The organism is Erythrobacter dokdonensis DSW-74 (assembly GCF_001677335.1).
Lineage (GTDB): Bacteria > Pseudomonadota > Alphaproteobacteria > Sphingomonadales > Sphingomonadaceae > Erythrobacter > Erythrobacter dokdonensis.
Genome location: NZ_LZYB01000003.1, coordinates 456,266 through 500,932, shown reverse-complemented (window position 1 = coordinate 500,932; position 44,667 = coordinate 456,266). Strand labels below are relative to the sequence as shown.

At 63.3% G+C, this 44,667-nt stretch carries 43 protein-coding genes, 2 tRNA genes and 1 other RNA gene (1 of these 46 running past the window's edge); 22 read left to right on the top strand and 24 right to left on the bottom strand.

Annotated features, from left to right (window positions below; translation table 11 throughout):
• Window positions 1-472 precede the first annotated feature (472 nt).
• The 4 genes from I603_RS08725 to I603_RS08710 form a co-directional block, all read right to left on the bottom strand.
• Window positions 473-1,183, bottom strand: a complete 711-nt coding sequence (locus I603_RS08725) for a LamG domain-containing protein (protein WP_084439988.1) — start codon at window positions 1,181-1,183, stop codon at window positions 473-475.
• 19 nt (window positions 1,184-1,202) lie between these two features.
• Window positions 1,203-3,857 (bottom strand): MAC/perforin domain-containing protein, encoded by a 2,655-nt coding sequence (locus tag I603_RS08720; protein WP_068864077.1) that lies wholly within the window; start codon window positions 3,855-3,857, stop codon window positions 1,203-1,205.
• Window positions 3,857-4,726 carry a hypothetical protein gene (locus I603_RS08715; protein WP_143736664.1) on the bottom strand — a complete coding sequence of 290 codons (870 nt, stop codon included), beginning with the start codon at window positions 4,724-4,726 and terminating at the stop codon, window positions 3,857-3,859. Before I603_RS08715 ends, I603_RS08720 begins: the two co-directional genes overlap by 1 nt.
• A 278-nt stretch (window positions 4,727-5,004) precedes the next feature.
• Window positions 5,005-5,673: a hypothetical protein gene (locus I603_RS08710; protein WP_068864074.1), complete on the bottom strand. Its 669-nt coding sequence runs from the start codon at window positions 5,671-5,673 to the stop codon at window positions 5,005-5,007.
• Between the two features lie 321 nt (window positions 5,674-5,994).
• Between I603_RS08710 and I603_RS08705 the strand changes: the two genes are divergently transcribed.
• The 5 genes from I603_RS08705 to I603_RS08685 all read left to right on the top strand — a co-directional run bounded on the left by I603_RS08705 (window position 5,995) and on the right by I603_RS08685 (window position 11,963).
• On the top strand, window positions 5,995-6,627 hold the full coding sequence (locus tag I603_RS08705) for a response regulator (RefSeq protein WP_068864072.1): 633 nt from the start codon (window positions 5,995-5,997) through the stop codon (window positions 6,625-6,627).
• 84 nt (window positions 6,628-6,711) lie between these two features.
• On the top strand, window positions 6,712-8,724 hold the full coding sequence (locus I603_RS08700; RefSeq protein ID WP_068864070.1) for a sensor histidine kinase: 2,013 nt from the start codon (window positions 6,712-6,714) through the stop codon (window positions 8,722-8,724).
• Window positions 8,725-8,795: 71 nt separating this feature from the next.
• Window positions 8,796-9,323, top strand: coding sequence for a hypothetical protein (locus I603_RS08695; RefSeq protein ID WP_143736665.1), 528 nt, complete (start codon window positions 8,796-8,798; stop codon window positions 9,321-9,323).
• Window positions 9,324-9,713: 390 nt separating this feature from the next.
• A complete protein-coding gene (locus I603_RS08690) occupies window positions 9,714-10,259 on the top strand; it encodes a bestrophin-like domain (RefSeq protein ID WP_068864066.1) in 546 nt (181 codons plus the stop codon).
• 363 nt (window positions 10,260-10,622) lie between these two features.
• Window positions 10,623-11,963, top strand: coding sequence for an MFS transporter (locus tag I603_RS08685; RefSeq protein ID WP_143736666.1), 1,341 nt, complete (start codon window positions 10,623-10,625; stop codon window positions 11,961-11,963).
• A 349-nt stretch (window positions 11,964-12,312) separates the two neighbouring features.
• On the opposite strand, the gene I603_RS08680 is transcribed toward I603_RS08685, so the two are convergent.
• Complete coding sequence (locus I603_RS08680; protein WP_068864062.1) at window positions 12,313-13,494, bottom strand: Gfo/Idh/MocA family protein; 1,182 nt, start codon at window positions 13,492-13,494, stop codon at window positions 12,313-12,315.
• 575 nt (window positions 13,495-14,069) lie between these two features.
• Between I603_RS08680 and I603_RS08675 the strand changes: the two genes are divergently transcribed.
• The gene (locus tag I603_RS08675) at window positions 14,070-14,888 is read left to right on the top strand and encodes a sulfite exporter TauE/SafE family protein (RefSeq protein ID WP_068864060.1); all 819 of its coding nucleotides are present in this window, start codon (window positions 14,070-14,072) and stop codon (window positions 14,886-14,888) included.
• A gap of 34 nt (window positions 14,889-14,922) precedes the next feature.
• Entirely contained in the window at window positions 14,923-16,053 is a 1,131-nt protein-coding gene (locus I603_RS08670; protein ID WP_068864058.1) for a pyridoxal phosphate-dependent aminotransferase, read from the top strand.
• A gap of 793 nt (window positions 16,054-16,846) precedes the next feature.
• Here I603_RS08670 and I603_RS14290 read toward each other — a convergent pair.
• From I603_RS14290 to I603_RS14530, 3 genes are all read right to left on the bottom strand, one after another.
• Window positions 16,847-17,185 carry a c-type cytochrome gene (locus I603_RS14290; protein ID WP_084439986.1) on the bottom strand — a complete coding sequence of 113 codons (339 nt, stop codon included), beginning with the start codon at window positions 17,183-17,185 and terminating at the stop codon, window positions 16,847-16,849.
• Between the two features lie 117 nt (window positions 17,186-17,302).
• On the bottom strand, window positions 17,303-17,785 hold the full coding sequence (locus I603_RS08665) for a DUF1963 domain-containing protein (RefSeq protein ID WP_068864056.1): 483 nt from the start codon (window positions 17,783-17,785) through the stop codon (window positions 17,303-17,305).
• A 330-nt stretch (window positions 17,786-18,115) separates the two neighbouring features.
• A complete protein-coding gene (locus tag I603_RS14530; protein ID WP_068864054.1) occupies window positions 18,116-18,637 on the bottom strand; it encodes a DUF2853 family protein in 522 nt (173 codons plus the stop codon).
• A 397-nt stretch (window positions 18,638-19,034) separates the two neighbouring features.
• On the opposite strand from I603_RS14530, the gene I603_RS08655 reads away from it, so the two are divergent.
• Entirely contained in the window at window positions 19,035-19,190 is a 156-nt protein-coding gene (locus tag I603_RS08655; protein WP_068864052.1) for a light-harvesting protein, read from the top strand.
• 13 nt (window positions 19,191-19,203) lie between these two features.
• Window positions 19,204-19,386: a light-harvesting protein gene (locus I603_RS08650; RefSeq protein ID WP_068864050.1), complete on the top strand. Its 183-nt coding sequence runs from the start codon at window positions 19,204-19,206 to the stop codon at window positions 19,384-19,386.
• 199 nt (window positions 19,387-19,585) lie between these two features.
• On the opposite strand, the gene I603_RS08645 is transcribed toward I603_RS08650, so the two are convergent.
• The 3 genes from I603_RS08645 to I603_RS08635 all read right to left on the bottom strand — a co-directional run bounded on the left by I603_RS08645 (window position 19,586) and on the right by I603_RS08635 (window position 21,791).
• Window positions 19,586-20,974, bottom strand: coding sequence for an MFS transporter (locus tag I603_RS08645; RefSeq protein ID WP_198157231.1), 1,389 nt, complete (start codon window positions 20,972-20,974; stop codon window positions 19,586-19,588).
• A gap of 614 nt (window positions 20,975-21,588) precedes the next feature.
• Window positions 21,589-21,664, bottom strand: a tRNA-Thr gene (locus I603_RS08640).
• A gap of 53 nt (window positions 21,665-21,717) precedes the next feature.
• A tRNA-Cys gene (locus tag I603_RS08635) sits at window positions 21,718-21,791 on the bottom strand.
• A 142-nt stretch (window positions 21,792-21,933) separates the two neighbouring features.
• Here I603_RS08635 and I603_RS08630 point away from each other — a divergent pair.
• Both I603_RS08630 and I603_RS08625 read left to right on the top strand, forming a co-directional pair.
• Complete coding sequence (locus tag I603_RS08630) at window positions 21,934-22,713, top strand: acyl-CoA thioesterase (RefSeq protein ID WP_068864046.1); 780 nt, start codon at window positions 21,934-21,936, stop codon at window positions 22,711-22,713.
• Between the two features lie 15 nt (window positions 22,714-22,728).
• Window positions 22,729-23,463: a 7-carboxy-7-deazaguanine synthase QueE gene (locus tag I603_RS08625; protein WP_068864044.1), complete on the top strand. Its 735-nt coding sequence runs from the start codon at window positions 22,729-22,731 to the stop codon at window positions 23,461-23,463.
• Between the two features lie 113 nt (window positions 23,464-23,576).
• On the opposite strand, the gene I603_RS08620 is transcribed toward I603_RS08625, so the two are convergent.
• From I603_RS08620 to I603_RS08595, 6 genes are all read right to left on the bottom strand, one after another.
• Window positions 23,577-25,271 carry an ATP-binding protein gene (locus I603_RS08620; protein WP_068864042.1) on the bottom strand — a complete coding sequence of 565 codons (1,695 nt, stop codon included), beginning with the start codon at window positions 25,269-25,271 and terminating at the stop codon, window positions 23,577-23,579.
• 83 nt (window positions 25,272-25,354) lie between these two features.
• Window positions 25,355-26,104: a TIGR02186 family protein gene (locus I603_RS08615; RefSeq protein WP_084439985.1), complete on the bottom strand. Its 750-nt coding sequence runs from the start codon at window positions 26,102-26,104 to the stop codon at window positions 25,355-25,357.
• Window positions 26,105-26,109: 5 nt separating this feature from the next.
• Window positions 26,110-27,027: a sulfite exporter TauE/SafE family protein gene (locus tag I603_RS08610; protein ID WP_068864039.1), complete on the bottom strand. Its 918-nt coding sequence runs from the start codon at window positions 27,025-27,027 to the stop codon at window positions 26,110-26,112.
• Between the two features lie 101 nt (window positions 27,028-27,128).
• Window positions 27,129-28,280, bottom strand: a complete 1,152-nt coding sequence (locus I603_RS08605; RefSeq protein ID WP_068864038.1) for a hypothetical protein — start codon at window positions 28,278-28,280, stop codon at window positions 27,129-27,131.
• Window positions 28,277-29,701 (bottom strand): glycosyl transferase family protein, encoded by a 1,425-nt coding sequence (locus I603_RS08600; protein ID WP_084439984.1) that lies wholly within the window; start codon window positions 29,699-29,701, stop codon window positions 28,277-28,279. The genes I603_RS08605 and I603_RS08600 overlap by 4 nt, the downstream gene beginning before the upstream one ends.
• Window positions 29,702-29,821: 120 nt before the next feature.
• Window positions 29,822-30,259 (bottom strand): VOC family protein, encoded by a 438-nt coding sequence (locus tag I603_RS08595; RefSeq protein ID WP_068864037.1) that lies wholly within the window; start codon window positions 30,257-30,259, stop codon window positions 29,822-29,824.
• A gap of 81 nt (window positions 30,260-30,340) precedes the next feature.
• Here I603_RS08595 and I603_RS08590 point away from each other — a divergent pair, with 81 nt between their 5' ends.
• Entirely contained in the window at window positions 30,341-31,093 is a 753-nt protein-coding gene (locus tag I603_RS08590) for an SIMPL domain-containing protein (protein WP_068864179.1), read from the top strand.
• A gap of 44 nt (window positions 31,094-31,137) precedes the next feature.
• On the opposite strand, the gene I603_RS08585 is transcribed toward I603_RS08590, so the two are convergent.
• Window positions 31,138-32,022 carry a TorF family putative porin gene (locus tag I603_RS08585; protein ID WP_084439983.1) on the bottom strand — a complete coding sequence of 295 codons (885 nt, stop codon included), beginning with the start codon at window positions 32,020-32,022 and terminating at the stop codon, window positions 31,138-31,140.
• A 300-nt stretch (window positions 32,023-32,322) separates the two neighbouring features.
• Here I603_RS08585 and I603_RS08580 point away from each other — a divergent pair, with 300 nt between their 5' ends.
• Together I603_RS08580 and I603_RS08575 are read left to right on the top strand one after the other, a co-directional pair.
• On the top strand, window positions 32,323-33,129 hold the full coding sequence (locus tag I603_RS08580; RefSeq protein WP_068864035.1) for a metallophosphoesterase family protein: 807 nt from the start codon (window positions 32,323-32,325) through the stop codon (window positions 33,127-33,129).
• Window positions 33,130-33,184: 55 nt separating this feature from the next.
• Window positions 33,185-34,495, top strand: a complete 1,311-nt coding sequence (locus I603_RS08575) for a UDP-glucose dehydrogenase family protein (protein WP_068864033.1) — start codon at window positions 33,185-33,187, stop codon at window positions 34,493-34,495.
• A 130-nt stretch (window positions 34,496-34,625) separates the two neighbouring features.
• On the opposite strand, the gene rnpB is transcribed toward I603_RS08575, so the two are convergent.
• From rnpB to I603_RS08550, 5 genes are all read right to left on the bottom strand, one after another.
• An RNA gene (gene rnpB, locus I603_RS08570) (RNase P RNA component class A) lies at window positions 34,626-35,031 on the bottom strand.
• Between the two features lie 57 nt (window positions 35,032-35,088).
• Window positions 35,089-36,066 (bottom strand): DUF4350 domain-containing protein, encoded by a 978-nt coding sequence (locus I603_RS08565; RefSeq protein ID WP_157090866.1) that lies wholly within the window; start codon window positions 36,064-36,066, stop codon window positions 35,089-35,091.
• Window positions 36,002-36,724, bottom strand: coding sequence for an N-acetylmuramoyl-L-alanine amidase (locus tag I603_RS08560; RefSeq protein ID WP_324613936.1), 723 nt, complete (start codon window positions 36,722-36,724; stop codon window positions 36,002-36,004). Before I603_RS08560 ends, I603_RS08565 begins: the two co-directional genes overlap by 65 nt.
• Window positions 36,725-36,734: 10 nt before the next feature.
• Complete coding sequence (locus tag I603_RS08555) at window positions 36,735-37,388, bottom strand: histidine phosphotransferase family protein (protein ID WP_068864030.1); 654 nt, start codon at window positions 37,386-37,388, stop codon at window positions 36,735-36,737.
• 9 nt (window positions 37,389-37,397) lie between these two features.
• Window positions 37,398-37,781 carry a M67 family metallopeptidase gene (locus I603_RS08550; RefSeq protein ID WP_324613937.1) on the bottom strand — a complete coding sequence of 128 codons (384 nt, stop codon included), beginning with the start codon at window positions 37,779-37,781 and terminating at the stop codon, window positions 37,398-37,400.
• Window positions 37,782-37,809: 28 nt separating this feature from the next.
• Here I603_RS08550 and I603_RS08545 point away from each other — a divergent pair, with 28 nt between their 5' ends.
• From I603_RS08545 to I603_RS08510, 8 genes are all read left to right on the top strand, one after another.
• Complete coding sequence (locus I603_RS08545; RefSeq protein ID WP_068864026.1) at window positions 37,810-38,775, top strand: RluA family pseudouridine synthase; 966 nt, start codon at window positions 37,810-37,812, stop codon at window positions 38,773-38,775.
• A 59-nt stretch (window positions 38,776-38,834) separates the two neighbouring features.
• Window positions 38,835-39,794, top strand: coding sequence for an RNA polymerase sigma factor RpoH (gene rpoH / locus I603_RS08540; protein WP_084439982.1), 960 nt, complete (start codon window positions 38,835-38,837; stop codon window positions 39,792-39,794).
• 107 nt (window positions 39,795-39,901) lie between these two features.
• Entirely contained in the window at window positions 39,902-40,495 is a 594-nt protein-coding gene (locus tag I603_RS08535; protein WP_068864024.1) for a hypothetical protein, read from the top strand.
• On the top strand, window positions 40,492-41,163 hold the full coding sequence (gene mtgA / locus I603_RS08530) for a monofunctional biosynthetic peptidoglycan transglycosylase (protein ID WP_068864021.1): 672 nt from the start codon (window positions 40,492-40,494) through the stop codon (window positions 41,161-41,163). The genes I603_RS08535 and mtgA overlap by 4 nt, the downstream gene beginning before the upstream one ends.
• 4 nt (window positions 41,164-41,167) lie before the next feature.
• Window positions 41,168-42,142: a cation diffusion facilitator family transporter gene (locus I603_RS08525; protein WP_068864019.1), complete on the top strand. Its 975-nt coding sequence runs from the start codon at window positions 41,168-41,170 to the stop codon at window positions 42,140-42,142.
• Complete coding sequence (locus tag I603_RS08520; protein ID WP_068864170.1) at window positions 42,142-42,729, top strand: sigma-70 family RNA polymerase sigma factor; 588 nt, start codon at window positions 42,142-42,144, stop codon at window positions 42,727-42,729. The genes I603_RS08525 and I603_RS08520 overlap by 1 nt, the downstream gene beginning before the upstream one ends.
• Window positions 42,726-43,502, top strand: a complete 777-nt coding sequence (locus I603_RS08515) for an anti-sigma factor (protein WP_068864017.1) — start codon at window positions 42,726-42,728, stop codon at window positions 43,500-43,502. Before I603_RS08520 ends, I603_RS08515 begins: the two co-directional genes overlap by 4 nt.
• Window positions 43,503-43,647: 145 nt before the next feature.
• Window positions 43,648-44,202 (top strand): fasciclin domain-containing protein, encoded by a 555-nt coding sequence (locus I603_RS08510; RefSeq protein ID WP_068864015.1) that lies wholly within the window; start codon window positions 43,648-43,650, stop codon window positions 44,200-44,202.
• A 269-nt stretch (window positions 44,203-44,471) separates the two neighbouring features.
• On the opposite strand, the gene clpX is transcribed toward I603_RS08510, so the two are convergent.
• On the bottom strand, window positions 44,472-44,667 hold the 3' portion of the coding sequence (gene clpX / locus I603_RS08505; protein WP_068864013.1) for an ATP-dependent Clp protease ATP-binding subunit ClpX. 1,070 nt of this gene lie beyond the right edge of the window; 196 of the gene's 1,266 nt are visible here — the last part of the coding sequence; its start codon lies beyond the right edge, outside the window; its stop codon occupies window positions 44,472-44,474.

Genomic DNA, 44,667 nt, shown 5'->3' with positions numbered 1-44,667 from the left:
GGCGGGGGCGGCGGCGGCGGCGGTGGAACCGGCGGCGGCGGGGGCAGCGGCGGCGTGCCCCGACTGGCCGCTGCGACTGATCCGGCCGACAGACCCATATCCGCACCTACCGTGGCGACGCCCGCCATTGTGGTATATTTGCCAGCAAGGCGACTGCCAGCCTTATCAGCCACGCCAGAACCAGCCGGTGCACCACCCTTGCGGTCAAGCTTGGTGGTCCCTGACTTTGCCTGTTTCCTCCCACGTTTGCGCTCGGCCTTTTTCTGCGCATTTGCGGCCTGTTTCCCCGCAGGTGCCTTCGCCTTGCCGCGCACACGCGGCTTCTTGCTCTTGCCTTTTGTCGGGCCTTTGCCGGGTTGCCTGGCCTCTGCCGGGGCATCGAAGAAGCTGACCGAAGCAGGGGCGGGCACAAAACCGCTGACGACCAGTGCGACCAGCGCGCTGGTTGCGGTGAGAGATGCTGAGAACATCCTCATGGCAGGGTCTCCATCGATTCGACCACCAGCAATTCGCGAGCCCGGAAATCGCTTTGCGCCACGAGAAACTCGGCTGCCGGGTGGTCTTCGCTATTGGCATCGAGCACTTCGCGAAGGCGGAAGTCGATGATCTCCTGCGGCTCCAATGGCTGGCTCCAGAACCGCAGCTGGGCAATCGCACCGTCCAGGTTCTGGCTGTTATCGGGCTCGATCCCGCCGACGAACAATGCGGCTGACGGCAAGGACAGGGGCAGCAACTCGCTGGTCCCTACCAGAACACCATCGACATAGACCTCCAGCCCGTCGAGCATGATGTTGACAGCGACGTGGTGCAGTTTGCCGTCGGTGAGATCGGCGATGAACACGTCTTCATCATTGGCGTTGGCAAACACCAGTCCATCGCGCTCGCGCAGGACCGAGATCTGGTAGAGGATGCCTTCCGGGCCGATATTGATGACCACCGGCGGATCATATCCGGGGTCCCCGCTCCAGACGGCCGCGACCCAGAATTCGATCGCGCCGCCATTTGCCAGGTCCAGCTGGGGCGACGGGTCGAAGGCGACCGCGCCGGTCTCGCTGACCTGCAGCACATCGGGGGAATAGGTCTGCGCCATGGCAGCACCGGGCGCGAACATCGCTGCTGCTCCCAGAGCCAGCGGGGCAGCCATGGCGAATGCCTGGCGGCGGAAACTGATTTGATGAGTCATGCTGTTGCTCCTTTTCGGATCACTTGATGCGCTTGACGCGCAGGTGGAGGGTGATTTCAGGCCGTCCCTTGGGACCGAACGACCACCGGGTGGTGTGCGATTTGCCCACCGCCAGGCCCGCTCCCTGCATGGGCGTGCTGCTCAATGTGCGCTTGTCGGTCCGGATCCTGCCCTGGGTCGCGCCGGTGTAACGCCAGTTGAAATCGAAATTCAGCGTGTAGTTGCGCAACTGTTCCCGCGTCCCGCGCAGGACCATCAGCCCGGGCGTATTGTCCGAAGCCCGGTAATCATAGGTCCGGCTCTGGTCATCGCGCCACTTGCAGCCGGTCGACAATTCCTTGCTCCCGGCAAAGGCGTTCCTGGGGCCGCTGGCAGAAATCCGGATATCGCCCGAAGCACCCGTCGTGGTTCCCGGCCCCGGTTTGGTGCAGCCGATCGTGCGAACATAGACATACCATTCCTCGACCGCAGCGCCGGGTTCGGGCTCGGGTTCGGGCGCCGGCGGGGTGTAGGTCACCTTCGAGATCAGCCGTTCATTGCTGAGCGGACGCGCCTGCCCGGCCAGATATTGATTGATCGCCAGCGCCAGTTCGGCGCGCACCCGGGTATAGATATCGGGCTGGTCGGGGAAATTGATCGGGTTGAGCAGTTCATCAAGCGGCCGCAGATCGAGCAGGATCGGGGCAACCCGGTCGCCGCGCGAATAGCCGCCCGAATCCCACGATCCATTGCCGCCGACCGCGATGAATCGCCCCCCTTCATTGCCGAAGGCGCCCGAATAGCCCTCGACCCGGCTGCGCATGCTTTCGTTGAAGCCGCCGATCGAACTGCCAAGGATCCGGACTTCTCCTTCGAGCTTGTCGCCCTCGGTTTCCTTGAGGACGGCTTCGAAGGCCTCGGTGGAAATGTCGCGGGTCATCTTGGCGCTGGCGCCATAGGTTACGGCATAGGCATAATGCGTGCCGAACTGGTCGATCAGATCCTGATAGCGGCCCTCGCGCTGGGCATCGCCGACTGCGGTCAGAAATCCCGAAGACAGCTTGGATTCCGAGTGATCGAGAATGATCGCATAGCTCTTGGCGCGCGAATAACCGACAACCTGGGCGACCGTGTTGCTCTGGCGCATCGAATTCATGGTCGATTGCGTGGCGGAATAGCCCACGCTTGCGCCAGTATCGGCAATCTCGGGTCGACCGGGACCGGGGCCGAACGACAGGGCGGTGTTCACTGCGCCTGAAACGCTGATATTGGCCTTCACCCCGAAAGAGGTGCTGTTCGCATCCTGCATTTCCTTCGCGCTCGACACGGTCGTGCTGCGATAGACATTGCCTTGCAGCAGCTCGTTCTGGAGCGTGAAGCCGAACGGCACCGCGTATTTTTCCTGGATGCGGTATTCATCAGGATCGCGCCGGTCGAAGACTTCGCGCATGTTATTGTTCATCAACAGGAACGGGTCCTGCGTCAGGACATTGTAGCCTTTGAGATTGGCGGCGAAATTGTCCGTCTGAAACTGGATCAAAAAAGCATCGTCAGACGGCAGATCGCGGCTGGCGGCGGTTTGCGGCCGTAGAAACTGGCGGTTGCCCAGCCGGATGCGCAAGTCCCCGCCGGCGGTGTAATCAATCGTCAGGCGCTGCGGCAGAGAGGTTTGCTCCTCCGCCTCGAAGACCTTGTTCATGCCCGGCTGGCCGATCAGGTCGTCAACGCTGACCCCATCGTTTGAGACGTAACGCGTCATGCGCACATCATCGATCCCCGCCATGACATAGAGTTCGTTTTCCGGATCATCCCCCGGCGCGATGAACAGCGCGGCGGGCGTGGTGTAATTGCCGTGCAACAGCCCGGCGAGCGGCAGGCCCTGCACGTCCCATTCGCTGCCGTCATTGGCCGAGGTGTCGAAGGTGGGGGTGCGGTCTTCCCTCCACACCCCGTCAAGCCGGGTCCAGCACATATCGCCCGCATCAGGCACATCGGCATTGGGATCGGCGCTGGCCACGGGAGCGAATTCAATCCCGGTGATCCGGTCGCGCGGTGATGGCTGGGGCGGTCTCGCCGACATTTCCTGCCGCGCGCCATCGGGGATGACGCAGCCCCGGAAAGCCTCCGCAACCGCACGCGGCTCGCCAAAGGCGTCGGCCAGCGAGGCGAACCGGAGCCGATTGCCGGGCCGGGATGGCGCATCCGAAGGCGGCGCGCCCGCATCACCCGGCGTGGCGAACATCACCGGGCCATCAGCCGCACCGCTGCTGCTGCCGGCAACGCGCGAGAGGACATAACGCGCCGGGCCGAACAGGCCGGGAACCGATGCCTCGATCCGGTCGGGCGAGACGACCTTCATCGTCACCTGTCCCATCATCGGCAGATCATCGCCAACATAGGTTTCCGCGTCGATCTGCCGGATGTTGCGGATGGTGACCATGTCGGGCCGGACCCGCAGCACGAAGGCATGGGTCCAGCCTTCCACCGCATAGGCCCGGCCGCGTTCGATCCGGATCACCTTGTTGATGGTGTTGACGCGCCAGTCGCCGTCGATGTCCATCGCCTCGGTCTGTTCGACCGCATCCTTGTCGGGCAGCAGGGCGGGGATCTGCGCGCTGGCCGGTTGTGCCGGAACCAGCGCGGTCCCTGCCATCAACGCTGCCCCAAGGCAGGCGACGAGCGTGCCCTTGCGCATTACTGAACCCTCTTCAGGGTCAGCGTGACATAGAGCTGGGCCTTACCGCTCTTGCCCGCGACGATGACTTCATCTTCGAGCGTCTTGCCGACATCGAGCAAGTTCTCCTGATTGATGGCGCGCATCAGAAGAGCGCTGTGAGCATTGTCAAAGTTGATGTTGAGACCGGCCGTGTTCTTGCCGCCGATTCGCATCCCTTTGACTTCCTCCCCGTTTTCCGGAACCGTGATTGTCAGCGCGCCGGGACCGGCATTGTAGAACTTGTAATTCTGATCACGCGGACCCTTGCGGGTGCACTTGACGTCGAAATTGCGGTTCTTCGATGTCACGCGGTTGCCATTGGGGTCCTGCAGTCTGACATTGAAGACGCCGCCATAGCCCTTGCGCAGCAGATCCGAACCAAGGCACCGCGCCTTGCTGACATGCAGCTGGTAGATCCGGTCACGCACGATCGCCGGAGCGGGTGCGACCCCGGCGGGAGGTGCGTCAGCCCCGGCGCCGCCGCCAATCGAGGCATAGGCGGTCGGGACAAGCGCGTATTTCGCTTCACCGAAAAGCCCTTTCACCACCCCTTGCAGGGTGCCGTTGGGTTGGCGATTGAACACCACCTTGCCCATCATCGGCAGATCGTCGGCTTCATAGGTGTCCGGACCGGTCTTGCGGAAGTTCTGCAAGGTGACCATGCCGGGCTGGATCCGGAAGATCAGTGCCTGGGTCCACGGGTCGATGACATAGGCGCGCCCGTTTTCGATCGTGATGCGCTTGTTGATGGTCGAGACAACATAGGTGCCGTCGGCATCAGTTGCTTCGCCTGGTGCCACCGTCGCGACATCGGGGAGCTGGGCCTGCGCTGATGTTGCGCCAAACATGACGCTGGACGCCAAAAGTCCAGCAAAGATGGCATTCTTCAGATTCACTCGCATAGCATTTCCCCTATTCGGCATCAGCCCCTATCCAACAAAGACCTGTAGGGAACTGATTGCAAAGAAAGATTTCTGTTCATGCTCCATTTTATTGAGCATTCTTGCCTTGATGGGTTGGTGATACGCATCGCCCGGGCCTTGCTCTATGGGGTAGATCCCCCATCTCCATCACACTGATTTTTAGCAGATTTCTCGCAAATCCCGTATCGCGGACAGGGCCTGCCCTAGAGGCAAATGGCACCCGTCCATTGTCCGGCATTCTGCCCGCGCGCGCACATCTGCTGGCGCCACAGCCTCTCCACTCGCCAGCCGTCCTCGCTTTTCACGACTGTGACGAAATAGCGGTCGCCCGAGATGGAATCGTCGCCCAGACCGTCCCGGGTTATCGAGACAGCCATGAACGGCCGGCGCGGGCCGCCGCCCCGTTTGCGCAGGTCGCGTTGCCAGAACCGCTTTTCCATCCTGATCTCGATTTCGGGCCGCCCCTCAAGACTTTCAGGAACACTTCCCAGCAGCGGCTCGAGCAGCGCGGTGATGCTGGCGCCGCGCCAGTCCCGCCAGCTGCCCTCAGGGTCAAAGGCCCAGTCCGAAAAGCTGTCCGGATTTACAGGCTGGGGCTCCAGGCGACGCCTGCTGCCCTTGGTCCCGACACAGGCCGGCGGCTCTGCGCCTTCGAGAAGGTCGACCGTGCCAAGTGGCTCGCCCGCGTAAGACAGCGTGTAGCGGCGCGGCTGGATATCACTGGCCGAAAGGGTGAAGCTTTGCGCGCCTCCGCAGTCGGCCGTCACCGCGGGACTGGTGATCGGGTGAAATCTGATATCGCCGGAAAGTGCGATATGCGCGCGGTCCTGATCGACGTTGAGCGCAAGATCATGCTCCTTGAAGCGCGCCATGCCCGTCACGCAGCCTGTGCTGACGCGAACCGACAGTTCCTGCGCCCCACGATCAAACTCCGGGCAGATTTGCCTGACAGCAGTCTGGGCAGCCCCCGCTTGAACCGACAGACAGGTTCCAAAGACAGCCAGAATGGATTTTACAGCGTTGGTTTGCATGGCGATCTAGCCTCCTTGTCCTGTGTCGTACGGTCGTGCCGAGGATTGTGCACGCGGCCTTTGTCTTGCGGAATAGGGCCAATCCCCCAATCGTGATTGCGCCAGGACCTCCATCGCCTCTATGCAGAAAGCCGAAGCGCAAACGGGGGGAAGAGCGCAACCATGACAAGCTATCGGGCGATTATTGCGGATGACCACGCGATCGTCCGGAATTCGCTGGCCGGAATTCTTGCGGAGATCGGCAGCGTCGAAGTCGTGGCCGAGGCAGAAAACGGGCTCGAGACCATCGCGCTGGTCAGGCAACATTCGCCCGATCTGCTGCTGCTGGATGCCGCCATGCCGCTTGCGCGCGGGGTGCAGGTGTATGGCGAGGTGCGCCGGTGGTCGCCCGACACGCGGGTAATCGTGGTGACCGGCTTCACATCCACGGCAATGCTGGCTGACTGGCTGGCAGCCGGGGTAGACGGCCTGTTCCTCAAGAGCGCCAAGCCTGAAGAGATGCGCAACGGTTTTGCGCAAGTCCTCGCTGGCGGAAAATACGTAGCCGAGGACGTCGCGCAAAAACTGGCCGCCGCGCCCGAACGTGAGGAACTGACTGATCGCGAACGCGAAGTGCTATCGCTGATTGCAGCCGGGCATCAGAACGTTGCCATCGGAGAGCAGCTCTTCATCAGCCCCAAGACGGTGGAAAAGCACCGCGCCAGCCTGATGGCCAAGCTGGGGGTCAACTCGGTTTCGGGCCTGCTGACACTGGCGCTGCGCGAAGGGCTGCTCGACGAGCATCGGCAATTGTGAGGCGACCGGCGGAAAGCTTGCCAATCGATGAATGGGGGATCGGCCCCATCGCCGCGTTACGCGGGCGGCACTAGCTTGCAGCACATGATCAATCAGAAACCCCTGGGCCTGCTGCCACGGATTTTACGCAAGGCGGTCGCTGCACTGACCCTGCTGGCAGCCAGCCTCGCCGTACAGGTGAGCGCGCAGGAGAGCGCGCAGGAGAGCACTCTGGGCGACACGGTGGAACTGCCGCAGGGCAACAACCATCTGCAACCATTTGCCAGCCTCAGATACCTGATCGTCGATGCGGAGCGGCTCGCCCCTGAAGCCGTCATTGCGCGCCGGGACCAGTTCAAGCCTCTGCAGAACCCGTGGGTCGATTTCGGTAAGCAGAAGGGGGCTGTCTGGCTGCTGGTTGCGGTGCAAAACACAAGCGCGCGCCCGGGCAAGTGGATGATCGATATCCAGCGTCCCTTTGTCGACGAGTTGCTCGTGCAGAAACGCACATCAGGCGAGCCGCCCGAGACATTGCTTTGGGCCGACCGCAACACACCGTTCGAAGATCGGCCGGTGGTAAGCCAGTATCTCGTCGCGCCGCTGTGGATGGAAGCCGGGGAGCGTGCGGAAATCCTTGTCGGCCTGCGGTCCTCGACCGGCAGCTGGATGCCGCTCACCTTCGCAACGCCGGAACGCATGCGCACCGCCCATATGCAGGAGGCGCGCTTTAACTGGGTCATTAACGGCGCGATGGTTGCGCTGGTCATCATCGCCATCGCGATGGGCCGGCTGGTCGGCTGGCCACTGGTGACGGCGTTTGCCGCCTATGTCGGTCTGAGCGCGCTGTTCGTTGCCAATAATGAAGGGTATCTGCATCGCTTCATCTGGCCGGATGCGATGGGCGCCTATGAGCCGGCCAACCTGATCCTGCTTGTCGGCATGATGATCGCGGTCCTGCAATTCGCGCGGCTGTTTGCAGGGCTGGCGAAGCACTATCCTCGCACGAACCGCGCCGTGCAGGTCTTGCAGGCCCTGCTCATCGCGGTGGGCGTGAGTAGCGCCTTTTTCTGGCAATCGGACACGATGCGCTGGGCGGTCTTCCTGCACGTTCCTTTCGTCGCGCTCGCCTATTTTTCAACCGCCATCCTCGCCTGGCGCAGCAGGGTGCTGGGGGCAACCCCGTTCCTGGCGGGCTCTGCTGCGATCCTCTTTACCGTCGCGACGATGGCGGCGGTCCTGTTGTCGCCGGGCAGATTTCCGATGACCGTCGCGCTGGATTACTTCCACGCGACGCTCCTGTTCGAAAGCTTCGCATTCCTAGTCGCAATCCTGGTGCGGATGCTCGCGATCCAGCGTGATCTCAACCGCTCGCTTGAAGCCGAAGTCAACGCCACGCGCGAGAAGCTGCAACTGGCCGAGGCCCTTCAGGAAAGCCGCAATCGCTATGATCTTGCCAGAACCCATGCCGAGAGTCTGAGAGCCCGTATCGCCGCCACATCGCACGATCTGCAGCAGCCGCTGCTTTCATTGCACCGGGGGTTGAAGGATGTCGCGGCGAGAGACCCGGAGGCAGCGGGCAACCTTGAGGCCGCGCTGGCCTATCTGCAGAAGGTCACCGAAAGCGGCCTTGCCGGCAGCATGCCTAAAGACGACGATGACGAGGAGAGGCCGGACCAAGGGATCGAAACCTTCCCCGCGCGCCTCGTGCTCGCCAATTGCGCCGCGATGTTCGGCAATGAAGCGCGGGCGGCAGGCATCGAGGTGCGCACACGCGGGTCGGACGTCAATGTCACGACTGAGCCGGTCGAATTGATGCGCGCAGCAAGCAATCTCGTTTCGAACGCGCTCAAGCACGCCCGCGCGACCCGGGTGCTGATCGCGGTCCAGCGTCGCGAGGATCACCTGCTGCTGAAGGTGATCGACAATGGCATCGGTCTCGACCAGGCGCAGCTCGACCGGTTGAGCGCTGCCTATGCCAAAGGAGAGGACAGCACGGGCCATGGCCTGGGGCTGCATCTTGTCCGCCAGTTCGCCGAGCGGCCCGGTCACGGGTTTGAAATGCGTTCCGCGCCCGGACGCGGGACCTGCATGATCCTGCGCCTGCCGCGCGGCAGGTAGCGCGCAATGGGGGTCGGGCCGCCTGTAGACCTCTGCGGAGGCCCTTCCCCCGCTAAACAACGGAGCCGATCATGAAGACTATCCGTTTTGCACTGGTGGCAGGTGCGATACTGGCCTTTCCCCTTGCGGCCAATGCCGGGCATGACCCAGCGCCGTCAGCAGAGCCCGCAGAACTTCCCTCTGGACAATGTCGAAGCGGCGAAACCACAGTGTTTGCGGGCGAGGTGCAGGACGATTTCGGTCTCGGCATAACGGTGTGTATGAGCAACGAAACACTCACCGTCCGCTATTCGGGCGAGGGTGATCCCCAGGTCGTGTCGTGTAGGATCGGCGAGTGCGCGGGCATCATCGATTTTGACCATTATGTGCGGTACCGGCTCACGATCATCACGCTCGTGTGGCGGGATAAGAATGGCGAAATGACGCTCACCGAGAGTTTCGACGCGCAGAACATCGGAGAGGAGCCGGTCCACATCATCACCAGCACGTGGTCGCCGCCAGAGGCCCGGTTGGCTGATCTGCAACCGGGTGAATATCCGGTGATCGCGCAAACGCCGCCATTATCACTGATGGCGCTAAGTTACCGGAACCGGCCCTGATCAGGTAACGGCGAAGGATGACACCTGTGCCCGCGGCGACAACATTGTGCCGCGCTCGCGGAGGCGCAAACAGGCAAGCGACTTCGCAACTATCCCCACGGACATCCGAAGGAACCGCAAGATCGCTCGAACCCTGATAATTGTGCCCCATGGAAGACAAGGATGTGAACGCAGATTGCTGGTCCGTCGCGATTTATCCCTCTTCATTGCTCTAGTGAACCGACAAGCTGCGCGGGTGAGGCGAAAGCGTCAGACGTGCACTTCATGTTGTGGCGAGGGTCACTGACCAAAACCGCATTCTTGACGCTCAATTCGGGCGGTACCGGCTTCGACGGCATTTGACTTTTGGCATAGCCAAATCCCCCGTTCTCGCTTCAGGGGTTAAGGCTGATGATCGATTTCACGCTGGCGACCATGACCGTGCTTTTCGTGCTGGCCCTCCTCGGCGCGGAGACACTCGGACGCAGTATTGCCACAAGAATGCCCACTGAGGATGCCCTCGGCAGCCTGAGCCACGACCGGATCGGCCACATACTGACCAGCATCTTCGGCCTGCTTGCCCTGCTTGTCGGCTTCAGCTTCAGTATGGCGCTAGATCGCTACGAGACCCGCCGAAGCGATGTGGTCGCAGAAGCCAATGCTCTTGGCACAGCCCATTACCGCGCGTCTTTTCTGGGTGAGACGACATCAGACCTGCAAAGGGCGATAGAGGACTACACCCGCCATCGCACAACTTATGGCAGCGCAATCGAAACCGGACGCGATGCGCTCGAGGCACAGGCGCAGCAGTTGCGGCCGGCTCGCGCCTCCAGCCGGTTGCGAACACGCCGCTTGGCGCATCGACCATCGCTGGCGTCAACGCGGTCCTCGATCTCGGCGTGCAGCGTGAGGCCAATATGCGCGCAAAACTGCCGTGGACGGTGTTCGCCCTTCTGATCAGTCTGTCGCTGGTCGGCGCGGGGATAATGGGCCTCGCCTATCCGGGTGCAGGTTTCCGAATCTCGCGGAGCCGCGACGCATGAATGCGGATGGGTGGATTTCTGCCATTCAGATCGCGCGGCGCAACGCAATTGCGAATTGACGGCTTTTTGACGTTGCTATCGATTGCCTGCAACAATGTTTCAGCGCATTCTGCTGAGCGGCATATCGAGGGCGTCTCTGGCGATTGCCAGCGCTGCATTCGCAGACTGTTCGGGTTAAGGAAGTTAATGGAGCCGCCTGCGTGTCAAAGTCCGGGCGTGTGATTTACAGACCTCCCTCGAGCCGCCATCCAACAAGTGCGTATCTGGAGATGGCGTAGTGGAAGACCGGCTGGTTCTGGCACCCGCAATTCGCAAGATGATGGTGCGGATCCTGCCGTTCATCATGCTTGGCTATGTCATTGCGTATGTCGATCGGGTCAATATCAGCTTCGCCGCGATCCAGATGAACGTGGATTTGGGCTTCAGCGCCACCGTTTACGGATTGGGAGCTGGCCTGTTTTTTCTGTCATATGGGCTTTTCGAAGTGCCCTCGAGCATGCTCATGGAGCGCGTGGGGCCGAAGCGGTGGTTAGTCCGGATCATGTTGACATGGGGTGCCATTGCCACCGCCATGATGTTTGTCGAAACCCCTATTCAATTCTACATTATGCGCTTCATGCTTGGCGTGGCTGAGGCAGGCTTTTTCCCAACGATCATGTTTTACCTCTCCGGGTGGTTTCCAGCTGCCTATCGTGGCCGGGCTATCAGCTGGGTCTACATCGCGCCGCCGGTGGCATCGATTCTCATGGGAGCGGTCTCTGGATGGCTGCTGGAGCTCGACGGACTTGGCAACTTGCACGGGTGGCAATGGCTGTTCCTCGTGCAGGGCTTACCCGGTGTTGTTTTGGCTATTGTGATCTGGAGATTCCTGCCGGAATCTCCAGCTGAGGTAGGCTGGCTTTCGGTAGCTGAGAAAGAACAACTCGGCGTTGCATTGTCGAGCGATGCCTCCTTGGTGGTGGAGCACTCGCGACATGATCTCCTTGGCGCGCTGACCAACCCGGTCGTGTTGCTGCTTGGATTTATCGGCCTGTTCGGGAATTTATCTGCTGTTGGCCTGATCCTCTCGGCACCAGCGGTGCTTACAGATGCTGCAGCAATGGACACCATTTCAATCGGGTATCTGGTCAGTGGCAGCGGCATACTTGGCACCTTGTTGATTCTCGCGGCCGGATGGAATTCCGATCGCCATGGTGACCGCCTTCTGGATGCCATCATTCTGGCGGTGGTCTGCGTTACCGGACTTCTGGCGCTTGCTTGGTCACCGTCCCCATGGCTGGCCATGGGGGGCTATCTCTTTTTTGCGGTGTGCACCTTTCCGGTCGGCCTGTTGTGCGTTTCGTCTGCGCCGGATCTTCTGTCGGTCAGGCAGCTGGCGGTGGGGGTCGCGGCGATCAATACGTTCTGGCAGATGGGCTCCTTCGCCTCGCCTTATCTGACCGGCATCGCGCGAGACGCGACCGGAGATTATTCCGCCGGGCTCTATGCTGCTGCGCTTGCCGGCCTTTGTCAGGTGGCGCTAATGGTCTACCTCAGACAAAGGGTTAGGATTGCCAGAGCGGCACGCATTCTGATGGTTGCAGCCGAGAGCCTCGGTAGCGACAAAGCCCCGCAATAGCCCACAAAGCGTGCCTTGCATGGCCGTGGCAAATTTTTTCTGCCACGCACCAAGCTTGCGAAGCGCTGAACTGAAGTATGAATATCGACCGCAACAACATTGCGAGAGCCTGATGAGTCTAGGCCTGAAGGGCAGCATCTGGGCCGGTTTCAGAATGTCGGCTGCAGGCGACAAACCCTCTGAAGCTGCCCCGCGGCTTTCGGCAACGCGCACCGGCCCTGCTCATGGCCGATGATGGGTGGGAAGCGGACGTGGAAGGGAGATTAAGCATGTGCGATTTCTCACCTCAAAATACCACCTTCCTACTCTATTGCCGTTTCAGAAGTTTCATCTGATCCCTGACCGCACTTTATCCACCCTGAAGTGCTGGACGCGGCCCATTGACAAGTTTGCTTGCCTTGGCCTGAGCGGTGAGCACCAGTTCGGCGGCAAGCAGGGCTTGGGCCTGATTTTGAGCGACTTCTGTCCGCTCCATTACGTCCGAAACGAACTGCGGGCCGAACGGTAGTGGCACATTGCTGCAATTGATGTAACTCGTGCCATTGCGGTCAGCCAGAAGGAGGTGATCTCCACCCGGGCGGCCCTGAATGTCGACGTACTTGCGCAGTTCAATGTAGCCTTCGGTGCCTAGGATGAACAAGCGCCCGTCGCCCCACGTCGGCAGACCGTCAGGCGTGAACCAGTCGACCCTGACATAGCCGGTCCCACCATTGCCGCTTAGTGTCATATCCCCGAAATCTTGGAAGTTAGGATGGTCGGTTGTGTCCAGATTGCCGACCTGCGACGCCACGACCTGCGCTTCGGTGGAGCCGGTGTAAAACAGGAACTGATCGGCCTGATGGCTGCCGATGTCGGTCAGAATGCCGCCATAGTTCTTCACATCCCAGAACCATTCGGGCCGGTTCGGCGCGCTCATGCGGTGTGGGGCGATGTTGATCGTCTGAATCACCCGCCCGATCGCACCGGCTCGAACGAGTTCCCCCGCCTTGACCGCCGCGCGCACTTCAAGCCGTTCGGAATACATGATGGCGAACTTGCGCTTGGTCTCAGAAATTGTGCGGCGCACTTCGGCCAGATGGGCAAGGCTGGTGATCCCCGGTTTGTCCGAAAGAAAGTCCTTTCCGGCGCGCATCACACGAATGCCAAGCGGCGCGCGAAGATGGGGAACAGAAGCGCTGGCCACGAGCTGCACGCTCTTGTCCTCGAGAATCTCGGCTTCGCTGCGTGCAATTTTCACTTCGCCATAGCGGGCGAGATAGCGCGCCAGTTGCCGCGGGTCGCTCGCATGCACCGCAACAAGCGTGCCGCCGCCGCGGATCAACGCGTCTGTCATCGCGTAGATATGCGGATGGTCGAGCCCGATAACAGCGAACCGCAGCCGGTGTCTGGCGCTGGGATCGGGGGCCGTTGGCGCGGCATTGGCGGAAACCCCGTTGCCCTGCCCGGTCGACTGCGCGCACACCGCAACTGCCAGACCTGCTCCAACCATGCCCAGACCGCCCAGCATCAGGCGGCGATTGATCTTGTCCATACGATTGCTCCTCGCGGGAACAGTCTATCACCTAAACGAAGCTCGAACCAAAAACAGATCGCCCCATAAATCAGGGCTTCAACTCGTCATTCCACTTAGAATGAGACCGCCACCCTCTTCCCGCTCTGCATTCATCAGCCGCCAAATCATCTCATGCTGACTGATCGACACCTCGATCCGAACATCCCAGGCGTCGGTTGGATGGAACTCGACCTGATACTGGCCACCCGCCCCATTGAATAACATTTGTAACGGTGGTGGGGCTTGGGTTCGCATGACGCTGAATTGCCGCAAACTGCCAACGTCCACTCAGGGGTCGTTTGCAGAAGGTCAGCTTCTGGTGCTGATGGCGCAATAGCTGCCCGTCGGCTTTCAGCGTTCACGGCTGATCGCGGTGAACGACCGCTAGTGGGTGGGAAGCGAAAATTCAGCTTCTTGGGTCTGCACCAACTAATACCCACGCGCGTGGGTATTACAGGCAGGCAAATCGGTCATGGCCGCATGGGGCATTTACCCCATGTTGCAATGCGACAATTCGCTTGGAGCTGGGACCAGCGGGCTTATTGTCGAGCTCAATGAGTCTGACCGCTTCATTCGCCTTTGCACTTCCGGCACTTCTGCTTGCCGGTGCAGCTGCCGGCTTTGCTGGTGGCCTGTTCGGCATTGGCGGGGGATTTGTGGTTGTGCCGGCGCTCATGTTTCTGTTGCCCCTGGTGGGTGTGGCTCCGGATCAGACCGCACATGTCGCAGTCGGCACGTCGCTCGCTTCGATCATTTTCACTTCGATCCGTTCGACCAGCAGCCACGCGCGTCGTGGATCAGTCGATTTCGACTTGCTCAAGGGCTGGGCAATCTGGGTGGTGTTGGGGACTGGTGTCGGGACCATCTTTGCGGATCTTATGTCGGGCGCGCTACTCGCCTTGATCTTCGGAACCGGGGTGCTTGCCTTTGCGGTCTATTTCCTGCTGCCTGCACGTCAGGGAGCGCCGCTCTTTGCCGCTCTGCCTTCGGGCTTGCCGCGTGCGGGGATCGCCAGTGCGCTGGGGGCATTTTCGACCCTGCTGGGTATAGGGGGCGGCACCCTGACCACTTTGACGATGACCGTCTGCGGGACTCCGATCCACCGTGCCATCGGCACTGCAGCGGGGATGGGCGCGGTGATCGCGATCCCGGCGACCATCGGTTTCATACTGATCGGGCTTGGCGAAAGCGGGCTTGGTTGGGGGGCACTGGGCTTTGTCAACCTGCCCACAGCGATCGTGCTGATCGGGACTTCAGTGCTGTTCGCGCCGCTTGGCGTCGCAGCTGCGCATGCGCTTTCACCAGCGGTTCTGCGCCGGGTCTTCGGCCTGTACCTGACCTTCATCGGTGTGTTGATGATCACCAAGTTCTGAAACCTTGCCTACCTGCTTTGAAGGAGTCTTTTCGATGCCGACCAATCGCCGATCGTTTCTTGCCGGTGCCGGTTTGGCCGGCGGCCTTGGAACCATCCCCTTTTCCGGACTGGGTTCGACGGTGACAGGCGCTGCTGCCGTGCCCCATTTCGGGCCGAAGGCCGGGCAGGCTCTGCTCAGCCGCAATGAAAACCCTTACGGCCCGGCACCCTCAGCGCTGCGCGCGATTGCCGAAACCGCGAAGATGGGCTGCTATTATGCGGACCGCGGTCTTCAGCGTCTGGCCGCGATGATTGCCGAGCGGCACGGGGTCATGCCCACGCAGGTCGTGGTAGGCGAAGGATCGACCGAGATACTATGCGCCATTTCACTCGCCTGGGGACGCGAGGGAGCGATCCTTTGCCCGGATCTGTTCTGGGACACGACGGTGCTATACGGCGAGCGACAGGGCGTATCTTCAATCCGCGTGCCACTGGCAGAGGATATGAGCGTCGATTTGTCCGCCATGGCAGCCAGGATTGGAGACGGGGTGGCTCTGGTGCAGATTTGCAACCCCAACAATCCTACGGGCATGCTGATTCCGCCAGATGCGCTGCGCAGCTTTGCCGCAAAGGTGACGCCGCAGGCTACCCTGCTGGTCGACGAAGCCTATAACGAACTGACCGACCGGCCCGAAGACAGCTCGATGATCGATCTTGTTCGCAGCGGCGCCGATGTGATCGTATGCCGCACATTCTCGAAGATCTACGGCATGGCGGGGCTCCGGGTCGGCTATGCCATCACAAGCGAGGCCAATGCCCGGCGCATCCAGTCGCATATGATGAGCTTCGGCGGCAATATCGCCGGATTGGCGGCAGCGATTGCCAGCTATGATGACACTCCGTTTCTCGACCAGTCTCGCTCGGCGGTCTTGGAAGGGCGCGCGATGATCCTCGATGCCGTCGGCAAGGCCGGATTGACCGCGCTGCCATCGCAGACCAATTTTGTTTTCGTTAAAGTGCCCGATGCCAATAGCTTGCGCGATGCAATGGCCGAACGCGGCATCGCGATCAGGGGAGCTTATGGGTCTTGGTCCGGCTATTCTCGCGTGAGCACGGGCAGAATGGAGGATGTCTCCCGCTATGCTTCGGCCCTTCCCGAACTGGCGCAGGAACTTTGGGCCTGACACGTTTTATAGCGGTTTGTTTCAAGGGAACCGACCAAAGGCTGGCATTTGGCCACCGACCTCCCTTGGAATTGAGTTGTAACAAGGTCCGGTTTGGGGTCGGTTTCTGAACGTCAGGAAACTTTCGCGACCAGCTCAAAGCGGACCTTGGCTGATTGCCCTTCGCAACACCCTGAACCTCATCGGATTTCAACGTCGTTCCGGCAAGCCGTCGGTGATGGAAGGGGCGCATAATGACGAAGTTCAAGCTGCTTGCAGGCTGTTGCGACCCATGAGGTTTCTCGAGAACGACCTAAGTGCACCCCCACCTCGGCGGCTGGTGCAGGCGAAACCTTATCGATGCAGCGGAACCAGCCGAACGCGCCTTCAACAGCATGTTTCGCAAATAGAAGGCGAACGCCCTTTGGCTAATTCACCGGGTCGAGGCTGGGTTTCGCCCTTTCAGCAGGCAAACACTGCTCAACGCGGCAATTGTCCTTCGGCAGCTTACCGATGATTTTGCTTGGGAAAGTGCCTTAAGGAAGGTGGTGCCGCTTACGTGCCTTGAACACGTGACCCCATCATTACGAATTTAGTGGATGGAGTGCTTTTAATCCATATAACTCAATCGACTAACTTCAATTCGGGCTCCCACTTTTCCTTCGCCCCACGGACAACCCAAAGTGCGTTCGCGACGCTTTCGGAGTATTGGCTGCTGAAGACGCATAACTTCAATGCGGCTTCGAAATGCGACCTCCGCCAGACCTCCGAGAGCGGCTGGTATTGGGTAGGCGGCAGGTGGGAGGTACGCCCCTCAGTCCCTTGTCTTGAGCGCCTCGAAGTAGGCCAGCAGATTGGCGACATCGTCCTTTTCAAACACGAAAGCCGGCATCTGCATCGTATGGCCGACTTGCACTCCGCGTTCGAAAGACCCGGCGACCGCCCAGGCCGGCAAGCGGTTGGCGGCGCGGCGAAGACTGGGCGCATCCGGAAGGGGAGAGATGCTGTCATCGAGAGCGTGACAGGAGGCGCAGTTCGCCTGTGCAAAGGCCCTGCCCTTCGTCGCGCTCTCTGAAAGATTGTCCGGGGCGCGATCGGTGACGCAAGCTCCAACCAGGAGCGGGCAAACAAGAACAAGCGATCGTTTGAGCACGGCGTGATCTCCCTTCCAATGCGGTCAGCCTAGCGCAACGACGCGAGCGTGAACAAGGCAGCTTGAGAAGAGCGAAGCTATAACCGGAGCCTCGCGATGGGCGTCGCTTGAGAGTTTCTAACTCGACGAAATCACGACCGAAGGCGACACGCAGGATTCAGGATCACGCGGACCCGCGGCCCATGACTGCAATTGGGTGGATACCGGAATGTCTGCTTCGCGAACCGCCCGCCACGCCTCCAGCCAAGCTGTGACCCTGTCAAAGTTCCCAGCTTCCGTGTCCGCAGCATCGATCGAGACATAAACTAGCCCAAGGTCGCCACAGATCCACCCATTCGCTGTGTCTGAGGCAGGCTGGAACAGTAGGATGTGCCCTTTTTTCAGCGGATCGCCATAGACCGCGTCGATTTGCCCGCCGGGCTTGTGGGGCTTGTCGCATTCGAGATTTCGCAACCGAGGCTCGAGATTGGCCACCGGATCCGGATCGAGTCCATCGGCTGAGGCCGGCGGACTCACATAAGTGTCGAGCACCTTCCAAGGCAGGACTTTGTCGAGGCTGTCGAAGATGGCGAGCGGGGCGTTGTCGAGGCGCTTGGCCAAGGCCCGCGCCCGCACCAATCCGGACTCGCATGGGTAACGCTCGGTCCACCCGGCAACGCCTACGGGTCTCTTGCGTTCAGCGCTCGGCCGCGCGTGAGCAGGATTGCCACCCGCACGGCGCTGCCGCATCCTCGCGCGGGCCGGTCAGGCAGCGTGGCTACACACCTACCGCCGGGTCTGCGGGTTCGCGAGCGGCGCCACAGGCCGAGCAAACACAACGCGGCCCGCGCGTCGGCACTCTCTCCAGAGCCATGAGGTCAGGAGCGGTCGGTGCGAACGTTCTGCCGTTGCGGCCGTTGTCGGTGCCGACGGCGATTTGCGATCAAAGCGTCAGCCACCAGCAGTACTGGCAATCGCTGCAATCAGCGCCAGCACCGCTCCGCCCAGACCAATCAATGACGCAAACCTGAGATCGGTGCTGGGGCCGCCGATGGCCGTGCCCGGCGGGGGGCCGTCAAACATGGTCGCCGCCCAAGGCGTCAGCGGCCGGGCCGCTTCGGCTGGTGGCGTCGCCGCCGCGCGGAACTGTCCCAGCCTGTCGAAATGGTCGGCAAGAAGGTAATATGCCGTCACCCGGTGGTGCGAGGCGGAGTCGCTCATCCGCTGGCCAACGGCGGCAATGGCGGAGTCGAGCTCGGCGTCGGGACCGGACAGGCCGAGCGTCTTCTTGCAGAAATTCTCGCGCACGCGGCGTGTTTCGGTCGGATTGCCGAACGACACCAGCGCCGGCTCGCGGGTTTTGAGCGCCACCATCGCATGGTGCACGATCCCGGCGATCGCGCCGCTATCGGCACCGGGAACATACCGTTTGACGTCATCGGCCCAGTCGATGGCCGGAGCTTCATTGGACATATGAACCTTCCTCGCTCCGGTCAGGAGCCTAAAGTTGCCGATCCCGCTGCCACACTAACAGAGGTTGGGTGCAAGCCAAAAAATTTTTCTCGCACCTCCACCTTGCTTCTGTGTCGCCAGAGACCCGGATGGGCCAGTACCGCTTGGGAAGGTGTGATCCTTGGCAACTTTTCTTGACGTTGCAATATGTTCAACAACGTTGACGTTTGCCCTGCAAAATGCAACATTCAATGTGCATTAGGCCGCTCACCCGACCTGGTGCCTATGGCCGTACTCGCTATTTCCTGATTCGGTCATGGAAAATTGCAAATCCACGCTAGTTGCATCCCAAGGGAACAAGGCTGGGGTCATTACCGAGTTTCCGCGAATGCCGTAACCGATCAAGGAGGTTCGCCACATGGCAGGTGATGATACGAAGGTTTACCCCACCGGGCTGACAGAAGCGCAGGCCCTGGAAATCAACGACGGGCTGAAGTGGGGGACGCGGATTTACTTCGCCATCGCCCTCGGCGCTCACGTGCTGGCGTTCATTTTGACGCCGTGGCTCAAGTAAGGGAGGCCAGACGATGAAAGAAGGTAGGATTTTCCTCTATGTCAGCCCGAATGTGATCATTCCGATCATGTTCCTCGTTCTGGTGCTGACGTCGCTCGCGGTCCATTACTCGATCCTTTCGAACACCACGTGGTTCAGCGATTTCTGGCAGGGCGCCGCTGCTACTGCCGAGGCTGCTGCAGCACCGGCTGAATAAGAAACCGCAGGTCCGCAGGGGCCTGAGGCTTGCACATGCCATCCAGCCCGCAAGGGCGGTGCAAACCACCGAACACGGAAGACCCGGCCCGCAAGCGCCGGGTCTTTCTTTATTTGCTGCAGACACGAGTTCAGCCGGAAGCCGAAGCCGACCAGGAAACGCGCAACCGGCGCGCCCCCAGGCGCATTGGCGGCATTGCTCAGACCCGCGGCGCCAGCCCGGCCTGTTCCTGCGGGCGATGCAGCAGCGGCACCATGATGATCAACGCCGCCGCCAGCAGGGCCAGTTCCAGCACGTAGACCAGAACATAGCCGGAGATCACCGGAGGCCAGCCTTCCACGATCACAAGGCCGCGGGCAATATCGCGCACCACCCCGCCAATCGCCGCTCCTGCTCCGGCAGCGGTTGCCTGCACCGCGCCCCATGCCCCCAGCGCCATGCCGACCTGCCCCTTGGGCGCATCGCGCATCGTGGCGGTCAGCGTGCCGTGGCCGAACAGGCCGGCACCGCAGCCGATCAGCAGGACCCCGACCGAAAACAGCGAGGCCGATTGTATCGGCGCTGCGGCAATGATCATCGCAAAGCCGGGCAGGCCCATCAACGCACCCGACCCCGCCAGCCTGACCGGATTGCCGCCTTGGCTGAGGATCTGCGATGCGATCGTGAAGCCCACTAGGCTACCTCCGGCCAGAATCGCGGTCAGCCGCGTTGTCGTGCCCACCCCGAGGCCGAGCGCCTGACCACCATAGGGTTCGAGCAGCACGTCGGACATGGTGAAGGCCAGCGTCCCGATGCCGATCACGATCAGACGGCGCATCGCCTGACGCTGGACGATGAAGGTATCCCAGCTCTGGCGAAAAGTGCCGGCCATGGCCGCCGGATCGGTTGGCGGGGGACTCGAATTGAGCGCCTCCTGCTTCCACGTGGCGACAAGGTTCAGGAATACGGTGATCACGGCGCAACCCTGGATCACCTGAATCAGGCGGCCGGGGGTGAAATCGGTGAGAAAGGCGCCAAACGCCAGCGCCGAGACAATCGATCCCACCAGCAGGCTGACATACATCAGGCCAACGACATTGGCTTGCTGGTCCTCGCGCGCCAGATCGGTGGCCAGCGCAAGGCCGACCGTCTGCGTGATATGCACGCCCGCGCCGACCAGCAGGATTGCCGCCGCCGCGCTTATCTGGCCGATCCATGAAGGCCAGCCCGCCGATTGCAGCGCACCGCCGAGCACCAGCAGCGCAAAGGGCATCAGCGCCAGCCCGCCAAACTGGATCATGGTGCCGCGATAGATAAAGGGCACCCGGCGCCAGCCCAGCGCCGAACGATGCGTGTCGGAACGGAAGCCGATCAGCGCACGAAACGGGGCAACCAGCAGCGGCAGGGCGAGCATGACACCAACGATCGTCGAGGCCACTTCAAGCTCGACGATCATCACGCGGTTGAGCGTGCCGACCAGAAGGGTCAGCGATATTCCGACCGAAAACTGGATGAGCGAAAGCCTGAGCAGGCGAGACAGCGGCAGATCGTCACTGGCGGCATCGGCAAACGGCAGCAGCCGCTTGCCCCAGCCCATCCAGAACGACATCAGCCTTTTGTCAAACCGATTCACTACCGAGCTTTCGACCTTGAATAATTTGCACCTAGCGTCGGCCAACGGCATAAATGCCGCAACTCAGGTCCGCAATGGGGTCGGTTGCGGAAGGGCAGGAAACCTCCGCGTGACGCCCAAAGCGGACCTCGGCTGATTGCTCCCTGCGACACCCTGAACCTCATCAGATTTTACCACCCTTCCGGCAAGCCGTCGGTGATCGAAGGGGCGCATAATGACGAAGTTCAAGCTGCTTGCGGGATGTTGCGACCCAGTGTGTTTTCGCGATCCCTGCCGTTGCGTCGGCCCAGGTCATCGAAGGGCCCGCCGAGTTTACGGGCTCCCACATGACAAGGACCTCCCCGAACTTCAGAAGCAATCTGGCATGCAGCTCACCAGTGCTAAGACAATTCAAACGTGACGCACTCGTTGGCGACCAGCCGGAGGGCACTTTCAACCGCATGAATCGAAACAACAAAGCAAAGGGCTTCTAGGCTCTTCATTGGGTCCGCCGTGAGTTTCGCCCTTTCAGCAGGCAAAACCGCACCTTCAAGCCCAAAAGCCTTCCGCAGAGAGTACGTGATTTTCCAAGGGAAAGTGCGGAAAAAAGGTGGTGCCGCTTACGTGACTCGAACACGTGACCCCATCATTACGAATGATGTGCTCTACCAACTGAGCTAAAGCGGCATCCCGATCTGCACGACCTAGGTCTTGCGACCGGGGCGCGCAATCGCAAAAGGTGGAGGCCCGAGCCGGAATCGAACCGGCGTATACGGATTTGCAGTCCGCTGCGTCACCACTCCGCCATCGGGCCGAGCCATCCGGGGCGCGAGGCTTGCCGGACAGAGCGCGCGCACTAGCGATTCGGCGGCTGCTTGGCAATCTGTGTTTGGCGCCGCCGCTTTACGCTACGTCAATCTGGACCGCGCCCGCGCGACACGGCAAAGCGTTTCAACATGACAATCGCCAGCCTGCTTGAACCCGTCACCGGCCAGCCCGGCCCCGCACACCTCGTCCACGCACAAGACTGGATGCAGGGGCGCACCCTTTATGGCGGCGCCTCGGCGCTGGTCGCCTATACCATGGCCGCGCGCGCCTTCCCCGGGCTGCCGCCCCTCAGGGCAGGGCAGGTCGCCTTCGTTGCACCCGTGGGCGAGACGATCGAGCTCTCGGCCGAAATCGTCCGCCAGGGGCGCAACGTCACCCAGGTAAGGAGCGAGATCCGTTGCGAAGGCAAGGTCGCGCTGTCCGCATTCTGGCTGTTCGCCCAAGGCCGCGAGCCCAATGCCGTGCGTCCTGCCGATCCGCCCGAAAGCTGGCCCGGCCCGCCAGAGAACAATGCCGTGGTCACCCATGATTTCGCGCCAAGCTTTGTCGCGAACAACTTCGAACTGCGGTTCGGTCAGGCCAAAGGCACCGAACACGGCGCGACAGTGCGCCGCTGGGCGCGCCTTACCGAGCAACACGATCTCGATCCGGTCTCGAAGCTGGTGCTGATGGGCGATGTCATGCCGCCCGGCGCCATGCGGGCAATGCAGCGCACCGGCCCGATCAGCTCGATCAACTGGTCCTTCAACGTGCTCGATCCGGAAAGTCGGTCGCGGGAAGGATGGTATCTTGCCGAAAACGCCAGCCAGCACGCGGATGCCGGCTATTCCTCGGAGCGCCTGAGAATGTGGGACGCGGACGGGCGGCAGGTGCTCGACGGCATCCAGTGCGTTGCGGTGTTCGGATAGCACAGGGAGCGCGGCATGAACCTCGTCCTTGCCACCGATGACAACGCGGAGTCGGAAATCTTCGCCAGCCTGCAAGGGGAAGGGCCGAGCATGGGGGTCCCGGTCGCCTTCGTCCGCCTGTCGCGCTGCAATCTGGCCTGCACCTGGTGCGACACCGCCTACACCTGGCGCTTCGAAGGCGACAACCGGCCGCATCGCGACGGGATCGCCTATGATCGCAAGGCCAACCAGGTGACGCTCTCGCCGCAAGAAACCGCCGCACGGATCGCTGCGCTCGGCCAGAACCGGCTCGTCATTACCGGTGGAGAACCTCTGTTGCAGGCGGGCGCGTTAGCCGAAATGCTGGCGCACCTGCCCGACATGGCAGTGGAGATCGAGACCAACGGCACCGTCGCGCCCCCGGCGCGGCTCGATATCCGGGTCGATCAGTACAATGTCAGCCCCAAGCTTGCCCATTCGGGCAATCCGGCAGAGCTGGCACTGATCCCCGAACGGCTCGATGCCTGGGCCACCGACCCGCGCGCCTTCCTGAAGTTTGTGATCGCGGCTCCCGAGGACGTGGACGAAGTGGTCGCCCTCCACCGCCGTTACCGTTTCCGCCCCGAACGGGTGTTCCTGATGGCCGAAGGTACCGACAGCGAGCGCCTGCGCGAACGGCAGGCGTGGCTGAGCGACCTGTGCCTTAAGCATGGGTTCCGGATGAGCGACCGGATGCATATCCATCTGTATGGGGATACCAGAGGCACTTGACGAGAAAGCCGAACAACTAAGCCGCACAGCGACCGCAAGGGCGACCGCCCGCCCGCAGGCGCCCGTAGCGTAGCGGAGGAACAGCGCCGAGGATGCAGGCGCGGATGCGCCCGCTAACCTTGAGAACGCCAGCGCATGACCACCCGCTCGACCAGTTCCTCCTCGCCGCCGTCCTGGCTCCACAGCTCGACGAAGCTCGGGTCTTCGGACGCCGGACGCTTGTGTTCCTCGAGCGTGTCGAAGGTCACGCGGATCGGGATCGCTACGCCCTCGCCGCAGATGATGCATTCGCGGTTTCTGAGCGCGGGGATCGAATCGAGGAACCCGCGCGAACCTTCGGGCATGGCCGAACGCACGAAGGCCTGGTCGCGGTCGTTGTTGAGACGCATGGCAATGATCGTGCCGCACTGCGACAGCACGCCTTCGGCAAGGTCGGACGGACGCTGGGTAATGAGGCCGAGCGAAATGCCGTATTTACGGCCTTCCTTGGCGATGCGGCTTAGGATCTTGCCGACCGAGGAACCATCGGCATTCTTTTCGTTCGGGACGTAGCGGTGGGCTTCCTCGCACACCAGCAGCACGGGCCGGGTCTTTTCCTCGCGCCCCCAGATGGCGAAGTCGAACACCAGGCGGCTCAGCACCGCGACCACGGTCGAGGTGATGTCTGAGGGTACGCCCGACACGTCGATGATCGAGATCGGCTTGCCGGCCCCGGGCATGCGGAAGATCTTGCTGATGAAATTCACCATGGTGTCACCCACCAGCATCCCCGAGAACAGGAACTGGTAGCGCGGATCGGCCTTGAGCTCGTCAAGCTTGCCCTTGATCCTCATGTAGGGTGCGGACGACGTGGCCTTGTCGAGCTTGCCCATCTCGTCCTGCAGGATGTTGCTGAGATCGGACAGCAGGTAGGGAATGGGCGAATCCACCGTGATCTTGCCCATGGTCTGCGCGAGCCGGCTCTTGGACCGCGCGGCGAGCAGGCACTTGGCGAGGATGTCGGCATCGACCTGGCGCTCGTTACCGCTGCTGGTGAGCAAAACCTCGCAGTGCTCCTCGAAGTTCATCAGCCAATAGGGCATCTGCAGGTTGGATACGTCGAGGATCTGGCCGCTCTGGCGGAACGCGGCGGAATATTCGCCGTGGGGGTCGATCATCACGATGTGACCCTTGGGCGCGGCCTCGCAGATCTTGTGCAGGATCAGCGCGGCGCTGGTCGACTTGCCGGTACCGGTCGAGCCGAGCAGGGCAAAGTGCTTGCCCAGCATCGCATCGATATAAAGCCCCGCGCGGATATCGCGGGTCGGGAAAACCTTGCCGATGGTGATGCTGGCCCGCCCGTCGCTGGCATAAATCTGTTCGAGATCCTTGGTGGTGGCGGGATAGACCATCGCGCCGGGCACCGGATAGCGCGTGACGCCGCGCTTGAACCCGTGGATGCGCCCTGTCAGCTTCTCCTCGCCCCCTTCGCCCAGAAAATCGATATGGGCGATGATACCGCCTTCGCTGCGACGGTCCTTGCGCTGATCGCGCACCGAAGCGAGCAACCATGCATCGCCGACACGGATCTTGATCTGGCTGCCAACCTGTCCGGCGAGCGCTACCGAGGGATCGCTATCGTCCATGCATTCGTTGATGCGTTGCAGGTCGAGGGCGATCTGCGAGCCGGCGCCGGATATCTCCAGCACCACGCCGATCGGCAGGCGCGAATTTTCGGGCGACGTGCCGGTGATGCCCGGTACATCGTCTTCTGCCGCCGGCGCCGGGCCGGTAAAACGTTCGAAATCCTGCCTGCCCTGATCGGTCATTCGCGCCTTTCCCTGCGCCAGCGTCAACACGTGCTGCACGGATAAGGCCGACGAGGTTAAGATCGGGTCAACAGTTCCGCCCTTCAGCCCCGCGCGAACAGTCGTCCGGCCATCCAGCCCATCGCCAGCGACAGGGCAATCGCACCAAGCCCGTAGAGAAACGACCAGCGCTGCGCCACCGCCACCACCTGCCCTTCCAGTCCGACCTTCTCGACCTCGATCTGCGCGGTAGCGCTGGCCAGCACGCGCCCGCGGGCGATGGCAAAGGTTTCGGCGGTATAGCGTCCGGTGGTGACGTTGGAGGGCAGCTCGATCCGCGCCTGGTACAGCACGCCCTCGCTAATCCGCACGCCGTTCGGGTCTTCCTGGTAAAGCCCCTGCTTGCGCCGCAGCGCGACAAGGCCACTGGCAAAGCGCGCCTGTTCCTCGGGATCGATCTCGCCAGAGGGGGAGAGCTGGATGAAATCGGTGCCCAGTTCGTAGATCGCGGCGGTGCGTTCATCGACGATCTCGCTCACCGGGCGCGAGGAGGCCACCGCGAAGAACGAGGGCGCGGAGCGGAAATCGCTTGCGCCTGCGTTCATCCAGATGCCGGCAAGGCGTTCCTTCTCGCGGATGCGCACAGGCTCGGTCGGCCCTTTGAGCACCACCACGATATCGTAATCTTCCGCTGCGCCGCGCGGCGCAATGACCGCGCCGTAAAGCAGCAGGCTGGCCCCCGTGAAGCCCTGCCGCACCTCGATGCGTGACTGGCTGACCTCGGGCACCAGCACCGGCTCGCGCTGGGCGGCGAGAAACGGCGCGGCGAGCAGCAGCAGCAAGGCCGGCAGCATCCGTCTCACAACGGCGCCACCGTGTAGATCTCATCAGGCTGCACGCCCAGACCGTAGAGCATCCTGAGCGCAATCACGATCACCAGTGCGGCCAGCGCGAGGCGCAGATATTCGGGCCGCGCGCGCAAGGCGATCTGGGTGCCGAACTGTGCGCCCATCACCGATCCCAGCAGCAGCAACCCGGCCAGCACGATATCCACCGCCTTGGTGGTCAGCGCATGGGTCATGGTCGTGACCATGGTCACGAACAGAATCTGGTAGAGCGAGGTGCCGACCACGACATTGCCGCTCATGCCGAGAATATACAGCATCGCCGGCACCAGCAGGAAGCCGCCACCTACGCCCATCAGCATCGTCAGGATGCCCACCAGCATCCCGAGGATCAACGGAGCGAGCGGCGAGATGTAGAGACCCGAGGCATAGAACCGCCAGCGATAGGGCAGGCTCGCAACCAGCGGGTGGTGCCGGCGCTTTCTGACCGCTGGCCCGCCCTTGCCCAGCAGCGAAGGCTTGAGCGCACCGATCGCCTCGCGCATCATCAGGGTGCCGATCGAGCCGAGCATCAGCACGTAGAGAATATTGATCACGACATCGATCTGGCCGAGCGCCTGGAGCAATCGGAACAGCGCGGCACCGATCAGCGCGCCGATCACCCCTCCGCCGACCATCACCGTGCCCATCCGGTAATCGACACCATTGCGGCGCGAATGGGCCAGCACGCCCGATACGCTCGCTCCGGTAACCTGGGTGGCGGCAGATGCGGCCGCGACCGTGGGCGGGATGCCGTAGAAGATCAGCAGCGGAGTTGTCAGAAACCCGCCGCCGACCCCGAACAGGCCGGAGAGGACGCCGGTCAGCCCGCCCAGCACCACAATGACCAGGCCGTTGACCGAAAGATTCGCGATGGGCAGGTAGACGTCCATGCCCAAGCGATTAGCCGAGCGCGGCAGGGGATAAAAGCCGCGTCGGGGATATTGTTGGGGGGCCTCGTCGCAGAGCCTCGCCCCGGACGGCTAAAGGGAAATCAGAAACTGGTCGAAAGCGTGACCGCCATGCCCGATTCAGGCCCGGCATCACCCCCGACCCGTTCGCGCCAGTCAAGCGACAGGCGCGCGGGCACTTCACCCACGCGCATGTCGAGCCGCATGGTCGGACCCAGATCGACGCGGTGCGCCCCCTTCTGAGCGCCGCCCCATGCACCGGCCCCGAGGCTGAGGCGCACGGCATTGTCGGACGCGCTGGCAACGGCTGCGATGTCGCGGGTCAGGCTGGCCTGCCCGTCGGCAAAGAAGGTGTCGCCGGTGCCGCCGACCCAGCCGGCCTGACCATAGGTTTCAAGGCTGGTGTCCAGCGGCAGAGCAATCGGGGCGATTTCGGTGACGGCGAAGGCAGCGGGGCGGGCCTGGGTGCGGAAGGCGCCGTCGGTAAGGCGAAGCTCGCCAAACACCCTGACCGGCACCCCCGGCGCAGCGCGCGCCGATGCGCCGAGGGCAATCTCGCTCTCGCCGCGGCGGACCATGGCCCGATAGGCGCGGGCATAGAGCCGCGGGTCACGCCGGTTCTGCGGCGCGATGCGGTATTGCAAGACAGCGCCCACCTGGCTCGCGCCGTAGATCGGCACCCGGCCCTGCGCGATCGGTGCGGCATCGGACCCCTGTCGCCAGAAGCCCCAGGCATCGACCGACCAGCGGCCCGCGGCGGGCGCGCCTGTCCTGTCGGTCTGCGACAGGAGCGAGGGCAGGAATGGCGCGGTCCGCTCTTGCGCGCCATAGGAAAAGACAGACGCCCCGACCGGTGCCGGCACCAGCTCTGCGCGCATCGCGGCGCGCCATAGCATCTCGTGTCCGGCCGCAAGACGCGGCGCCAGACCGGCCGGAAACCCGCTTCCAAGCCGCATCATGGTACCCTCACCGGGTGCGGAACGCAGGCGGCGAGGACCGGCGAAGCCCTGCCGCGCATTGTCGATCGCCGTGGACGGGACGGAAGCCAAGATAGCCTCCCGCGCCGCGATGACGGACGGCAGCCGCGCGGCATCGGCCAGCACCGGGAGCGCCTGCGGCAGCAGCGTTTCGGGCGCAGCAAAGGGGCTTTGCCACACCAGGGCCCGGCCGCCGATCCATGCCGCCAGCAGCATGCCGATCATCGCCAGCGGTGCGCCCCGCGCCGAGGCTCTCATCGGCTCTGCACTCCGCTCGGCATTCCCAGTCGCACGGGGTGGACGCCGTGCTCGGTCTTGTCCCAGCCCGCCGCGCGCCCGCCCAGGGTTCCGACATAGGCGAACACCGCCCGGCGACCGGCGATGATCGCTACAACGTTGGCAAGCGGCAGGCGCAGCACCGCTCGCAGTCCTTCGATCAGGCCGTATTCATGCGCGGCGAAGGCAAAGCGCATCGCCGCCCGCCAGCCAAAGGCGGCAAGGTTGGCGATCAGCAGGAATTCGAGCAGCGGGGTCAGCGGCACCGGCTCGCCCACACCCGAGATGATCGCAAGTCCGCCGAGCACAGTCAGCACCACCAGCGCATAACCGGTCAGCAGCACCAGCGCGGCAAGCGGGCCGCGCCGATCACGCGCACGCATCCAGCCTTCCAGCAGCCCGCCGGCCCAGCCGATCCGGTCCCAGCCCTGCAAGGCGATCCCCAGCACCCAACGGCTTTTCTGGCGCACCACATGATCGAGGCGGTCGGGAAAGAATGCGCGCGTGGCAACCAGTCGGCCATCCTCGCCGCGAGTACGCACGAAACGGCAGCGCCCGCCCTGCGCCGCGATGCCGAGGCCCAGCTCGTAATCCTCGGTCAGGGAATCGCTCGCGAAGGGCAGGCCATTCCCGTGCTCCGCGGCCAGCCGTTCCAGCGCGCCACGCCGCGCCGCGCAGCCGACGCCCGCACCCGGCAGGCCCGCGCCAAGCCAGTCACGCACCACCATCGCCTTGCCATGGGCCTCGGCGAATTCCTCGCAATAGTGGCTGCCGAGATGGTTGGCGAGCCACGTGCCGTGCCGTTGCACCAGCGGTTCGACCGGTAGCTGCACGAAGTCGGCGCCCATCGCGATACTCTCGTCGAGCAGGCCGAGCGCGGCCGGATCGACCATATCCTCGGCATCGTGGAACACGACCATCGCAAAGCGTCGTCCGGAGCGCGCCTCGTCAGTCGCCAGCGCGGTATAGAGCCGGTTAAGACAATCCGCCTTGGTGCTTGGCCCGTCCCGGTCATGGATCACCAGGCGCAGGCGCGGATCACCTTTGGCGGCGGCCGCCGCAGCAGCCAGTGTCGCCGGATCGTTGCGATAGCAGCCGACATAAAGCCGCAGCGTGGTTTGCGGCCAGCTCGCCAGCAGATGGGAGATGGTATCGCCGATGACCGCGGCTTCCTGCCACGCCGGGATCACCACGGCCGCCGGACCGTGCAGCGGACGGTTGATCAACGCGGCACGCCTGCGCACCGGCGTCGTCACACGCGAGGTCGCCCGCAACCATAGCCAGAGCGCGTCGACCGCAAGATCATCGGCGGCACCGATCAGGAAAAAGATCCCGGCGAACAGCAATAATTCGTGTTGCAGCAGCGCGAACCACTGCCACAAACCAAGATCTGCGATGGACAAGGCGACCCCCCTACCCGTGTAAGTCAGCAGACTATCGCGCCTCTTAACGACTTGCAACAGCACCAATAATTTTGATGGTTTAGGGCCAGTTTACTTTTGCGTGGGAGTTATGCTGACGGCTTACCAGCTCCCGATATTGTCCATGCTTGCCCAAGGCTCGGCCGGTTCGAGCCGTCCTTCCTGTAGCAGCTCGACCGAGATCCCGTCGGGCGACTTGACGAAGGCCATGTGTCCGTCACGCGGAGGGCGGTGGATGGTGTGGCCGGCATCCATCAGGCGCTGGCAGGTCTCGTAGATGTTCTCGACCCGGTAGGCGAGGTGCCCGAAATTGCGTCCGCCGTCATAGGCCTCGGGTGCGCTGCCGTCGTCCGGCGGCCAATTATAGGTCAGTTCGACCTCGGCCACGCCTTCCTGCCCCGGCGCGGCAAGGAAGATCAGCGTGAAGCGCCCGGCCTCGACATCAAACCGGCGCACTTCCTCCAGCCCGATCAGCTTGAAGAAGGCCACGCTCGCATCGGGATCGCTCACGCGGATCATGGAGTGGAGATATTTCACCATGGCAAACTTCCATTCAAAAACGGTTCATCGACGCTGATGCACATTTCGTCGCATCAGACCTCACACGAGAAGGACAATGCGATGAGCGAACCCACGGCGCAACCTGTGATCGACGAACCCGGCTTTCCGCGCGACGCGACCACCCTGCGCTGGTTCGGCACGGCGGCGATTGCCGGGATCGCGATCATCGCGGGCGGATACCTGCTGGGTGACGGCTTGCTGCGCGCCAAGGATGCCGAGCGCGCCGTCACCGTGCGCGGGCTGGCCGAGCGCGACGTGACCGCCGATCTCGCCACCTGGACGATTTCCTATTCGGCCTCCTCGACCAGCCTTGCCGAGGCGCAGGACAAGGTGCGCCGCGACACGCAGGCAATCGAGGGCTTCTTCAAGGAACTCGGCTTTCCCGCCGACGCGCTTCAGCCGACCGGTGCCAACGTGTCGAGCTACAGCAACGAAGGCGTCACCACCTACACCGTACGTCAGCGGCTGGCGCTGCGGAGCGAGGATATCGCCCGTGCGCAAAAGGCGGTGGCGCGCCAGTTCGATCTGGTGGGACGCGGCGTGTTTCTCGAGGAAGGCTCGGGAATGAGCTACACCTTTACCAAACTGAACGAAATCAAGCCCGAAATGGTGGCCGAGGCGACCAGGGACGCGCGTGCTTCGGCGCAGCAGTTCGCCGAGGATTCAGGCTCGGCCGTGGGCAAGATCAGGGATGCGACCCAGGGCTATTTTACCATCGAGGCGCGCGACGGCGAGGCTGGCGGCTGGGGCATGGCCGACAGCCCTTACAAGAAGGTCCGGGTGGTCACCACGGTCAACTTCTCGCTTGATTGAACCGCGCGGCGGGGAAGCGTGCCACCCTCCCCCGCCGCACTGCTTCAGAAGGTTGCGCTGAGGATGCCAACGACGGCGCTGCTGGTGGGATTGAACGCGCCGGTCGCAACGTCGGCTTCGGCATCGATATAGGCGACGCTCGCAGTGAGCGGCCCGACCAGTGGCACGCTGGCACCGATCGACCAGTCCCAACTCTTGGAATTGTTGGTGAAGGTCAGCGACCCGTCGGTATAGCCAAGATGGGCGTTGATCGTCACCGGGGTATCGGGAATGCCGATGCCGACATCGGTGTAGATGTAGAGATTGTCGCGGGTCAGTCCGCCGAAATCGAGGCCGTCCTGCTTGGGATCGTAGTTCACCCCCACCGTGGTCGCCGCCGGACCGAGAGTGAAGGCAAGATTGGCGAACACCTCGTAATAGTCGAAATTGCCCGCAGGCGCATCCGGATAGGTATAGGCGATGAAGCCGACATCGGCCGTCAACCCTTCGCTGAGCGGACCTGACCAGCCGCCGTAGAGATCGAGTTCGAGCGAACCGTAGCCGACTGTGTCGTTATCGAGCGTCGAAGCCCAGGTCCCCGCATAGAAGCCCGAGGCATGGACAACATCGAAACCGCCCTGCAAAGCCAGTTCGCTGCCCGACAGGTTGACACCGCGAAAACGGTATTGCGTGGCAAGCGCGACATTGCCGGAAAAGGTGAAGTCGCTCGCCGGCGCCTCGGCCTCCATTTCGTCCTGGGCACCGCTGGCGGTATCGGCAATCGGCGCAATCGCGCGCGCGGCGGCGAGGGTAAAGGTTTGTGGCGTAAGCGTCGGCTGCTCGGGCGGGGCTTGCGGCGACAGTGCGAATTCTTCGGCGAGCGATGGCGCAGCGGCCATCAGGCAGTAAGACATGGTAGCGACGCAGAGGCCGCGGGCGATCCTGGACATGACAGCTTCCTGTTGGTTGGGTTTGCTGTCCCGCCTGCGTGCCCGATGGTCGTTTCATATCGCGAACGGCCCTATCCGGACAACTTTACTCTATATCTATGAGGATACGCAGATACAATATTTTTCTGCATCGCCCGTTTTTCCGGTGGCGAGGCATTGCGGGCAGCGTCCGGCGGAATGTCGGCGCGCGCGGTTGCGGTTCGCGCGCGCGGGGAGTAAACGGCGCGGCCTGGCGGGAGACCGGCATGGCATCGCGCCTGCCCGGCCTGTCTCCGCTTCTACCGGAACTGCAACCAACCCATGTTCGACCGATTGCGCGACATTTTCCGACCCAGACAAGCGCCGAAACTTCCTTCGGTGCCCCGGGGCACGCGCTATTATGTAATCGGCGACATTCACGGACGGCTTGATCTCTACACGGCGATGATTGGCGCCATCGAGGAAGACGACCTGAGCGCCGCCCCCGCAGACACCCGGATCGTGCTGCTCGGCGACCTTGTCGACCGGGGGCCCGACAGCGCCGGGGTACTGGCGCGCACCCGCTTGTGGCAGCAGAGCCGCAGTGTGCGCGTGCTGGCGGGCAACCACGAGGAAATGTTCCTCGCCGCGTTCGAAAAGCCCGAGGCGCTGCGCCACTTTCTCAAGCACGGCGGGCGCGAGACTGTGCTCAGCTACGGCCTGTCGAAAAAGCAGTTCGCCTCGCTCGATCTTGACGAACTCTTCGCCAGGCTCCCCAGCCTGGTGCCCAAGGCCGATCGCGATTACATTGCCGCCTTCGAAACCATGATCCGCGCGGGCGACTATGTCTTTGTCCATGCCGGAATCGATCCGTCGCGCCCGCTCGGCGAACAGCAGCGCAGCGACCTGTTGTGGATTCGCGAGCGCTTCCTCAATCATGAAGGCCCGCTCGAAAAGGTGGTGGTCCATGGACATACCATCTTCGACCGGGTGATGGATTGCGGCAATCGCATCGGCATTGATACTGGCGCTTTCCGTTCGGGTGTGCTTACAGCGCTGGTGCTAGAGGGCGACCAACGGCGGACCATCCAGGCCTGTTCCAGCAACGGCGGGCCGGTAGAAGTCTTCCAAGGCGACCGGGCTCGCTAGCCTTGCAGACTGCAGCAGGGCACCAACTGACGTTACGCGTTAAGGGCAGGTTTTCATGAAGATTGCGATGGTGGGTTCGGGCTATGTCGGGCTCGTATCGGGGGCCTGTTTCGCCGATTTCGGGCATGATGTCGTCTGCATCGACAAGGACCAGGGCAAGATCGACCGGCTCCACGCGGGCATCATGCCGATCTACGAGCCGGGTCTCGATGCGCTGGTCGACAGCAACGTCAAGGCCGGGCGGCTGAGCTTCACAACCGATCTGGGCGAGGGCATTACCGGGGCCGATGCGATCTTCATCGCGGTCGGCACGCCCAGCCGCAGGGGCGATGGTCATGCCGATCTGACCTTCGTCTACGCCGTTGCGCGCGAAGTCGGCGAGAAACTTGCCAATGACGCTGTGGTTGTCACCAAGTCGACCGTTCCCGTCGGCACCGGCGACGAGGTCGAACGGATCATCCGCGAGACCGGCACGGTTCACCGGTTCTCGGTCGTCTCCAACCCCGAATTCCTGCGGGAAGGCGCTGCGATCGGCGATTTCAAGCGCCCCGACCGGATCGTGATCGGAGCGGAGGACGATTTCGGCCGCGAGGTAATGCGCGAGGTCTATCGCCCCCTGTTCCTCAACGAATCGCCGATCCTGTTCACCGGCCGGCGCACCAGCGAGCTCATCAAATACGCCGCCAACGCCTTCCTCGCGACCAAGATCACCTTCATCAACGAGATGGCCGACCTGTGCGAAAAGGTGGGCGCCAACGTGCAGGATGTCTCGCGCGGGATCGGGATGGACAACCGCATCGGCTCCAAGTTCCTGCATGCAGGGCCGGGCTATGGCGGAAGCTGCTTTCCCAAGGATACGCTCGCGCTGCTCAAGACTGCCGAGGATTATGAAAGCCCGACGCGGATCGTCGAGGCTGTGGTCAAGGTCAACGAAAGCCGCAAGCGGGCGATGGGCCGCAAGGTCATCGACGCGCTGGGCGGCGCGGATGCCGCGCGCGGCAAGAAGGCCGCGCTGCTGGGCCTGACCTTCAAGCCCAACACCGACGACATGCGCGACAGTCCCGCCATCGCGGTCGCGCAGACGCTGACCGACGCGGGCGTGGCGGTGGCTGCCTACGACCCCGAAGGCATGGAGCAGGCCCGCCCGCTGCTGCCTCAAATAAGCATGTGCAACAACGCCTACGAGGCGATCGAAGGCGCGGACGTGGTGGTGATCGTTACCGAATGGGACGCCTTCCGCGCCCTCGACCTGAAACGGGTCAAGGACCTCGCCAGGGCGCCGGTGATTGTCGACCTGCGCAATGTCTACAATCCCGACGATATGCGCGCCGCAGGGTTTGAATATAGCAGCGTGGGAAGAAGCTGACTTGGTTAAAGATCGGCCCGCCAGCGCACGGGCCGCAAGCGCGACCGCGCGCCCGCAGGTGCTCTGTCGCGCGGCGACGGAAGCAGCACCGAGCACGAACGCGCGAAGGCGCGTTCGAAAAACAATGGTGCATCAGGGGGCCGTCATAAGCCGGGTTCTGTCTCCGCGCGCGGTATCCCCGCAGGGACCGGCCACGCGGCGGCAGCCATTCATCTGGGCCGGCGATTGCTCGACGGCTCTAGCAGCCAACCCGGGTCTCTCGGCGCGAAACACGCCTGCCTTTCAGCGCGAGACCCCTATTCGGCCTTGCTCCGGGTGGGGTTTGCCATGCGGACCCTGTTGCCAGCGCCCCGGTGCGCTTTTACCGCACCCTTTCACCCTTGCCTGTGCGCTTTAGGCGCCATCGGCGGTATACTCTCTGTGGCACTTTCCCTTGCGCCCCTTGCGGGACGCCGGCGGGCGTTACCCGCCACCCTTGTTTCGTGGAGCCCGGACTTTCCTCGCATCTTGCGACACGCGGCTGCCTCAGGCCCCCGATGCGTCACGCATAATAAGACAATGCGTCCGAGGTTGAAAGGCCAATCGCGCCACGCTCAGATATCCCGGCCCGAAAGCCAGTCCAAGATGTTGAGCACAAAAGCTTCGTTGTCGGCCTGCGCCACACCCATCTTGAACGAAGCATCCCCGCGCAGCCGCTGCGCGGTGAAAAGGGCAGCCTCGCCTGATATGACAACCCGCCCTTGCCCAAGTGTGAAAGCCACCGCCTGCGCCCGATCGCTGACATCGGCCCCGGCCGCGCCGCCCTTGGCGTAGACATCGCCGGCATCGCGGTCGACAAATTCCATTGCGCCTTCCGGCAACTCCAACAGAACCGCCGCACCTTGCGGAGCGGTGAGCGATTGACCGGTGAAACTGCGCACATGCGAAACGCGTCGGTCCTCACCGCGCCCCGCAATGATGGGGTGATCGCCAAGCCGGTCTCCACGAAAATCGAGCTTGCCGGTTATCCCATCGGGTGGACCGGTCACGACAAAACCATTGCCCATGCCCACTCCCAGCCGCGCGGCCAGGTCTTTGACGGGACCTGCGAAGGGTGCGTGATCCGCGATCAGCAGCAACGCCCCGCCCTGCCCTACCCAGCCGAGCAAATGATCGACTTCCACTGCTTCGAGCGGTTCGGTCGCGTTGGCAATGACAAGCACATCCATCGCCAGTGTTTCAGGAGAAATCTCGTCTTCGAAGGACTCGACCAGGTACCCACCGTGGCGGGCCAGCTTGGCAAAGGGCGCAAATCGCCCGCCAAGCTGATGGAAATTGGCGTGCCCTTCATCAATCGCAACAACCGGCGTCCGACCGCTATGAGACGCGCGGGCGATAGAGGGAGAATAATCGGGGTCGGCAATCTGCTCGTGGTAGAGCATCCAGCCCCCAATTGCGGCCACGCCAAGCGCCAAGAGAGTTCCAGCAATCAAGGCAATGCGCTTCATGAGAGGCCTCTTCCTGCTGTTACCGCGTGCGTCCCTGGTCGCGGTCGAGCAGCAATTGCCACAGAATGGCCGCCACCTCGCCATCGGGGATGCCGGTGATGTGTTCGGGCCGCCAGCGCCGCTCGAACGCCTCGACGGCCTTGCGCTGATCGGTGATATCGTAGCCGAACCGTTCGAGCGCGAGGAAGAAGGAACCCTCGTTATGGAACGGGTTGCCAGCGGCAAGGCTGGTCGGGCGCGGCAGGCACAGCTTGTATTGCGCCAGCCGCTCCCACGGGAACAGTTCGCCCGGATCGATCTTGCGCATCGGTGCGACGCACGAATGGCCGACCACATTGGCGCGGGGAATGTCGTATTGCTTAACGATCCGCGCAAGCAGCGGGATCAGCGCTTCGATCTGCGCCTCGGCAAAGGGACAATAGCCCCCGTTTTCGGGCGCGTGGCCCGGATGATCAAGCTCGATCCCGATGCTCGCGGAATTCACGTCCGGAATACCGCGCCAATAGGACTGGCCCGCATGCCAGGCGCGGCGGCCTTCGGGCACCAGCCGGATCACCTCGCCCTCTTCGGTGATGCAGTAATGCGCGCTGACGGAGGCTTGCGGATCGCACATCCGCTCAAGCGCCGCCTCGACCGGCTTCATCTCGGTATAGTGCAATACCACCATGCTGACAGGCGCGGTGCGTTCACCGTGGTTGGGCGAGGGCAGCTCGCGGTGCACCAGTTCATCGCCCCCCGCCACAAAGCCGCTCCTAGCCGATCAGGCCGTCTGGCTCTGGCAGCACTGCGCCCAGCACCAGCACTCCCTCGCCAAGCTTGTACTGCAATCCGCCTGCCATTTCCTCGGCAAGCATGGCGACCATGTGCGCGGCTGCGGTGCGGCTGGTAATCTCGCCCTCGGCCAGATCGCCCTGAAGCGCGCGGCCGATGGTCTCGTCGAAGGCAATCCGGTCACCCCGCGCGCGGGCGACGATTTCGACCGCACCCTCGCGCCGCTCCGCGCCGATATCGAGCGTGCCGCCACGCACCAGCGCATCCAGTGCGATCTGCGCGAGATTGAGCAGGACCTTGACCGCAGGCTTGGGCAGGCTCGGATCGGCGATGGCCCAGTTGATTTCGATCCGCTTGCCATCGGCCACCAGCGCATTGACCACCGCTTGCGCCTCGTCGATCGGGATCGCCTCGCCAAAGCCGCCCGCAGCGCCGAAAGCGAGACGGAAGAACTTCAATTTGTCGGTGCTGATCCGGGCCGATTGTTCAAGCAGTTCCATGCAGCGCGCGCGCATTTCCGGGTCCTGCTCGTCAGCGAGCAGTTCCAGCCCGTTGGCAATCGCGCCCACGGGCGAGAGCATGTCATGGCACAGGCGCGAACACAGCAGCGCGGCAAGATCGGTCTGGGAGATCATCTGGCTTTCCTAGCTATCGATTCGCGCAAAGGAAAGTGGGGCAAAGCCCTGCTCCCCGTCCCGCCAGAACGTCACGTTGCCGCCAGCAATGATCGCCCAGATGCGTCCGTCGCCCGCTGCCATCGCGCGGTCGGTGGCCGAAGGTGCCGCCGCTCCTGCCGGGTGCGAGTGGAAATAGCCCACCACCTCTAGTCCTCCCGCGCGCGCGGCGCGGTGCGCGTCGATCAGGGCCTGCGGATCGATTTCGAACCGGGTTTCGGGTGTCGGGTGGACGTTGCGGGTCGGCCGTGCCGAGATAATCCGCCCGCCCTCGCCCAGCAGGATACCGCAAGCCTCGCGCGGGTGGGTGGCAGCAGCAGCGGCACGCATCGCGGCAAGGGCCTGGCTTGTCACTTCGTGCCTCATCGCGCATGGCCATAGCATGTCGCCAAGCGAAATCATCACCGGCACCACGGGCGGGTCTGCAGGTTCGGGCGTCCGCCTCGACAAGGCGCTAGCCGAGGCAGCGGGCATGAGCCGCGCGCGGGTGCAGGCGCTGATCGATGAAGGGCGGGTCGAGATCGCGGGCAAGCCTGCCTCATCGGCGTCGCTGAAGGTCGCGGCCGGAACACCGTTCCGCATTGCCGTGCCCCCCGCTGCCGAAGCCGCAGCCGCTCCCGAGGACATCCCGCTCACCATCGCCTTCGAGGATGAACACCTGATCGTGGTGGACAAGCCTGCGGGGATGGTCGTCCATCCCGCGGCCGGAAACCGCGCCGGGACGCTGGTCAACGCGCTCCTCCACCATTGCCGCGGGCAATTGTCAGGCATCGGCGGGGTGGCCCGGCCGGGGATCGTCCACCGCATCGACAAGGACACCTCGGGCCTGCTGGTCATCGCCAAGACCGACGCGGCGCACGAAGGCCTCGCCCGCCAGTTCGCCGCGCATAGCGTCCACCGCCGCTATCTTGCGGTATGCGCAGGGCATCCCTCGCCATCCGAAGGCACCATCGACGCGCGCATCGGGCGATCGGATGCCGATCGCAAGAAAATGACGGTGCTGCCCAAGAATTCCTCGCGCGGGAAAACGGCCGTGACCCATTACAAGGTGCTGGAGCGGTTCGACCACGCGGCGCTGATCGAATGCCGGCTCGAAACCGGGCGCACCCATCAGGTGCGCGTTCACTGTGCGTCAATCGGCCATGCGCTAGTGGGAGACCCTGTCTATGGACGTACCCCCAAACCGCTCCGGCCAATGCTCGAACGGCTCGGCTTTGCCCGTCAGGCGCTGCACGCAGCGGAATTGGGCTTCGTTCACCCGGCAAGCGACGAGTATCTCCGTTTCAGGGCCGATCTCCCGCAAGACATGGCGGAACTCATCGACCAACTTGGGCGTTCTAATCGATGAATTGCGCATACAGCGGCCCGGTTTTGGCGTATATGTAACCGAGTGGCCCAGTTCGCCGGATGCCCATCAGGGGTCCGGTGCAAGCGGTCGACACGAGAAAGGTTAGGAACCAAGTGACCAAGACGAAAACCCCTTCGGTCCCGGCCCTCAGCGGCGAGCAGAGCCTCAACCGCTACCTGTCGGAGATCAGGAAGTTCCCGGTGCTTACCGCCGAGCAGGAATACATGCTCGCCAAGCGTTACCAGGAACATGAAGACCCCGATGCCGCCGCGCAGCTGGTGACCTCTCACCTGCGCCTCGTCGCGAAGATCGCGATGGGTTACCGCGGCTATGGCCTGCCCGTCGCCGACCTCATTTCCGAAGGCAACGTGGGCCTGATGCAGGGCGTCAAGAAGTTCGAGCCCGATCGCGGCTTCCGCCTCGCGACCTACGCGATGTGGTGGATCAAGGCCTCGATCCAGGAATATATCCTGCGCTCGTGGAGCCTCGTGAAGATGGGCACCACCGCCGCACAGAAGAAGCTGTTCTTCAACCTTCGCCGGATGAAGAAGAACCTCGACGCCTACGAGGATACCGATCTTCACCCTGACGATGTCGCCAAGATCGCGACCGACCTCGGCGTGCCCGAACAGGAAGTCGTCAACATGAACCGGCGCATGATGATGGGCGGCGACGGCTCGCTCAACACGCCGATGCGCGGGGGCGAGGAAGGTTCGGGCGAATGGCAGGACTGGCTGACCGACGACCGGCCGTTGCAGGACGAAACCGTGGCCGATGCCGAAGAGGCACAGCTGCGCCATGAAATGCTCGCCGAAGCGATGGAAAGCCTCAACGAACGTGAACGCCACATCCTCGTCGAACGCCGCCTGACCGACAAGCCGCAGACGCTTGAGGAACTTTCGCAGGTCTACGACGTCAGCCGCGAACGTATCCGCCAGATCGAGGTGCGCGCCTTCGAAAAGCTGCAAAAGGCAATGCAGCGCATCGCGGGCGAACGGCTGCTCCCCGGGGTCGCGTAACGCGTCGCCAGAAGCGCGGCACAAGGCTGCGTTTCGCGCAGGTTTCGACAAACAGGCTTTTGCAGACCCTCCGATCACTCTAACACGGGGCGCGGAGGGCCTGTTGCATGATCACCACATTTCGTTCTGTCCTTGCCGCGCTGGTCGCACTGGTGCTGGCCGCAGCCGCTCCGGCGCTCGCCCAGCGCGAGGTAACCGACGCGGCAGATCCCTATGTCCACCGCGCGGTCGGGGTCGCCTTCCCGCTTGCTCCGGCGGATTTCCGTCGCGGGCGGGTCGTCGAATTCAACGAGGAAGGCGGCGATGCGGGCGTCGGCTACGCGCCCCTGGGCCAGCCGGGCGAGATGACGCTCTATGTCTATCCCGGCACCGGCGGCGAATGTTCCGACTGGTTCCGCGATGCCGATGACGCGATCCTCCAGCGCGGCAACGTGACCCGCCGCAATTTCGACAGCCCGATCCGCTTCGAGGGCTTCGCAGGGTTGCCGCAGCTTTCCGCCAGCTATGCGGTGCAGGCGGGCGCCTATGGTTTCGATCACCCCGATCTGGTGTCCTACCTGTGGGTCGGCTGTGTCGCTGATGGCGACTGGATCGTGAAATATCGCGGCTCCTTCCCTGCCAGCGAGGAAGCAGGGGCAATCGGCATCGCCGAAAGCCTGTTCGCAGCGATCGACTGGGCGCCGATGCTCAAGCGGCGATGAGCCTGAACCTCGCCCGAATCCTTGCCAAGGTCATCCTCGGCTTTATCGCCCTCACCCTGCTGCCGGTGGTGCTGTTCAAGTGGCTCCCCGTCCCTGTCACCGCGACCATGATGATGGACGCAAACGGGATTACCAAAGACTGGGAAAGCCTCGATAATATCGACCGCAATCTGGTGGATGCCGTGATCGCGGCCGAGGATTCGCGCTTCTGCGAACATTTCGGGTTCGATGCCGAGGCTATCGAGCAGGCGATGAAAGAGAACATGGAGGGCGGGAAAATCCGCGGCGGATCGACCATTTCCCAGCAGACCGCCAAGAACGTGTTCCTGTGGCAGGGAGGCGGGTTCTTCAGGAAAGGCCTGGAAGCCTGGTTCACCTTCTGGATCGAACTCGTGTGGGGCAAGCGGCGCATCATGGAGGTCTATCTCAACGTCGCCGAAACCGGGATCGGCACCTATGGCGCCGAGGCCGGGGCCCAGCGCTATTTCGGCCATTCCGCCGCGCGCCTCAGCCCCGACGAGGCAAGCCGCATGGCAGCAGCCCTCCCCAGCCCCAAGAAACGCGCGGTGAAGAACCCGGGCGGGTGGCTCGCACGCCACGGCAATTCCATCGAGCGCCGGATCGGCATCGTCAGGCGTGACGGGCTCGATGCTTGCGTCTACAACTGACGCCATGGCTCACGCGCACGCCCATCCCCACGACGCCCCCGGGCATGCGCACGCCCAGCACGGACATGGGCACGGACATGGGCACGGACATGGGCACGGGCATGGGCATCACCACCATGCCCCGGCCGATTTCGGCCGCGCCTTTGCCATCGGCATTGTGCTCAATACCGGCTTCGTGGCCGTAGAGGCGGTGGCCGGGCTGCTCTATGGGTCGATGGCGCTGGTGGCCGATGCCGGCCACAACCTGTCCGACGTGCTGGCGCTGGCGCTGGCGTGGATTGCCACCATCGCCGCGCGCCGCCCTGCGTCCGGGCGCTTCACCTATGGCTACAAGAGCTCGACCATCCTCGCCGCGCTCGCCAATGCGCTGCTGCTGGCGATTGCGATCGGGGCGATCCTGTTCGAGACCATCCACCGCCTGCTGACCCCGCAGGAGCCGCAGGGCATGGCGATGATCGTGGTTGCCGGGATCGGGATCGCGATCAATACGTTGACAGCCATGCTGTTCGTACGCGGCCAGGCCGATCTCAACATCCGCGGGGCATTCCTGCACATGGCCGCCGATGCGCTGGTGTCGCTGGGCGTGGTGCTGGCGGGGGTGGCGATCCTTGTCACCGGTCTCATCTGGATCGATGCCGCGGTGAGCCTCGCGATCGTCGCGGTGATTGCCGCCAGCACCTGGGGCCTTGCGCGCGACAGCGTGGCGATGAGCCTGCTGGCCGCCCCTTCGCGCATCGACCTTGAGGAGGTGCGCCGGCATCTGGCCGGACTGGAAGGCGTTGCGGCGGTCCACGATCTCCACGTCTGGCCGCTCTCCACCACCGAAACCGCCCTAACCGCGCATCTGGTAATGCCCGAACGCCCCGGCGCGGACGGCTTCCTGCACGATGTCGCCGCCGGTCTGCGGGCGCGCTTTGGTGTCGACCATACCACCATCCAGATCGAGAACGGCCGGACCCCGTGCGAGGCGGGCTGCTGATGGCCGCGCGTCCCAAACCTGCCAGCGACGAAGCACGCGAGGCGCTGCGCGCCGCGATGGAGCGTCTGGCCGCAGGCGACCAGTCGGCGCTCGAGGAAATCTATCGCATGACGCGGGTGAAGCTGTTCGGCATTACCTTGCGTATATTGGGCGACAGAAAGGAAGCCGAGGACGCCTTGCAGGACGTCTACATCAATCTCTGGCAGCGGGCCGACCGCTATGATCCCGCGCGGGCGAGCCCGATTTCGTGGCTCTCGACCTTTGCCCGCAACCGCGCGATCGACCGCTTGCGCACCGGCAAGGTGCGAGGCGGGGCCGTGGGGATCGAGGAAGCCGCGCCGCTTCCGGATGAAAGCCCGCTGGCCGACGCGCTGCTGGTGGATGCCGAACAGGCCGCGCAGATCCACAAGTGCATCGCCACGCTGGACGAACGCACCCAGACCCATATCCGCGCCGCCTTTTTCGACGGCTATACCTATGCCCAGCTCGCCGAGCAGGCGGACGTGCCGCTGGGGACCATGAAAAGCTGGATCCGCCGCGGGCTGCAACGCCTGCGCGCCTGCCTTGAAGCGAGCGAGAAGGCATGAGCACGCCCGAAGACACCCCCGGCGAAGACGTGAAGCGCGACGATCCGACGCTCGCTGCCGAATGGGCGCTGGGCCTGCTCGAAGGCGAGGAGCTGCTCGCCGCGCGCGGCAAGTATGCCACCGATCCGGCCTTCGCCTGGCGCAAGGAATGGTGGGACAACTGGTTCGCGCCGTGGACCGACGGCATGGCCGGAGCCGCCGAGCCGGGCGAGCATGTCTGGCAGGGCATCGCCGCAAGGCTGAATCCCCAGCCCTCTGCCGCAGCCCTGGCCGGGCCGGATCGCGGCGGCGAGGTTGTCGAACTCAGGGCGCGGCTGCGCCGCTGGCAATGGGTGGCCGGGCTGTCTTCGGTCGCCGCTGCTGTCGCGCTGGCTGTGATGGTGTTTGCGCCGGGCACCGCTCCGCAGGACACCCCGCCGCAGATCGCCGCTACAGCGCCCATGGTGGCGACGGTTCCGATTGGCGAGACCGGTCTCAGGCTCGATGTCACTTACATCCCCGAAAGCGAGCGGATGCTGGTCGCCGCAATCGGCCTTGCGCCCGACGGGGTGCATGATCACGAGCTGTGGCTGCTGCCGGAAGATGGCAGCGCGGCGAAATCGCTTGGCGTGGTGGCCCCCGGCGAGGTGCGCAGCATGGAACTTCCCGCCGACATCACCGCCGAGTTGCGCGATGGTTCGCGTCTGGTGCTGACCCGCGAGCCGCTGGGCGGCAAGCCCGAAGGCGTCGAGGCCGGGCCGGTTGTGGCCGAGGGCGCCTTCACCCGCGTCTGAGGCAACTTCGCTTCGCCGCACATGAGCGGCACTTCAACCAAACCAGCACTTTCCGGCGCATCCGCGCAAGGGTTGGTCACGTAGTTCTCATTGCAAGCGGGAGGGGCTTGCAGACGAGACATTCCCCCAACAGGAGATCCCTGACGTGACCCCCAAGACCAAGTTCACCGCCATCATCGCCGCCGCACTCGCCGCCACTGCCGGCGTCACTGCCGCGCCCGCACTCGCCGATCACCACATGGAAATGAAGGCTGAAGCCAACATCGTCGAGACCGCGGTCAGCACCGGCATGCACAACACGCTGGTTGCCGCAGTGCAGGCCGCGGGCCTTGTCGAGGTGCTTTCCAGCCCCGGCCCCTTCACCATCTTCGCGCCGACCGATGGGGCCTTTGCCAAGCTGCCCGCCGGCACCGTGGAAACGCTGGTGAAGCCCGAAAACAAGGCCACCCTGACCGGCATCCTGACCTACCACGCTGTCGCCGGAAAGGTGACTGCCGGTGACCTCATCAAGCTGATCAACGACAATGGCGGCACCGCCACCATCACCACTGTCGCCGGCGGCCAGCTTACCGCCGCGATCGAAGGCGGCAATGTCGTGATTACCGATGCCAAGGGCGGCAAGACCACCGTGGTCAAGGCTGACGTCATGACGTCGAACGGCGTGATCCACGTGACCGACGGGGTGTTCCTCCCCGCCTGATCAAACCGGTTCACCGGTTAGCGCCGCTCCGAATTCCCCATCCCCTCCCCCACAGGGGCGGCGCTGTTCCCGACCCCGTCCGGCCTCTCCTCCAAGGGCCGGGCGGGGTCTTTTGGTGCGGACTGGGAAACAGCGACTTCAGCTCTGCCGTAGACACGGAAGCATGATCGGTCGCGAAGCGACCGCAAGGCCGACCGGTCGCCCGAGCTTATGCGAAGAAAGCCAAGGCGGACGGATGTCCGCGGCCCGGCGTTTGAGGGCGCAACAAACTACGCCGCCTCTTCCTTCTTCTCCTCGCCGCCCAGAACGCGGATCGGGTCCTTCTTGCCTTCGACCACTTCCTTGTCGATCACGATCTCGGTCACGCCTTCCATGTCCGGCAGGTCGAACATCGTGTCGAGCAGCAGGCCTTCGACAATGGAACGCAGGCCCCGCGCGCCCGTCTTGCGCTTGATCGCACGCTCG

What these genes read in the sequence shown, in the direction of transcription:
- I603_RS08725 (WP_084439988.1), bottom strand. Translation starts at nt 1,183, where the DNA reads ATGACTCATCAAATCAGTTTCCGCCGCCAGGCATTCGCCATGGCTGCC.
- I603_RS08720 (WP_068864077.1), bottom strand. Translation starts at nt 3,857, where the DNA reads ATGCGCAAGGGCACGCTCGTCGCCTGCCTTGGGGCAGCGTTGATGGCA.
- I603_RS08715 (WP_143736664.1), bottom strand. Translation starts at nt 4,726, where the DNA reads ATGTTTGGCGCAACATCAGCGCAGGCCCAGCTCCCCGATGTCGCGACG.
- I603_RS08710 (WP_068864074.1), bottom strand. Translation starts at nt 5,673, where the DNA reads ATGGCGCGCTTCAAGGAGCATGATCTTGCGCTCAACGTCGATCAGGAC.
- I603_RS08705 (WP_068864072.1), top strand. Translation starts at nt 5,995, where the DNA reads ATGACAAGCTATCGGGCGATTATTGCGGATGACCACGCGATCGTCCGG.
- I603_RS08700 (WP_068864070.1), top strand. Translation starts at nt 6,712, where the DNA reads ATGATCAATCAGAAACCCCTGGGCCTGCTGCCACGGATTTTACGCAAG.
- I603_RS08695 (WP_143736665.1), top strand. Translation starts at nt 8,796, where the DNA reads ATGAAGACTATCCGTTTTGCACTGGTGGCAGGTGCGATACTGGCCTTT.
- I603_RS08690 (WP_068864066.1), top strand. Translation starts at nt 9,714, where the DNA reads ATGATCGATTTCACGCTGGCGACCATGACCGTGCTTTTCGTGCTGGCC.
- I603_RS08680 (WP_068864062.1), bottom strand. Translation starts at nt 13,494, where the DNA reads ATGGACAAGATCAATCGCCGCCTGATGCTGGGCGGTCTGGGCATGGTT.
- I603_RS08675 (WP_068864060.1), top strand. Translation starts at nt 14,070, where the DNA reads ATGAGTCTGACCGCTTCATTCGCCTTTGCACTTCCGGCACTTCTGCTT.
- I603_RS08670 (WP_068864058.1), top strand. Translation starts at nt 14,923, where the DNA reads ATGCCGACCAATCGCCGATCGTTTCTTGCCGGTGCCGGTTTGGCCGGC.
- I603_RS14530 (WP_068864054.1), bottom strand. Translation starts at nt 18,637, where the DNA reads ATGTCCAATGAAGCTCCGGCCATCGACTGGGCCGATGACGTCAAACGG.
- I603_RS08655 (WP_068864052.1), top strand. Translation starts at nt 19,035, where the DNA reads ATGGCAGGTGATGATACGAAGGTTTACCCCACCGGGCTGACAGAAGCG.
- I603_RS08650 (WP_068864050.1), top strand. Translation starts at nt 19,204, where the DNA reads ATGAAAGAAGGTAGGATTTTCCTCTATGTCAGCCCGAATGTGATCATT.
- I603_RS08645 (WP_198157231.1), bottom strand. Translation starts at nt 20,974, where the DNA reads ATGTCGTTCTGGATGGGCTGGGGCAAGCGGCTGCTGCCGTTTGCCGAT.
- I603_RS08630 (WP_068864046.1), top strand. Translation starts at nt 21,934, where the DNA reads ATGACAATCGCCAGCCTGCTTGAACCCGTCACCGGCCAGCCCGGCCCC.
- I603_RS08625 (WP_068864044.1), top strand. Translation starts at nt 22,729, where the DNA reads ATGAACCTCGTCCTTGCCACCGATGACAACGCGGAGTCGGAAATCTTC.
- I603_RS08620 (WP_068864042.1), bottom strand. Translation starts at nt 25,271, where the DNA reads ATGACCGATCAGGGCAGGCAGGATTTCGAACGTTTTACCGGCCCGGCG.
- I603_RS08615 (WP_084439985.1), bottom strand. Translation starts at nt 26,104, where the DNA reads ATGCTGCCGGCCTTGCTGCTGCTGCTCGCCGCGCCGTTTCTCGCCGCC.
- I603_RS08610 (WP_068864039.1), bottom strand. Translation starts at nt 27,027, where the DNA reads ATGGACGTCTACCTGCCCATCGCGAATCTTTCGGTCAACGGCCTGGTC.
- I603_RS08605 (WP_068864038.1), bottom strand. Translation starts at nt 28,280, where the DNA reads ATGAGAGCCTCGGCGCGGGGCGCACCGCTGGCGATGATCGGCATGCTG.
- I603_RS08595 (WP_068864037.1), bottom strand. Translation starts at nt 30,259, where the DNA reads ATGGTGAAATATCTCCACTCCATGATCCGCGTGAGCGATCCCGATGCG.
- I603_RS08590 (WP_068864179.1), top strand. Translation starts at nt 30,341, where the DNA reads ATGAGCGAACCCACGGCGCAACCTGTGATCGACGAACCCGGCTTTCCG.
- I603_RS08585 (WP_084439983.1), bottom strand. Translation starts at nt 32,022, where the DNA reads ATGTCCAGGATCGCCCGCGGCCTCTGCGTCGCTACCATGTCTTACTGC.
- I603_RS08580 (WP_068864035.1), top strand. Translation starts at nt 32,323, where the DNA reads ATGTTCGACCGATTGCGCGACATTTTCCGACCCAGACAAGCGCCGAAA.
- I603_RS08575 (WP_068864033.1), top strand. Translation starts at nt 33,185, where the DNA reads ATGAAGATTGCGATGGTGGGTTCGGGCTATGTCGGGCTCGTATCGGGG.
- I603_RS08565 (WP_157090866.1), bottom strand. Translation starts at nt 36,066, where the DNA reads ATGGCGAGGTGGCGGCCATTCTGTGGCAATTGCTGCTCGACCGCGACC.
- I603_RS08555 (WP_068864030.1), bottom strand. Translation starts at nt 37,388, where the DNA reads ATGATCTCCCAGACCGATCTTGCCGCGCTGCTGTGTTCGCGCCTGTGC.
- I603_RS08545 (WP_068864026.1), top strand. Translation starts at nt 37,810, where the DNA reads ATGTCGCCAAGCGAAATCATCACCGGCACCACGGGCGGGTCTGCAGGT.
- rpoH (WP_084439982.1), top strand. Translation starts at nt 38,835, where the DNA reads ATGCCCATCAGGGGTCCGGTGCAAGCGGTCGACACGAGAAAGGTTAGG.
- I603_RS08535 (WP_068864024.1), top strand. Translation starts at nt 39,902, where the DNA reads ATGATCACCACATTTCGTTCTGTCCTTGCCGCGCTGGTCGCACTGGTG.
- mtgA (WP_068864021.1), top strand. Translation starts at nt 40,492, where the DNA reads ATGAGCCTGAACCTCGCCCGAATCCTTGCCAAGGTCATCCTCGGCTTT.
- I603_RS08525 (WP_068864019.1), top strand. Translation starts at nt 41,168, where the DNA reads ATGGCTCACGCGCACGCCCATCCCCACGACGCCCCCGGGCATGCGCAC.
- I603_RS08520 (WP_068864170.1), top strand. Translation starts at nt 42,142, where the DNA reads ATGGCCGCGCGTCCCAAACCTGCCAGCGACGAAGCACGCGAGGCGCTG.
- I603_RS08515 (WP_068864017.1), top strand. Translation starts at nt 42,726, where the DNA reads ATGAGCACGCCCGAAGACACCCCCGGCGAAGACGTGAAGCGCGACGAT.